Origin of the sequence: Dactylosporangium sp. NPDC048998 (assembly GCF_043197855.1) — a bacterium.
Lineage (GTDB): Bacteria > Actinomycetota > Actinomycetes > Mycobacteriales > Micromonosporaceae > Dactylosporangium.
In genome coordinates this window covers 1-56233 of sequence record NZ_JBICTV010000035.1, presented here as the reverse complement: position 1 = coordinate 56233, position 56233 = coordinate 1, and the positions used below count along the sequence as shown (strand labels likewise).

Below are 56233 nucleotides of genomic sequence, written 5' to 3'. Positions count from 1 at the left end.
AGCACGCCGAGCTCGGCAAGCTGGCCCGCGAGCTGTCCACGATGGAGGATCAGCGGGTCCGCGCCCAGGTGGCCGTCGACGACCTCGACCGCGACATCGACCGGCTCGAGCGCGACGCCGAGCAGGTCCGCGCCCGCAAGGAGAAGGACCAGGCGCGCCTCGACGCCGGCACCGGCCCGTCGCGCGAGCTCGAGGCGCTGCAGCACGAGATCGGCACGCTCAACCGGCGCCAGTCCGAGCTCGAGGACGCCGAGCTGGAGCTCATGGAGCAGCGCGAGACCGCGCAGGCGGCCCTGGACGAGGTCGTCACCGCGCTGGAGGCCCGCCGCGCCACCCGCGCCGAGGCCGAGCGGCGCCGCGACGAGGCCCTCGCCGCGATCGCCAAGGACGAGGAGTTCCGCCAGGCCGGCCGCCGCCCGCTCGCCGCGGACCTGCCCGCCGACCTCGTCACCCTCTACGAGAAGATCCGCGAGAGCAGCGGCGGCATCGGCGCGGCCATGCTGCGCCAGGGCCGCTGTGAGGGCTGCCGCATCGAGCTCGCCGGCGGCGACCGGGCCCGGGTGAAGGCCGCCGCCACGGACGAGGTCGTGCGCTGCGAGGAGTGCCGCCGCATCCTGGTGCGCACCGCCGAGTCGGGGCTGTAGCCGCATGCGGGTGGCCGTCGAGGCGGATGGCGGGTCGCGCGGAAACCCCGGCCCGGCCGGCTACGGCGCCGTCGTGCGCGACGAGTCCGGCGAGGTGCTCGCCGAGCGCCTCGGCGCGCTGGGCGTGACGACCAACAACGTCGCCGAGTACTCCGGGCTCATCGCCGGCCTGCGCGCGGCACGCGAGCTCGGCGCCGACGAGGCCGAGGTGCGCATGGACTCCAAGCTCGTCGTCGAGCAGATGTCCGGGCGCTGGCAGATCAAGCACCCCGGCCTGCGCCCGCTCGCCGAGGAGGCCCGGGAGCTGGCCAAGGGCTTTTCCCGGATTCGGTACACCTGGATCCCCCGCGAGCAGAACCGGCACGCCGACCGGCTGGCCAACGCCGCGATGGACGGCAAGACCGCCGCCGACCTGGAGCCTCCCGCCGCCGCCGCGCCGCCGCGGTCGTGGTCGCCGCCCTCGACCGGCTCGCCGCTGCGGATGGTGGTCCTGCGGCACGGGGAGACCCCGTACACGGCGCAGAAGCGCTACTCAGGCCGCGGCGACATCCCCCTCTCCGACACCGGCCACGAGCAGGCGGCCCGCGCCGCCGCCCGCGCGCGGCAGCTCGCCCCGTCCATCGCCGCGGTGGTCAGCTCGCCGCTGAAGCGCTGCCTCGAGACCGCCGCCGCCTTCGGCGACGTGCCGATCCACGTCGAGGACGACCTCATCGAGTGCGACTTCGGCGATTGGGAGGGGCTCACCTACGCCGAGGTCCGCGAGCGCTACGGCCCCGAGCAGGACCGCTGGCTCGCCTCCACCGCGGTCGCGCCGCCCGGCGGCGAGTCGTTCCAGCAGGTCGCCATGCGGGTGCGGCGGGCCGTGCGGCGGCTGCAGGAGCGGTACGAGGGCCGCGAGATCGCCGTCGTCAGCCACGTCACCCCGATCAAGCTGCTGCTGCGCGACGCGCTCGCCGCGAGCGACTCGTTCCTCTTCCGGCTGTACCTCGACCCCGCCGGCCTGTCGCTCGTGGACTCCTGGCCCGACGGCGGCGTCGCGGTGCGCTCGGTCAACGAGACCGCGCACCTGACTTAGAAGAAGGCGCGGTACAGGAGCACCAGCCCGACCACCGAGCCGAACACGACGATCACCGTCTTGAGCATCGCGCTCGGCAGCCGGCGGGCCAGCCGGGCGCCGACGTACCCGCCGACGAGCGCGGCGGGTGCGACGATCGCCACGTCGACCCAGTCGACCGGCCCGAACAGCGCGAACGCGAGCACCCCGACCAGCCCGCCGAGCGCCGAGATGACGTTCTTCAGCGCGCTGACCCGGGCCATGGACTGGTCCAGCACGAGCCCGAGCGCGGCGACGAGCATCACGCCGAGGGCGGCGCCGAAATATCCGCCGTACAGCGAGCCGAGGAACACCATCCCGTGCAGCCCGAGCCGCTGCCGGCGGGGCGACAGGTCGCGGGGATGCCCGACGAGCCGCCGCAGCCGATCCTGGAACGCGAGCACCGCCGCGGCCCCCAGCACCAGGAACGGCACCACGAGGTTGAACGCCTCGGCCGGCGTCAGCAGCAGCAGCGCGCACCCGAGCCCGGCCGCCACGACCGACGTCGGCCCGAGGCTCAGCAGCAGCCGCCGCGATCCGTCCCGCGCCAGGTCCGCCAGGTCGGTCCGGCTACCGTGGACGGCGGCGACGTACCCGGGGAAGACCGCCGTGGTGTTGGTCACGTTCGCCGCCACGGGCGGCAGCCCCGTGGCGATCAGCGCCGGGAACGTGATCAGCGAGCCGCCCCCCGCGATCGCATTGATGGTCCCGGCCGCCAGCCCGGCCACAGACAGCACTGCGATGTTTGAGGGGTTCATGGTCTGATTACCATAGTCAGCGCGACGGACGAGTCGACCGGGCGGTCGCGTCGGCACCACACTGGTGCCGCCGAGGAACGTCCGGGCTCCACAGGGCAGGGTGGTTGCTAACGGCAACCCGGGGCGACCCGCGGGACAGTGCCACAGAAAGCAGACCGCCCAGCGGCCGGGCAACCGGCCAGCTGGGTAAGGGTGAAACGGTGGGGTAAGAGCCCACCAGCGCCCCGGGCGACCGGGGCGGCTAGGTAAACCCCACCCGGAGCAAGGTCAAAAGGGCCGGCGCCCACGGGCCCGGCCTGCGCAGGCGTTCGAGGGCTGCCCGCCCGAGCCTGCGGGTAGACCGCTGGAGCCTGCCGGCAACGGCAGGCCGAGATGGATGGCCGCCCCCTGCCGCAAGGCGGGGACAGAACCCGGCGTACAGGTCGACTCGTCCGTCGTCCCCTGAGCACGGCCCTGTCAATTGCCTCTGAGCTGCTATTTAGTACGTCAGTTCTGGTAGATGCTGGTCAATCAAGTCGAGAGGTATGGTCCACACCGCGGAATCCGGGCACTCACGCGAAGCAGCTTAAACGCTTCGTACTACGACACCTGCACGACGCCGACACCTGATACATGGGAGGAGGTAGGCCAATGACCACTCATGTCTTCACGATTGTGATCAATCAGCGGCCTACCGAGGCTGACCTGCGTAAGCTTGACGACAAGGGGCTTGATGATGCCACATTCGGTGTGGATCGAGGGCTTCCGGTAGTTGAGTTTGATAGGGAAGCGCCGACTCTTGCAGAAGCGGTAGCTTCCGCAATCCGAGACCTCGAAGCCGCAGACCTGGTTGCAAGTCGGGTTCTGGATGAGGATCTGCTCACGCTCGCTGACATAGCGGACCGTATCGGTCAGAGCAGAGAGTCGGTTCGTCGGTATGTCACCGGGGATCGCGGACCGGGGGGTTTTCCGCCTCCTGCTAATCCGGCACGTGATGGCACCGTATTCTATCGATGGAGCGAAGTTGCGCCGTGGGTCCGCCGAAATCTACAAATTGATGTCCCAGAGGCAGACCCGGCGCTCGCACTTGCAAATCTTCTAATCCAGGCTCGCCGGCTGGCGGGGCAGGTTGCTCATTCTGCAGCTCTTACCGACCTGTTGAGCATTTAGCTATCTCGGGTCAACTGCGTTGACGAAGCCGGACCGCGGCTTCGGGTGGGTTGTCACGTACGTGACAACCCACCAGCCCTGTGTCATCCCGTCTGCCGTCGACCCGCCACGATGTGGAAGCGCGCCTTCGCCCAGGGCGTCGGAGTTGACAGTCGCGTACGGACGCTTGGCGCCCCGGGCGAAGGTGTGCTTGGCTGCGCCCGGGTTGGTGGCAGGCGGGATGGCACAGGGCACCCTCAGCCACCGATCACCGCAAGCCGCCCGGGATCATCCTGGAGCCGGTGATCCCCGCCGGAGGCATAAAGACCGCACGCGAGACGAAGCGTAAGCCGCCGCGTAGCTTTTCCGCCCACTCGGCCGTCACGCCCTGGCCTCGTCGTGTGTTCCGCGTGCTCAAGTCGGCCCACCTCGCAGCCCGGAGTTCCGCCTTCGTTCTGGCGGCCCGGGCTGCTTGGTGCTGTTTGCTCGCGCCGGGGGCTGGAACGCCGCCGCCCGTGCCGAAGGCCAAGGGCGAGCAGCGCGGCGCGCGCGCCAGCCCCGCTGCGGCGCGGGCGAGCGGCGCGTTTCGGGCCGCCTTGAACCCGTACAGAAAGTTCTCAAAGTTCTCACCGGATAGATCCGGGCTGCTTGTCGTACTCTGCTTGATCCGTTACAGGTCGACTTCACTTGGTGTGCGACACTCCGCCGAGTGCTGGTGGAGTTGACCATGACGGAACAGCGGTATCGCGCCGTGTTGGAAGTGGAGGCCGGGGCTCCGGTGACCGAGGTCGCCGAGCGGTTCGGGGTGTCGCGGCAGGCGGTGCACCGCTGGCTGGGCTGGTACCGGTCTCTGGGCCTGGAAGGGCTGGCGGACGGGTCGCATCGGCCGCACGCGCATCCGGCCCAGACGTCGCCGGAGGTGGAGGCGGCATCGGTCTGGCTGGCCGCCAGCACCCGGTCGGCAGCCAGTTCGCCGGGCGGCGCGTCACCGTCCGCCTGGAGGCCCTGATGCAGATCACCGACCACGGTGTGCTGTTGCGCAGCCTGCCCAACCCGCTGTCGCCGACCGACATGGCCCGCATCCGCGATGCTCGCCCGGCCGGACCAGCCCCGGCGCCGCCGGCCGACCCACAGCGCGTCGACCGCCGCGTCAGCAGCCGCGGCGCGCTCGTCATCGCCGGGCAGAAGATCCACATTGGTATCCACCACGCCGGTGCCACCCTGGCCGTCGAGGCCGCCGCCACCACGTTCCGCATCTTCGACGGCGACCAACTCGTCACCGAGGTCGCCCGCACCACCACGAAGCCCATCGCTCGACACAAGGTCCGCAAACCCGAACCACCACGCCGCGCCTGCTCGACCGGCGTGGGGGCCGCTCAACATTGACGGCTGACCTACTCTTTGGGCATGCCGGACCGCCTCGATGGCCCATTGGCCGAATTCGCTGCGCTGCGACGGGAGATCGACCGTCGCGCGGTCGCTCAGCAGCAGATCTTTGTCTTGCAGGTGCTGACGGCCGGCGCCTTGTTCGTCATCGCGTTCTGGCACGTGTCGTGGGCGCCGTGGCTGCTGATCATTCCGTTCAGCAGCTGCCTGCTGTGCACTGCATCCGTCGCGCAGATCGCGGCGATCGCCACTATCGTCGGGTACATCCGTGACGAACTGGAGCCCACGATCGAGGGGCTCGGGTGGGAGAGGTACCGGCAGCAGGTTCCGTACCCGTTCACGTTTCCCCGGTTGTCGCACCCCAACCTGTTGCTGTTCGGTGGGGTGCCCGGCCTGGCACTGGTCCTGGCCCTGAAGCCGGTTCTCATCGACGAGCGCTTGCCGGCGCCTGGGTACGTCGCGGCGTGGCTCGTCGGGGTGCTGGTCGCGATCTACGGCGCCTACCTGGCGTGGATCTCGGCGACCGGGAGGTTCTTCCCACGTAGTCGCGCACCGCAGGCGGAGCCGGCCGCGGAATCGCAGGCGGAGCCGGAAACATGAACGCGCAGCCGACAAAGATCCCCGTGTGCCACAGCTGAGATGGAGAAAGCGCCACTGGCGTCCAACCAGGCCGCGCGCGGCGTGCGGTTGAGCGTGGCGGCTGGCGGGTGGACATTGCTCACCGGGAGTTGTGCAAGCCCATCTACGCCACCCTGCCGTGGGAGGACCCGTTCGGCTCCAAGCAGGAGACCGTGAGCCTGCTGCTCAGCACGCCTCGCCGCAATCCGATCCGGCGCAACACCTTCGACGAGCTGACCTGGAACCCTTCCCTCGACGCCGCTGGCATCCCCCGGGCGCGGGAGAACGGCACCCACGCGCTGCGGCACCGCTGCGCCTCGATGCTGCTCGACGCGGGGAGAGCATCAAGGCCGTCTCGGAGTACCTGGGGCCACTGGGACCCCGGGTTCATGCTTCGCCAGTACACCCATTCCATGCCGAGCACTCCAGGAACGGATGCGAGCCGCGATCGACGCCAGCCTCGAAAATGAGGAAACCGCCCAGTGACGGCCCGATAAGATCTAGAACTCATGTTTCGGCTGGTCACGGCGTTGTATCGGCACGATGCCCGGCGTACAGGTCGACTCGTCCGACGCCGCGTGCTGGGTGGACGGTTGGGTCAGCCGAAGGCGCGGTGCAGGGCGCCGAGGAACTGCCACAGCTCGTAGGCGACGAAGCCGGAGAACACCGCGCCGGCCAGGGCCATGACGAGGGTCAGGCCGGCGAGGACCAGGTTGGTGCTCTGCAGCTTGCGCAGCGCGGCGAGTTCGTGGGCCAGGTCGACGGTCGCGCCGACGACCGGGCCGGGGGCCGGCTGCGGCTTGGAGCCGTTCGGTGGGGCGTACGGAGCCGGCGAGGCGGGGCCGGGCACGTAAGGGACGTGGTTGGTCACGATCGGCAGTGTGACGCGGCCGGACCCGGATCGCTCTCCGCCGATCGTCCGGCGGGCATCGGACGGGCCGGGGAAATACCTCGCCCCGAACCACGGGGCGGGGTGGCGTGTGCCGGAATGCGGGCGCTCAAGGGAACTTTAAGATCGGCTTTGGGTGCTTGACCGGCTTCGATGGGCCGTCGAGCATTTTGCGCTGTGTCACGCAGGAGTCTCGTCGTACTGTTCGCCGCTGTCGTTGCGGCCGTTGTCGTCGCCCCCATCGCCATCGCGCGGGCCTCGGAGCTCGGGGTCATGCGGGCGCCCGCCGCGAGCGCAGGGGAGCCCCAGCCCGACCACCTCGACATGACCGGGGCCACGCCGGCGCCGCAGCGCGACGGGGTGCTGGCGCTCGACCCGACCGGCGTGCCGGGGCTGTTCAAGTGCCGGCGGTACCGCATCTGGAGCTTCGCGGCCGGGCGGTACGTCGCCGAGGAGCAGGACTACCCCGGGGCCCGGCACAACATGCTGCGCGCGCGGACGGCCGCCGACCGGGTCGGCAGCTGGGAGGAGTTCGACGTGTGCTCCGACGACGGCGGGCACACGGTGTACCTGACCGCGCCGTCGGGCTACCTGGTGACCGCCGAGTTCAACTACACGGGGTCCGACCGCGGGATGCTGCGCGGGCGCGGCGAGTGGGTCGACGTGTGGGAGACGTTCGACGTGTGGTCCGCCAACGGGCTGTACTACCTGCGCAACGTCTCCCGGGGCACGTACGTCACCTGCCGCGTCGACTACACCGGCGCCGCCTACCAGACGATGAAGGCGACCGGTGCCGGCGCCGGCAGCTGGGAGGCGCTGCGATTCGACCCCGTCTGAACATGCCGCCGAGGCGTCACAGGGTGATGACCGTCCTCGGCGGCCGGCGGACCACCGGGCGCCGAGGACGGTCGAGGCCGCTATGCCCGCTGCGACAGCCGGGCCAGGTCTTCGAAGTACTCCGGATAGGTCTTCGCCACGCACCGCGGGTCGCGGATCTCGATGCCCGGTACCCGCAGGCCCAGCAGCGCCAGGCTCATCGCCATGCGGTGGTCCTCGTAGGTGTCGAACGTGGTCGGCGTGGGCGTGGCCGGGTTGATGGTGAACCCGTCGGACTCCTCGACCGCGTCGACGCCGGCGCGGGACAGCTCCGCCACGATCGCGCCGATGCGGTCGGTCTCCTTGCCGCGGATGAAGCCGATGCCGGTGACCCGGGTGGGGGAGTCGGCGAACACGGCCACCGCGGCGAGGGTCTGCGCGGTGTCGGAGATGTCGGCCATGTCGACGTCGATGCCGTGCAGCTCGCCGGTGCCGGTGACCGTGATGCTGTCGGCGGCCCGCTCGACCCGCGCGCCCATCTGCTCCAGCAGGTCGGCGAAGCGCACGTCGCCCTGCAGGCTGCGGGTGCCCAGCCCCTCGACGGTCACCCGCCCGCCGGTGATCGCGGCCGCGGCCAGCAGGTAGGAGGCGGCGCTCGCGTCGGGCTCGATGTCGTAGTCGGTCGCCCGGTACGCGCCCGGGTGCACCGTCAGGCCTTCCACGGTGACGCCGAACGCGGCCATGACGGCGGTGGTCGCTTCGACGTAGGGCACAGAGACCAGCGGCGAGGTGAGTTCGACCGTCAGCCCCTCGTCCATGAGCGGACCGGCCATGAGCAGACCGGAGAGGTACTGGCTGGAGATGTGCCCCGGGAGCGCCACCTTGCCCCCGGTCAGCGGCCCGGTGACGGCGACCGGTAGGTATCCGGGCTGGCCCAGGTCCTCCACCGTCGCGCCCAGTTCGCGCAGCGCGACCACGAGCGCGGCGAACGGCCGGGCGCGCAGCTGCGGGGTGCCGTCGACCACGCCGCGCGCGGGGCGCAGCGCCGCCGCCGGCAGCACGAACCGCGACGTGGTGCCCGACTGGCGCGCGTCGATGCGCACGTCGCCGGTGGAGGTGCGCGGGTCGATGCCGTCGACGACCACCGTCCGCGCGGCCTCGTCGAGGGTGACGGTCGCGCCCAGCGCCCGGACGGCGTCGACCATCGCATACGTGTCGTCGGCGAAGAGCATCCCCGTCAGCGTGCTGCGCCCGGGCGCGAGCGCGGCACAGATGAGGGCGCGGTTGGTGATGCTCTTCGAGCCGGGCGGGCGCAGCGACGCGTCGGGCGGCGAGGCCAGCGGCGTGACGGCGAGGACGTCCGGCAGGTCATCGGCATGGAGGCTCACGCTTCGATTGTCCCGCAGGCGGAGTCCGCGCGGGAACGAGGGCCGCCGCCTTCAGCGCTGCCAGCGGCACGGGCCGGTCGGCCGGCAGGTCCCCAGGGTTGTCGCGCTCCCGGCTCCACTCGTCGGAGAGGCGGTACGCATACTGCTCGCGGTCCTCCGCCGGTGGCTCTTTCACGCCCCCCGCGGCGGGCTCGCCGACGCCCATGGTGTCCACCGTGGACGATTCTCGTTCGTCCCCGAACGATGGCCGGAGGGTCGACCGGACGACTCGAATGTGCTTCCTCCGTTCGGCTCACCCTCGGGTGATGGTGACCACACGGCGACGTGGCAACTCCCGGTTTGGCATGGGATTTTCCGGCCGGCCCATGATCGGCAAAGCCTTGCCGCGCAACGGATCCGGACCGGCCCTGGGTGCCTGCGGAGCCCCCGGATCCGCAGCGGTGGGTGTCTGCGACCGGTCTCGGCCGGTTGCGTCTACTGTGGAATCTGAACCAGCTATTTGCCGGTTTCGGTGGCGCGTGTTTCATTTGCGGTGCACAGTGATGTCATGAGCAGCAGCGGTGCTGAGCGGTACTACTGGTGCCTATCTCACCAACGGGTCGAGTCCGAGGCCGACATGTGCCCGGGAAGGGATCGCCTCGGCCCCTATGATTCGGCGGCAGAAGCCGAGCAGGCCCTCGCCAAAGTCCGCGAACGCAACGAGGCGTGGGACGCCGAGGACGAACGGTGGGAAGGCAAGCACTAGCAAGACGCCGGAGCACGGGGCGACCGCGAACCGCCCCGCCCGACGGCAACCGGAACCCGTCCACCCGCACAACCCAACCGCGAACATCCCGCAGGACGCGGGATAACTCCTCCAGGAGGACCACGATGGCCGCAGCAAAGAAGGCCACCACGAGATCGGCCGCAGCGCGCGCGGCCGCGACGACCGCGGCGGCCCAAGCCTCCGCGACGACCGACCCGGCCCCCGCCAGGGCCCGTGGGACGGTCGCGGCAAGCTCCCCCCGCCGCACCGCGACAGCGGCGGTGACCCCGGCGTCGTCGACGTCAGCGCGCAAGTCGGCGACGGCCAAGGCGGCGACCCCGGCGTCTTCGGCGTCGACGTCGTCGCGGAAGCCGGCGGCCGACACGGCCACCCCGGCGGCGAAGAAGACGACGGCGGCCAAGACGGCGACGCCGGCGGCCAAGAAGACGGCGGCGGCCAAGGCGGCCACCCCGGCGGCGAAGAAGACGGCGGCGGCCAAGGCGGCGACGCCGGCGGCGAAGAAGACGACGGCGGCCAAGACGGCCACCCCGGCGGCGAAGTCCACGACCGCGGCGAAGAAGACCGCGGCCAAGACGGCAACGCCGGCGGCCAAGACGACCGCTGCGGCGGCGAAGAAGACCGCGGCGAAGAGCACCGCGGTCAAGGCGGCGGCGAAGAAGACCGCGCCGGCCAAGAGCGCGGCGAAGACGACCACCGCGGCGGCCAAGAAGACCACGGCCGCGAAGAGCACCGCCGCCACGAAGACCACCGCGGCGGCGAAGAAGGCCGCGACCGCGAAGGCCACCCCGGCCAAGGCGGTCGCGAAGAAGACCGCCACCGCGAAGGCGGCCCCGGCCAAGGCGGCGACCAAGGCGACGGCGGCGAAGGCGACCGCGGCGAAGACGGCGGCGAAGGCGACCGCGGCCAAGGCCACCAAGTCGACGGCCACCAAGTCGACGGCGAAGGCCGCCCCGGCGAAGGCGGCGGCGAAGGCGGCGGCGAAGAAGACCGCCACCGCGAAGGCGGCCCCGGCCAAGACGACCACCAGGGCCACCGCGGCGAAGACGACGGCGGCCAAGGCCACCAAGGCGGCGGCGACCAAGGCGACGGCGACCAAGGCGACGGCGAAGGCCGCCCCGGCGAAGGCCGCCACCAAGGCCACGGCCGCCAAGACCGCCGCGAAGTCGGCGGCGAAGGCGGCCCCGGCGAAGACGGCGACCAGGGCCACCGCGGCGAAGTCCGCGGCGAAGGCCGCCCCGGCGAAGGCGGCGGCGAAGAAGACCGCCACGGCGAAGGCGGCCCCGGCCAAGACGACCACCAGGGCCACCGCGGCGAAGGCGACGGCGGCCAAGGCCACCAAGGCGGCGGCGACCAAGGCGACGGCGAAGGCCGCCCCGGCGAAGGCCGCCACCAAGGCCACGGTCGCCACCAAGGCCACGGCCGCCAAGACCGCCGCGAAGTCGGCGGCGAAGGCGGCCCCGGCCAAGACCGCGGCGACGAAGACGACGGGCACCAAGGCCACGGCGGCCAAGGCCACGGCGACCAAGGCCGCGGCGACCAAGGCCGCGGCCAAGTCCACCGCGGCGAAGGCGGCGACGGCGAAGGCCACCCCCGCCAAGACGGCGGCGCCCGCGAAGACCGCGGCGGCGAAGGCCACCGCGAAGGCGGCCCCGGCGAAGTCGGCGGCGAAGGCCACTCCGGCCAGGACCGCGGCGACGAAGACGACGGGCACCAAGGCCACGGCGACCAAGGCCACGGCGACCAAGGCCACGGCGACCAAGGCGGCGGCGACCAAGGCGGCGGCGACCAAGGCGGCGGCGACCAAGGCGGCGGCGAAGACGACGGCGACGCCGGCGAAGACGGCGGCCAAGACGACCACCGCACGGAAGGCGCCGGCCCGCAAGGCCACGCCGCCCGCCGCGGCGGCCGAGGCCCCGCAGACGCTCACCCCCGCGGCGGTCGAGCCGGCCGAGCCGGCCGAGCCAGCCACGCCCCCGGCGGTCGTCGCCGAGGGTGGCCTGGACGCCGGCGCCCCGGCGGCGGTGGAGGACACCACGGCGGAGTCCGCGTCGGGCGCCGCGAGCGAGGCCATCCCGGGCCGCGAGAACGGCAACAACCCGGAGGAGGCCGCGAGCATGACGCCGGAGGACTGGGCGAGCATCGCCCGCCCGTAACGGAGGTATTCGCAACGACGGCCGGTCCGCCCTCCCGGGCGGGCCGGCCGTTCGCCTTCTCCGCGGGGCGGGTGAGCGATGACGGCCGTTCGCGGGAGTCCGTGAGTGAACCGGACTGGTATGACTGACCGGTGACCGCACGCCGTGTTCTCGCCCCGCGCATCGACTTCAGCCCGCTGCGCCGCGAGCTCGACCTGCCCGACGGGTTCTCCGCCGACGCCGAGGGGGAGGCCCGGGAGGCCGCCGCGCGGGCGTTCGACGACCGGACCGACCGCACCGAGCTCGAGTTCGTCACCATCGACCCGCCCACCTCGAAGGACCTCGACCAGGCGCTGTTGCTGCTGCGGCGCGACGGTGGGTACCGGGTCCACTACGCCATCGCCGACGTCGCCGCGTTCGTCACGCCCGGCGGGACGCTGGAGCGCGCGACGTGGCAGCGCGGCCAGACCGTGTACCTGCCCGACGGCAAGGTGCCGCTGCACCCGCCGGTGCTCAGCGAGGGCGCCGCGAGCCTGCTGCCCGACCAGGTGCGGCCCGCGGTGCTGTGGACGATCGACCTCGACGAGGCCGGGGCGACCGTCGCCGTGGACGTCGCCCGGGCGCGGGTGCGCAGCCGGGCGAAGCTCGACTACGCCTCCGTGCAGCGCGACGCCGACGCGGGGACGCCGCACCCGTCGGTGGCCCTGCTGCCGGAGGTCGGCCGGCTGCTCGTCGCGCTGGGGCTGGACCGCGGCGCGGTAAACCTGCCGATGCCCGAGCAGGAGGTCGAGCCGGACGGGGACGGCTGGCGGCTCACCCTGCACGCGCCGGTCGCGGTCGAGGAGTACAACGCGCAGATCTCGCTGCTGACCGGGATGGCCGCGGCCCGCATCATGCTCGGCGGCGGGGTGGGGCTGCTGCGCACGATGCCGCCCCCGCCGGCCGCGACCGTCGAGGCGCTGCGGGTGGCGGCGCGGGCGCTCGGGATACCGTGGCCGGACCACGCCACGCCCGGGAGGGTCATCGCCACGCTCGACCCGTCCCAGCCGCGGGCCGCGGCCTTCCTCGACCAGGCGGCCGAGATGATGCGCGGGGCCGGGTACACGCCCTTCGACGGCGCGCCGCCCCAGCAGCCCCTGCACGCCGCCGTCGCCGCGCCGTACGCGCACGTGACGGCCCCGCTGCGGCGCCTTGCCGACCGATACGTCACCGAGGTGTGCCTGGCCCTGCACGCGGGCGCAGCGGTGCCCTCGTGGGCCCGGGAGGCGCTGCCGAAGCTGCCCGAGGTGATGAGCCGCACCGACCGGGTCGCCGGCGCCGCCGAGCGGGGCGCGGTCGACCTCGTCGAGGCGGTACTGCTGCAGGACCGCGTCGGCGAGACCTTCGAGGCCGCCGTGCTCGACGTCGACCCGGCCCGCCACCGCGCGGCCATCGCGATCGACGACCCGCCCGTGCGGGCCCGCTGCGAGGGCGACGGGCTGCCGCTGGGGGAGCGCACAGCGGTACGGCTCACGGAAGCCGACCCGGCCAAGCGGAGGGTGGTCTTCCAGGAGGTACAACTGGAGGCATGACCTACGACCAGAGCGCCTTACCCGACGTCTCGGGCCTGTCCGTCGGCATCATCGGCGGCACGGGTCCCCAGGGGCGCGGCCTCGCCTACCGTTTCGCCCGCGCCGGACAGCGGGTCCTCGTCGGATCCCGCTCGACCGAGCGCGGCGCGCACGCGGCGCAGGAGCTGCGCGACATGCCCGGCGTCGGGCCGGACCTCGTCGACGGCGGTGACAACGCCTTCGCCGCCGGCGCCGACGTCGTCATCGTCGCGGTGCCGTGGGAGGGCCACGCGGGCATCGTCTCCGAGCTGGCGCCGCTGCTGACCGGCGGGAAGATCGTCGTGGACTGCGTCAACCCGCTCGGCTTCGACAAGCAGGGGCCGTATCCGCTGCGGGTCGAGGAGGGCAGCGCCGCCGAACAGGCCGCCACGCTGCTGCCCGAGGCCCGGGTCTGCGCCGCGTTCCACCACGTCAGCGCGGTGCTGCTGGCCGACCCCGAGGTCGACGCCGTCGACCTGGACGTGCTCGTGCTCGGCGACGACCGCGACGCAACCGACCAGGTGCAGGCGCTGGCCGCGCGGATCGAGGGCATGCGGGGCGTGTTCGCCGGGCGGCTGCGCAACGCCGGGCAGGTCGAGGCGCTGACGGCGAACCTCATCTCCATCAACAAGCGGTACAAGGCCCACGCCGGCATCCGGGTGACCGACCTGTGAGCGACCCGGTGTTCGACCCAGAGTTCGACCCATGGTCCGCGGAGTTCGTCGCGGCGCCGTACGCGGCCTACGCGCGCCTGCGCGAGGAGTCGCCGGTGCGCTGGTTCGAGCCGAGCCGGCAATATCTCGTGTCCCGTCACGAGGACGTCAACGCGCTGCTGCGCGACCGCCGGCTGGGCCGCAGCTACCTGCACGTGAGCACCCACGAGGAGATGGGCCGCACGGCGCCGCAGGACTACCAGGAGCCGTTCTGGACCCTCAACAACAACGGCATGCTCGACCGCGAGCCGCCCGACCACACGCGGCTGCGCCGGCTGGTGTCGCAGGCGTTCACCCCGCGGCGGGTGGAGGCGCTGCGTCCGGTCGTGCAGCGGCTCGCCGAGGAGCTCGTCGACGCGTTCGTGGCCGAGGGCGGCGGCGACCTGATCGCCCAGGTCGCGGAGCCGCTGCCGGTGACCGTCATCGCCGAGCTGCTCGGCGTCCCCGAGGCCGACCGGCACCACCTGCGGCCCTGGTCGGCCGCGATCTGCGGGATGTACGAGCTCAACCCCTCCCGCGAGACGGCCGAGGCGGCGGTGCGCGCGTCGGAGGAGTTCTCGGAGTACCTGCGCGCGCTGGCCCGCCGTCGCAAGGACGACCCGCGCGACGACCTCGTCAGCGCCCTTGCCGCGGTCGAGGGGCTCAGCGAGGACGAGCTCATCGGCACCTGCGTGCTGCTGCTCAACGCCGGCCACGAGGCGACGGTCAACGTCACCGGCAACGGCTGGCGCGCGCTGCTGCAGCACCCGGACCAGCTGCAGAAGATCAAAGACGACCCCGGCCTTCTCGGTACCGCCGTGGAGGAGCTGATGCGCTTCGACACCCCGCTGCAGATGTTCGAGCGGTGGGTGCTCGAGGACATCGAGGTGCGCGGCGTGCCGATCCCGCGGGGCAGCGAGGTCGCCCTGCTGTTCGGCTCGGCCAACCACGACCCGGCCGCGTTCGCCGACCCGGAGAGCCTCGACGTCACCCGCCGGGACAACCCGCACATCTCCTTCGGCGCGGGCATCCACTACTGCCTCGGCGCCCCGCTGGCCCGCATCGAGCTTCTCGCGTCGTTCGGGGCGTTGCTGTCCAAAGCGCCCGGCCTGCGCCTGGAGCGCGAGCCGGTCTACAAGCCCGGGTACGTCATCCGTGGCCTGAACAGCCTGGATGTGTCCGTTTAGTGCTAACACGGATAAATCCGGACGCCAGCGCGTCCGGATTTATCCGTTATTTCGTGGAATACGCGCGGTCGAGCGGGTCAGTCGAAGGTGTGTTGCTGCGCCGGGAAGACGCCCGAGCGGACCTCCTCGGCGAACGCCCGCGTCGCGTCGGTGAGGGCGCCGGCCAGGTCGGCGTAGCGCTTGACGAACCGCGGCGTCTTCCCCGTCCGCAGGCCCGCCATGTCCTGCCAGACCAGCACCTGCGCGTCGGTGTCCGCACCCGCGCCGATGCCGATCGTGGGGATGTGCAGCTCGTGCGTGATGCGCTTCGCGACCTCGCCCGGCACCATCTCCAGCACCACCGCGAACGCGCCCGCCTCGGCGACCGCGTGCGCGTCGTCCACGACGTCCTCGGCGGCGTCGCCGCGGCCCTGGACGCGGTACCCGCCCAGCGCGTGCTCGCTCTGCGGTGTGAAGCCGATGTGCGCCATGACCGGGATGCCGGCGCTGGTCAGTGCGGCGATCTGGGGCGCGACCCGCCGGCCGCCCTCCAGCTTCACCGCGTGGCAGCCGCCCTCCTTCATGAAGCGGACCGCGGTGCGCAGCGCCTGCGCGGGGCCCTCCTCGTATGAGCCGAACGGCAGGTCACCGACCACGAGCGCGCGCTGCGTCGAGCGGACCACCGCGCGCACGAGCGGGAGGAGCTCGTCCTCGGAGACGGACACCGTGGACTCGTACCCGTAGACGTTGTTGGCGGCGGAGTCGCCCACCAGCAGGACGGGAATGCCGGCCTGGTCGAAGATGCCGGCGGTGTACTGGTCGTACGAGGTGAGCATCGGCCACCGCTCGCCGCGCTCCTTGGCGGCGATGAGGTCCCTGGTGCGCACCCGGCGATTGACGGCGCCACCGTACAGGGACGGAATCTCGGACATCAGCGTCCTCCTTCACTCCTCGAGGCCCCGTTCGGGGTCCCCGGGCTTACCCCCCCGATGGTCGCACCGGCGGCGCCGGATGCGACCGGTTGGATGCGGTTTTTCACAGCACCGATCCAACGGCGGGGTCCGCGGCGTCGTGACCGACCCGCCGTCTCAGCGTGGCGCGGTCTTGGGCCGGATGACCCTGCCGTGCCGGAACCGGTTGGTGATCGGCAGGCCGTGGTCGCGCGCGGACGCCCGCGCCGAGATCCGGGTGCCCGGCGGGATCTGGCGGCGGCGGTACTCCGCCGAGTCCACCATCCGCAGCGCGCGATCGACGAGCCCCGGGTCGTACCCCTCGGCCACGAGGTCGTCGCGGCCCAGGCCGGCGTCGACGTAGCCGGCCAGGATCGCGTCGAGCGCCTCGTGGCCGGCCGGCGGCCCGGCGATCGCGCGCCGCGGGATCGGCGGGGGCTCGTCGCGCCGCTCCGCCTCCTCGTTGCGCCACCGGGCGAGCCGGCGCACGAGCGTGCGCGGCACGTCCTTGAGCGGGTCGAAGCCGGCCTCGGGGCCGCCCTGCAGGATCGGGTCGCCGACCGCGAGCGCGCTGCGGTCGGCGACGGTCAGCACCAGGCGCTGCTCCTGGTCGGCCAGCGTGGCGATGATCACCCCGCGGACGCGGGCCGGCAGCAGCTCCAGGGCGGTGCCGCCGAGCGCGAGGTTGGCCAGGAAGGCGTCGACCATCGGCTGGATCGGCTCCACCCGGAAGTCCAGGCCGGTGCGCAGGGCCAGCTCGCGCGCGTCGTCGCGGGACGCCACGGAGGAGTACTCGCCGGGCATCGACACGCCGACCACGCCGGCCGGGCCGAGCGCGTCGCAGGCGATCGCGGCGGCGACGGCCGAGTCGATGCCGCCGGACAGGCCCAGGGCGACGCTGTGGTAGCCGTTCTTGTGCGCGTAGTCGCGCAGGCCCAGCACCAGCGCCTGCCAGACCTCGGCCTCGTCGACGCCCCGCGCGGCGATCTCCGGCGGCGGGGCGGGCCGCGCCGGCTCGGGCACCGCGTCCGAGAGCGTCGCGTGCCCGGGCGCCGGACCGCCGGCGGGCTCCACCGGTGCGGCGGGCAGGTCGAGGTCGAGCACCATCAGCCGCTCGTCGAACAGGGGCGCGCGGGCGATCAGGGCGCCGTCCGGGCGTACCACCATGGAATCCCCGGCGAAGACCAGCTCGTCCTGGCCGCCCACGAGGTTCACGCTCGCGACCGTGGCGCCGGCCTCCGTGGCGCGCCGGGCGAGCAGGGCGAGGCGGGTGTCGTCCGGGCCGAGCTCGTACGGCGCGGCGTCGCCGTGCACCACCAGCCCGGCGCCCGCGTGCCTCGCTTCCGCGAACGGGCCGCTGCCGCGCTCCAGGTCCTCGCCGACGGCCAGCGCGATGTCGACGCCGCCGACGCGCACCACGGCCGGCGGCTCGCCGGGCCGGTCGCCGTTGGCGGGGCCGAGCACCCGGGCGCCGCGGTACAGCACCGCCGTCGCCGCGTGCGGCCCCGGCCCGTCGGCGTTTCCGGCGTCCCCGGCATCTCCGGCATCAAGGCATCCGGCCAGCACGACGATCTCGCCCAGGCCGCGCTCGGCCAGGCGCACGGCCAGATCGTCGACCGCCTGCCGGCACGCGACCAGGAAGGGCTCCTGCAGCGCCAGGTCCCCGACGGGGTGCCCGGTGAGCATCAGCTGCGGGAACGCCACCACGTGGGCGCCCTCGCCGGCAGCGCGGGCCGTCCAGGCGAGCACCAGGGCCGAGTTGCCGGTCAGGTCGCCCACCGTCGGGTCGGCCTGGGCCAGCGCCACTCGCAACCGGGCCATTTCAGCAGTGTCCACGGCCGCCTCCGCGACGTTCACTCCCGTGCCGGGCCGGATATCGCGGTCCGGTAACTTGTGTGTAATAGCGTCGGGTGAGACTTGCCCGAATTAGCCGCAGACATTCAGCCGTAGACAGACCGCAGCTCGTGGGGGCATCGCCGTGGACCGTCAGCAGGAGTTCGTGCTCCGCACGCTCGAAGAGCGGGACATCCGATTCGTCCGGCTGTGGTTCACCGATGTGCTGGGCACGCTCAAGAGCGTGTCGGTCGCGCCGGCCGAGCTCGAAGCGGCCTTCGAGGAGGGCATCGGGTTCGACGGCTCCGCCATCGAGGGCTTCGCCCGGGTCTACGAGTCGGACATGGTGGCCATGCCCGACCCGACGACGTTCCAGGTGTTCCCGTTCGAGGGCGGCATGTCCGGCGAGAGCGCCCGCATGTTCTGCGACATCACCCTGCCCGACGGCTCGCCGTCCTGGGCCGACCCGCGCCACGTGCTGCGCCGGGCGCTGTCGAAGGCGGCTGAGAAGGGCTTCACCTTCTACACCCACCCCGAGATCGAGTTCTTCCTGCTCGAGTCGCTCGGCGAGGACGGCTCGATCCCGGTGCCGGTCGACACCGGGGGCTATTTCGACCACACCACCCACGCCGTCGCCCGCGACTTCCGCCGCCAGGCGGTGCTCGCCCTGGAGCGGATCGGCATCTCGGTCGAGTACAGCCACCACGAGGTCGCGCCCGGCCAGCAGGAGATCGACCTGCGCTACGCCGACGCGCTCACCACGGCCGACAACATCATGACGTTCCGGCACGTCATCAAGGAGGTCGCGCTGTCGCACGGCGTGCACGCGACCTTCATGCCCAAGCCGTTCACCGAGCAGCCGGGCAGCGGCATGCACACGCACCTGTCGCTGTTCGAGGGCGAGCGCAACGCGTTCCACGACGCCAGCGACCCGATGAAACTCTCGAAGGTCGGCCAGGCGTTCATCGCCGGCCTGCTCGTGCACGCCCGGGAGTACACCGCGATCACGAACCAGTGGGTGAACTCCTACAAGCGGCTCTTCCCGCAGACGCTGCCCAACCGGATCACCGAGTCGCCGGCGTACGTCTGCTGGGGGCACAAGAACCGCTCGGCGCTGGTGCGCGTCCCGGCCTACGGCAAGCCAAACTCGGCGCGCGTCGAGGTGCGCTCGCTCGACTCGGCCTGCAACCCCTACCTCGCCTACGCGGTCATGCTCGGCGCCGGCCTGCGCGGCATCGAGCAGGGCTACGAGCTGCCGCCCGGCGCCGAGGACGACGTGTGGGCGCTGACCGACGGCGAGCGTCGCGCGGCCGGCTACGAGTCGCTGCCGGAGAACCTCTCCGAGGCCCTCGACGTCATGGCCAGCTCGGAGCTGGTCGCCGAGGTCCTCGGCGAACACGTCTTCGACTTCTTCCTGAAGAACAAGCGGACGGAGTGGGAGGAGTACCGCCGGGTGGTGACCCCGTTCGAGCGGGAGCGCTACCTCGGGATGATGTGATCCCGGCGGCCGTCCGTCCGTTCGCCGATCGTCAGCCGTAGCGCTCGGTCCTGATGCCCCTGGCGTCATGGCCGAGCGCCACCATGATGTCCGCCACGGTCTCCACAAAACCGGTGGGCCCGCAGACGTACACGCTGGGGGAGAAGTCCTTCGGCCACGCGTGCGTGTTCACGTCCGCGACGCCGATCCGGCTTCCGCGCACGCGGGTGTAGATGTACTGCACGTCGAGCCCGCCGTCGTCGCGCGCCCGCCGCCGCAGTTCGTCCGCGTAGATCACGTCCTCGGGCGTCCGGACCGAATAGATCAGCTTGAACGGCGTCCTGACCCCGTGCGCCGCGCGCGAGCGGATCATCGCCATCAGGGGGACCACCCCGGATCCGCCGGCGATCAGCTGTACCGGCGCCGGATCGGTGTGCCGCCAGACGAACCACCCGCCGATGGGCCCGCGCAGCTCGATCGGCTGGGAAATGTCGTAGATGTCGGTCAGATAGGGCGAAACCTCGCCGCCATCGAGGCGCTGGACCGTGATCTCCAGGCCGTCCGCGGAGGCGATCGAGTAGCTGCGCTGCGCCGTGTACCCGTCCTCGGCCGTCAGCCGCACGTCCACGTGCTGACCAGGCAGGTGACCTGGCCAGTCGGGAACGTCGAAGACGAGCGTCCGCGCGCTGGATGTCTCCTGCCGGGCTTCGACCAGGGTGGCCTTTCGCCAGCTCAGTCGCCCTGGTACCGCTGCTCGCGCCATGGGTCTCCGTAGTTGTGGTAGCCGGCCTCCTCCCAGAAGCCCGGCTCGTCCTCCAGCATCATCCGCAGCCCGTGGATCCACTTCGCGGACTTCCAGAAGTACAGGTGCGGGATCAGCAGGCGCGCCGGTCCGCCGTGCTCGGCCTCCAGGGCCTCGCCCTCGTACCGGTACGCCACCCACGCCTTGCCGTCGAGCAGGTCCTCCAGCGGCAGGTTGGTGGTGTACCCGTCGTAGGAGTGTGCCATGACGTAGTCCGCGGCCGTCTCGACGTCCTCGACGAGGGTGTCGATCGGCACGCCGCGCCAGCCGGTGTGCAGCTTCGACCACTTGGTCACGCAGTGGATGTCGACGGTGACGTCCTCGTACGGCAGGGCGGTGAACTCACCCCACGTCCACTGCTTCTCCTCGCCCGTCTCGGTGGTGATGACGAACTCCCACCGGTCGGTACGCACCCGCGGCGTCGGCCCGGCCGACAGCACGGGAAAGTCGTGCGCGAGATATTGCCCGGGCGGGAGTTCCGGCTGCTGTTTGCGGCGAAGCCCGCCAAATCCCGGCGTGATGATGCTCATCGCCCCATCCTGCCCCGCGATTGTTTCCCCGGACATCCGTCACATGACTCGTGAGCCGCGGCCCGCGAGCCCGCGCGCCGCACGGTCGTTATTGTCGGGGCGTGACGATCGAAGGCAGTACCGCGGGGGCCGCCCCAAGAGGAGACACGGCACTCGTGGTGGAGAACGACCCCTCCGACGGGCCCGCCCGGCTCGGCGAGTGGCTCACCAGCGGTGGATTGCGGCTGGAGGTGGTCCGGCCGCACGCGGGCGAGGCGCTGCCGCCCGACCTCGACGGGTACGCCGCGCTGGTCGTGCTCGGCGGCGAGCAGGACGCCTTCCCCGGCGAGCGCGGCGAGCGCGCCTCACCGTGGTTCGACGAGCTCGACGGGCTGCTGCGCAAGGCGGTCCGGCACAAGGTGCCGACGCTGGCGATCTGCCTCGGCGCGCAACTGCTCGCCCGCGCGCTCGGCGGCACCGTCGAGCGCAGCGCCGCCGGGCCCGAGATCGGGGCGCGGCTGGTCGCCCGGCGCGACGTCGCCGACAACGATCCGATCTTCGCCGCGGTGCCGTTCGCGCCCGACGTGCTCCAGTGGCACCGCGACGAGATCGTCGAGCTGCCGATGAACGCGACCCTGCTGGCCGCCTCGACGCACTACCCGATCCAGGCGTACCGCATCGGCGGCGCCGCGTGGGGCCTGCAGTTCCACATCGAGTGCGACCTCGAGATGTTCGCGCAGTGGGCGATGGACGGCGTCGGCACCCTCGGCGAGCTCGGCATCGACGCCGTCGAGCTGCTGGAGGGGGTCGACGCCGCGCTCGACGACGTGGCCGAGGTCTGGAAGCCCTTCGCCGAGCGGTTCGCCGCCGTCGCGCTGGGCCGGGTGCCGCGCGCCGGCGAGGGCGGGCTGCGCTCCCTGCCGCTGATCGGGCCGCGCTGATGGACCCGATCGCGAAGGCGGGGCCCGGGCATCTGGCGCGGTTCGGGTTCACCGACAACGAGCGCACGGAGGCCATGGCCGGGCCCGGCGGGCTGCGGCTGTGGGACCCGGTCGCGCGCCGCTCCGCCGGCGACGAGGCCGCGGCGGTGCTCGAGACGCTGTACTTCGCCGCCGACCCCGACCTGGCCCTCTTCCAGCTGCACCGGCTGGTGGAGGCGGCGGGGGAGGAGGTGCTCGCGACCGTCCTGGCGGACAAGGCGCTGCGCCGCCGCCTCATCGGCGTCCTCGGCGTCTCCGCGACCCTCGGTGACATGCTCGTGGCCAACCCCGACGAGTGGCGCGAGTTGACCGGGGAGCAGAACAAGCGGGCGGCCGGCTACTCCACGCGGGACGTCTCCACCGTGCCGTTGCTGCGCAGCGGGTATCGCCGGGAGCTGCTGCGCATCGTGGCCGCCGACCTGACCGGCGCCGCCGACGTCGAGGTCACCATGCGCCGCCTGACCGAGCTGGCCGACGCGACCCTGCAGGCGGCGCTGGCCATCGCCGTCGCCGAGCAGGGCAGCGGCGCCTGCCGCCTCGCCGTCGTCGCGATGGGCAAGTGCGGCGGGCGGGAGCTCAACTACGTCAGCGACGTGGACGTGGTCTTCGTCGCCGAGCCCGACGGCGGCGCCGACACCGAGACCGCGATGCGGGCCGGCAGCGCGCTGGCCGCCCGGATGATGGAGATCTGCGGGTTCGTCGCCTGGCCCGTCGACGCGGCGCTGCGCCCGGAGGGCAGCCGCGGCGCGCTGGTGCGGACCGTCGCGTCACACCTGGCGTACTACAAGAAATGGGCGAAGACCTGGGAGTTCCAGGCGCTGCTGAAGGCCCGTCCGGCCGCGGGCGACCAGGCCCTCGGCGAGCAGTGGCTCGCCGAGCTGCAGCCGCTGATCTGGTCCGCGGCCGAGCGCCCGGAGGCCGTCGACGAGGTGCGCGGCATGCGCCGGCGCATCATCGAGGCCATCCCGCGCCCCGAGGTCGACCGCGAGATCAAGCGGGGCCCGGGCGGCCTGCGCGACATCGAGTTCGCGGTACAGCTGCTGCAGCTCGTGCACGGCCGCGCAGACGAGTCGCTGCGCACCCCGACCACGCTCGCCGGGCTGCGCGCGCTGATCGAGGGCGGTTACGTCGGCCTGGCCGACGGCGAGTCCCTGCTGCGCGCCTACCGCTTCCTGCGCGTCGTCGAGCACCGCCTGCAGCTGCAGCGCCTGCGCCGCACGCACACCGTCCCCGACGACCCGGCCGGGCTGCGCTGGCTCGCCCACGCCCTCGGCTATCGACCCAACGCCGCCCGGGACGCCGTCGAGTCGTTCCGGGCCGAATGGGTACGCCACGCCGGCGAGGTGCGCCGCCTGCACGCCAAGCTCTTTTACCGCCCGCTGCTGGAGGCCGTCGCCCGGGTGCCCACCGAGCAGCTGCGGCTCACCCCCGATGCCGCCCGTGCCCGCCTCGACCTGCTCGGCTTCGCCGACCCGGCGGGCGCGCTGCGGCACATCGAGGCGCTCACGGGCGGCGTGTCGCGCACCGCGGCGATCCAGCGGCAACTGCTGCCGGTGCTGCTGAGCGAGTTCGCCGACGCGCCCGAGCCCGATCGGGGCCTGCTGGCCTACCGCCAGGTCTCGGAGAAGGTCGGCAACACCCCGTGGTACCTGCGGCTGCTGCGCGACGAGGGGCCGGTCGCCCTGCGCCTGGCGCGGCTGCTCGCCCTGTCGCGGTACGTCACCGAGCTGCTCGTCCACGACCCGGAGGCCCTGCGCCTGCTGGCCGACGACGCGGAGCTGGTGCCGCGCAGCGCCGAGGTCCTCACCGAGGGCTTCGCCGCCGCCGCCGCCCGCCACGACGACCCGGAGACCGCCATCAACGCGGTCCGCGCCCTGCGCCGCCGGGAGCTGTTCCGCATCGCCTGCGCCGACCTGCTGGGCCTGCTCGACGTCACCGACGTCGGCGACGCCCTCTCCGCCGTCATCGACGCCACCCTGCGCGCCACCCTCGGCGTGACGGCCGCGCTGCCGACCGGCACGGCCGCGCCGCTGGAGTTCGCCATCATCGGCATGGGCCGCCTCGGCGGCGCCGAGACCAGCTACCCGTCCGACGCCGACGTGCTGTTCGTCTACGAGGCCCCGCCCGGCATGGCCGACGACGCCGCCAGCGGCGTGGCCCTGACCATCGCCGAGGAGCTGCGCCGCCTGCTGGCCCGCCCCGCGCACGACCCGCCGCTCGGCGTCGACGCCGACCTGCGCCCGGAGGGCCGTCAGGGCCCGCTGGTGCGCAGCCTGGGGGCCTACCAGCAGTACTACGCCCGCTGGTCGAAGGTCTGGGAGGCCCAGGCGCTGCTGCGCGCCCGCGCCGTGGCCGGCTCCGAGTCCCTCGGCGCCCGCTTCGTGGAGCTCGCCGACGCCAAGCGCTACCCGCCGGGCGGCCTCACCCGCGAGCAGATCCACGAGATCCGCCGCCTCAAGGCCCGCGTCGACAGCGAGCGCCTCCCGCGCGGCGCCGACCCGGCCACGCACACCAAGCTGGGCCGCGGCGGCCTGGCCGACGTCGAGTGGACGGTACAGCTCCTCCAGCTGCAACATGGCGCAGCCGTTCCCGCGCTGCGCACCCCGCGCACCCTGGAGGCGCTGTCGGCGGCCACGTCGGCGGGCCTGATGGACGCCGTGGACGCCGCAGCCCTGGAGGCGGCCTGGCGCCAGGCGTCGACGATGCGCAACCTGTTGACGCTGGTCCGCGGCCGGGCCACCGACCAGCTCCCGCGCCAGGGCCCTGACTTGGCCGCCGCGGCGCGGGTCCTGGGCCGGGGGACGGAGCCGCAGGAGTTCCTGGACGAGTACCTTCGGGTGGCCCGCCGGGCAAGGCAGGCGGTGGAGCGCATCTTTGCCGGTTGAGGCGTAAGCGCAACGGCCCGCCCCGCAGAGCGGGGGCGGGCCGATACGCCGTCTGGCGCCCGTGGGTCTATCGCAGGACCGCGATCACGTACCCGTTGAGGGTGGTGATGGAGAAGTGGTCGGGGTGCACCAGGTGGGCCGGGATGGTGATGACTCGTGCCTTGTTGCCGAACGGGAACGCGTCGTCGGACGACCGGAAGGTCAGCGACTTGCCGTTGGTCCGCAGGACGAGCACGTCGACGGTGTCGAACTGGTTGTGCCGCATCTGCGTGGCGAAGTCCTGCGCGGTCGATGCCTGGGCCGCGTTGTCCAGGAAGTCCAGGCGGTCGTGGTAGCGCGCCGTCGGGTGCGAATAGTTCGCGTTGAACTGGACGAACCCGTAATACGGGTAGAACGCGAACAGGTCCGATCGATCGCTGAGGACGACCGGGTGGCCGGCGCCCTTGTAGTTCGCGGCGATGAACTCGTCGACCTCCTGCGCCGACGGCAGCTGGGCCTTCGCCTTCGATGAGTGATAGGCGGGCAGTTGGCCGCTGGGCAGCGTCCCGTCGTGCGCGGCCTGCACCCAGGTGTCGGCGACGGTCGCGGTCACGTAGCGGTCGGCGGCGAAGACGGCCAGGACGATGCCGCCGGCGGCAGCCACCCGCCGCACCTCGATGGCCGGCAGCTTGGTCGCGGCGAGCTTCGTGATTCGGATGAGGGCGAGCGTGGCCGCGGCCAGCAGGACGAGCGTGACGATGCTGCGCATCCGGAAGGACATGATCGGCGAGTCGACGGCGGCGAGGACGAAGCCGAGTCCGTGCCAGAGATACGCCGAGACCAAGATGATCAGCAACGCTCGCGAGAGAGCCTCCTTGACCGTCCAGATCAGGTAGAGGAGGCCCACCATGCACAGCACGCCGACGACCGACAATTGCAGCATCGGCAGTCCCAGGTCGCCGGAGTGCGACGTCATCCACCGATTGTTCAGCGACTCGAACTGCGGCGCGGTGAGGAAGTTCCAGCCGAGCGGTGCCCAGTACGGGCTCGAGCCGACGGCGGAGATGGCGAGGATGGCGACGCTGCGGCGCACCTGCCGCCAGTCGAGCTGACCCAGGCGCCACTGGACGGCCAGGAACAGCCCGTACATGATGACCAGCAGGAAGAAGTAGTAGTAGTACGTCAGGAACAGCACGGCGCCGACCAGGCCGAGCACGATGAGGTTCGGGCTGCGACGGGCCGGCCGGCTCACGCCGAAGATGGCGAGCAGCCACCACGGAACGATGACGGCCTCGGCGAGCCAGGCGTACGGCTCGTTCAGCACCGGCACGACGATCGAGGCAGCGGAGATCAGGGCTGCCGTCCGGGTCGGCACCACGCGCCGCCACATCAGGTAGGACACGATCGGGGCCACGAACGCCACGACGATGGTGCCGTATTTCAGCATGTGCCACGGTTCGACACTCGCGATGTCCGCGGCGCGCCCCAGCACCCAGAAGTACGCCGGTGCGTAGTAGGTCGGCAGGCCGCGGTAGGTGTAGTCGGCGCCGTGCCAGCTGTCGGCGAATCGGGTGATCTGTGCGGCGCGGAAGGCCTGGTCGCCACTGATGCCCTGGACGCCGAAGGGCGTGCCGTGCAGCACGGTGAGCAGGGTCAGGGCGCCGAGCCCGCCGATCAGTGCGGGAAGGAGGTCGGCGTCCCACGTACTGGCGCGCCGCCGCGACCACCACACGACGGCAGCCGCCAACGCGGCCAGGGTGAGCGAGGCGAAGTGCAGACCGTACTCGACCCGGGGTGAATGTGGGTTCAGCCCTGCCCGCACGCCCCACTCGTGCAGGACGACCACGACGGCGCCGGCCAGACCGGCGAACAGCAGCGGCCGGACGGCCAGCAGCGCCGCGCCTGCTCGGCCGGTACTTGTCCGGCCGGTAGCGAGATCCGTTGCCGGTGTCGGAGGTTCCTCCGGGTGAGATGGTGGCTGCGAAGAGTTACTGAAATCAAAAGAGACCTGCTCCACCGATGCCCCCGTTCGTCGTTTTCAAGGTTGTTCCGCGATGCGGGACTGTAGCCCAACTCGTCAGAAGCTCGCGTACCCGACACCGGCCGGCTGCGAGGTGGCACCCGGTCAACACAGAACGGCGGCCACGCCGGCCAGGAGCCGGGCGTGACCGCCGTCTGTCAAACAGCGTTGATCGATGTCACACGTCGTAGTACATGGCGAACTCGTGCGGGGTCGGGCGCAGGCGGACCGGGTCGACCTCGTTCACGCGCTTGTACGAGAGCCAGGTGTCCACCAGGTCCTGGGTGAAGACGCCGCCCTCGAGCAGGAAGCCGTGGTCGGCCTCCAGCGAGTCCAGCACCTCCGGCAGCGAGCCCGGGACCTGCTTGACGTTCGCGACCTCCTCCGGCGGCAGGTCGTACAGGTCCTTGTCGATCGGGGCCGGCGGCTCGATCTTGTTCTTGACGCCGTCCAGGCCGGCCATCAGCATGGCCGAGAAGGCCAGGTAGACGTTGGCCGACGGGTCCGGCACGCGGAACTCGACGCGCTTGGCCTTCGCGTTGGTGCCCGTCACCGGGATGCGGGTGCAGGCGGAGCGGTTGCGCTGCGAGTACACCAGGTTGACCGGCGCCTCGTAGCCCGGCACCAGGCGGCGATACGAGTTGACCGTCGGGTTGGTGAAGGCCAGCAGCGACGGGGCGTGGTGCAGCAGGCCGCCGATGTACCAGCGGGCCGTGTCCGACAGGCCGCCGTAGCCGGCCTCGTCGTAGAAGAGCGGCTCGCCGCCCAGCCACAGCGACTGGTGCGTGTGCATGCCCGAGCCGTTGTCGCCGAAGAGGGGCTTCGGCATGAACGTGGCCGTCTTGCCGTTGGCCCACGCCGTGTTCTTCACGAGGTACTTGAACAGCTGCATCTGGTCGCCCGAGTGCAGCAGGGTCGAGAACTTGTAGTTGATCTCGGCCTGGCCGGCGGTGCCGACCTCGTGGTGCGAGCGCTCGACGACGAAGCCCGCGCCGAGCAGCTTCTGCACGATCTGGTCACGCAGGTCGGCGTAGTGGTCGACCGGGGGGACCGGGAAGTAGCCGCCCTTGTAGGCGGTCTTGTAGCCGCGGTTGCCGCCCGGCTCGTCCTTGCCGGAGTTCCACCAGCCCTCGACCGAGTCGATGTAGTAGTACGCCTGGTTCGCCGACGTCTCGTGCCGGATCGAGTCGAAGATGTAGAACTCTGCCTCCGCGCCGAAGTACGCGGTGTCGGCGATGCCGCTCGACTTGAGGTACGCCTCCGCCTTCCTCGCCACGTTGCGCGGGTCACGCGAGTAGGCCTCGCGCGTGAACGGGTCGTGGATGAAGAAGTTCAGCGCCAGGGTCTTCTCGACCCGGAACGGGTCGATGAACGCGGACGTCGCGTCGGGGAGCAGCAGCATGTCCGACTCGTGGATCGCCTGGAACCCACGGATGGACGAACCGTCGAAGGCCAGACCCTCGCTGAAGACCTTCTCGTCGAACGACTCGACGGGCACGTTGAAGTGCTGCATGACACCCGGCAGGTCGCAGAAGCGAACGTCGACGAAGCGGACGCCCTCATCCTTCACGTATCGCAACAGCTCTTCAGAATTGGCGAACACTCGTCCTCCAGGTCGCAGGCATGACCAGTCTGGTGATCACTTCAGTGTGAAGGTGGCTGGCTGTCGCGACCGTAGAACCGTGCGATTGCCCCGGCATGTCTCGACTGTTTCCGCTGTGTTTCACAGTCCTTTGCTCGCCCGATCGGCGCCGGGCGTCGTTCGATAGTCTGACCCGTCGTGGAACCAACCCCGGCACCCCTGGCCCGCCGCTTCGGCGCCCTGCTCATCGACTGGATCTCGTGCCTGCTCATCGCGGGCGCGTTCGCGAGCCCGACCGACGAGCCGTGGCTGGCACCGGGGTTGTTCGTCGTCGTGTACGGCCTGTTCCTCGGCTTCTTCGGGCAGACCGTGGGCATGCGGCTGTTTCGGATCCGTTGTGTGTCCATCACCACAGGCGGCCCCATCGGCGTGCCGCGGGCGCTGCTGCGCGCCGTCGTCATGCTCCCGCTGGTCACCGCGCTGATCATGGACCAGAAGCAGCGCGGCCTGCACGACCGGGCCGTCGGCTCGGTCGTGCAGGCCGTCTGAGCGGGTCTCAGCGCCCGCGCATCGCCTTGAACTGCCCCTTCGGGGGCTTCATGTTCTTGGGCAGCGCGCCCCGCGGCATCTGCGGCCGCGCCGAGAGCGCGGTGAGCCGCTTGTCGAGGGAGTTGACGTCCTTGGCCGTGATCGCGCGCGGCAGCCGGATCAGCGTGTTGCGCAGCTTGGCGAGGGGGATCTGGCCCTCCTCGTTGCCGATCATGAAGTCGCGCAGCTCGGCGTTGCCGATCACCTTCACCAGGCGGCGGCGCTCCTGGTTGATGAGCCCCTTGACCCGGCTCACGTTGCCCTCGCCGATCAGGATCACGCCGGGCCGGCCGATGACCAGGTGCACCATGTCAAACTGCGTCGTCGAAGCGATCGCCGGGCTGACCCGCCAGTCGCCGCGCATATTCTCGATGATCGACGCGGCGGCGCCGGGCTGCCCCTCGGCCTCCTTCATCATGGCCTTCTGCGAGCGCAGGTTGAGCACGATGACGGTGCCGAGCAGCGCCAGCAGCACGCCCAGTGGGGCCCAGATCCACGACAGGCCCAGCGCGATAGCGACGCCCACCGCGATCAGTGGCACGAGGACGACCGTCACCACGAGAGGCACGAAAGCCTTGTCCCGTTTCGCGGTGAACGAGAAGACCATGCCGATCTGCTTGAGCCGAGTGAAGAAGGAGACCTTCTCCGGCTCCTGGGCCTTTGCCATGCCTCCGAGTCTAGAGGGACGGCATCAAGCCTTGAGAGCCCGGCTGTCCAGCGCCTGGCGGTACAGCCGGCCGGCCCGGTAGGACGAGCGCACCAGCGGCCCGCTCAGCACGCCGGCGAAGCCGATCTGCTCGGCCTCCTCGCGCAGCTCGACGAACTCTTCGGGCTTGACCCACCGCTCCACGGGGTGGTGGCGGGGAGACGGGCGCAGGTACTGCGTGATCGTCACCAGCTCGCACCCGGCCTCGTGGAGGTCCCGCAGCGCCTGCGACACCTCGGCCCGCTCCTCGCCCATGCCGAGGATCAGGTTGGACTTGGTCACCAGGCCCGCCTCGCGCGCCAGGGTCAGCACGCCCAGGGACCGCTCGTAGCGGAACGCCGGACGAATGCGCTTGAAGATCCGCGGCACGGTCTCCACGTTGTGCGCGAGCACCTCCGGCCGCGCCGCGAACACCTCGGCGAGCAGCTCCGGCTCGCCGTTGAAGTCGGGGATGAGCAGCTCGACGCCGCACCCCTCGACGAGGGCGTGGATCTGCCGGACGGTCTCGGCGTAGAGCCACGCGCCGCCGTCGGGCAGGTCGTCGCGGGCCACGCCGGTCACGGTCGCGTACTTCAGCCCCATCGTCGCCACCGACTCGGCGACCCGGCGCGGCTCGTCCGCGTCGAACTCGGCCGGCTTGCCGGTGTCGATCTGGCAGAAGTCGCAGCGGCGGGTGCACTGGTCGCCGCCGATGAGGAAGGTCGCCTCGCGATCCTCCCAGCACTCATAGATGTTGGGACAGCCGGCTTCCTGGCAGACCGTGTGCAGGCCCTCGCGCTGGACGAGCCCCCGCAGATGCGTGTACTCGGGACCCATCTTGGCCGAAACCTTGATCCACGACGGTTTGCGTTCAATCGGCGTCTCCGCGTTTCGCGCTTCGATGCGCAGCAGACGACGGCCTTCGGGAACAACGGCGGTCACAGTGCGAAGACTACGCCGGGCGCCTGCCCAACCGTCGGGAACGCGATTGACGTCACGTTCACGAGGCTTCCCAATCATCTGGGACGGCAATGAGGCATGCGACGACGTCGGCCCGGAGCTGATCCCGGTCCGTACGCGCGGCAGCCTGCCGCGTCAGTACAGCTTCGTGAGGTGCCGCTCCACGATCGGCAGCACCTCCTCGACGGTCACGTCCCGGCCGAGCTCTGCCGACAGTGACGTGACGCCCGCGTCCCGGATGCCGCAGGGCACGAAGATGTCGTACCGCGAGAGGTCGCAGTCCGCGTTCAGGGCGAACCCGTGCAGCGTGACGCCGCGGGCCACCCGGATCCCGATCGCCGCCACCTTCCGGTCGGGCCCGCGCTCGTCCGCGGGGACCCACACCCCGCTGCGGCCCTCGACCCGCGTCGTGGCGAGGCCGAACTCCGCGCAGACGTCGATGAGCACCTGCTCCATGCGCCGCACGTACGCCACCACGTCCACCGGGTCCGGCAGCCGCATGATCGGGTAGCCGACCAGCTGCCCCGGCCCGTGCCAGGTGATCTTGCCGCCCCGGTCCACGTCGATCACCGGAGTCCCGTCGAACGGCCGGTCCGCGGGCTCGGTCCGCTTGCCGGCCGTGTAGACGCTCGGGTGTTCGAGCAGCAGCACCGTGTCCGGCGCCGCGCCGTCGGAAACCTCGGCATGGACGCGCCGCTGCTCGGCGAGCGCCGCCTCGTACTCCACGATCCCGGCCCGGACGACTCGCATACCCACCACGCTGGTCACGCATGCAGCCTAACCCCGCCGGAGGACACCGGGCCGGGCGTCGAATGTGTGGCATCGGGACATAGTGGTGCGTCCAAGGTCACACCTAGCGTGGTGGTCCCCACACCGTCTCCACACCAGAAGGGCACCGCCATGCCCCGCATACTCCGATTCGTCCTGCCCGCGTTCGTCGCGCTCGCCGCGGCGGTCGCGCTCACCACGGTGGCCCGGCCCGCGTACGCGGCCACGCTGACCAGCGTCGCGAGCTTCGGGTCCAACCCCGGGAACCTGACCATGTACGCGTACCGGCCCGACGGCATGCCTTCCGGCGCGCCGCTCGTGGTGGCGATGCATGGGTGCACCCAGAACGCGAACGACTACTTCACCAACTCCGGCTGGCGCAAGTACGCCGACCTGTGGCACTTCGCGCTCGTGCTGCCCGAGCAGAAGTCGGCGAACAACAGCACCAGCTGCTTCAACTGGTTTGAGACCGGCGACACCGCCCGCGGCGGCGGGGAGGCGCTGTCGATCAAGCAGATGGTCGACTACGCCGTCGCCAACTACGGCGTGAACCCGGCCCGGGTCTACGTCACCGGCCTGTCGGCCGGCGGCGCGATGACCGCCGTGATGCTCGCCACCTACCCGGACGTGTTCGCCGGCGGTGCGATCATGGCCGGCCTGCCGTACCGCTGCGCCACCTCGAGTACGAGCGCCTACACCTGCATGAACCCGGGCGTCGACAAGACCCCCGCGGCCTGGGGCGACCTGGTGCGGGCCGCGTACTCCGGCTACACCGGCGCCCGCCCGCGGGTCGCGATCTGGCACGGCACCTCCGACACCACGGTCGCCCCGGCCAACGCCACCGAGCTGCGCGACCAGTGGACGAACGTGCTCGGCGTGTCGCAGACGCCGACCTCGACCGCGTCGCTGCCGGGCGGCACCTCGCTGTCCGACTACGCGGACAAGGTGAAGGTGTACCTCGTCTCCGGCATGCCGCACGCCACGCCCGTCCACCCGGGCAGCGCGACCGACCAGTGCGGCACCGCGGGCACGTACTACAAGGACACCATCTGCTCGTCGTACTACCAGGCCGTCGACTGGGGCCTGGACAGCGGCGCCGGGCCCAGTCCGACCGCCAGCGCGAGCCCGACGGCGAGCCCCACGGTGAGCCCGACGCCGACGCAGAGCGCCGGGCCGTGCGTGCGGGCCACGAACTACGCCCACGTCACCGCGGGCCGCGCGTACCAGTCGCTCGGGTACACGTACGCCAACGGCTCCAACCAGAACATGGGCCTCTACAACGTGTTCACCACCCACGGGCTGCGCCAGACCGGCGCGAACTACTGGGTGATCGACGACACGGCCTGCTGAAGGGCCTCGTCGACGGTGCGGTGCGCGAAGGAGAACCCCTCGCGCACCAGCACCGCCGGCAGCACCCGCTGGCTGGCCAGGGCCTCGCCGCCGAACTCGCCGACCGCGGCGCGCAGCGCGAACCCGGGCACCGGCAGCAGGTTGGGCCGGTGCAGCACGCGGGCCAGCGCGGCGGAGAACTCGGCGTTGGTGACCGGCTGGGGGCCGGTGAGGTTGACGGGGCCGCTGAGGTCGCGCTCGAGCAGGAAGGTGACCGCGGCGAGCCAGTCCGGCACCGAGATCCACGGCAGGTACTGCCGGCCGCTGCCCATCCGGCCGCCGGCGAAGAGCTTGAACTGCAGGTACAGCGGCTTGAGCAGGCCGGCGTCGCGGTCGAGCGGGAAGCCGGTGCGCATGAGCGCGACCCGGGTGCCGGCGTCCTCGGCGGGGTGGGTCGCGGCCTCCCACACCTTGCACAGGTCGGCGAGGAAGCCCTCGCCCGCGGGGGAGGACTCGTCCACGGCCCGCTCGCCGGTGTCCCCGTAGTACCCCACGGCCGAGGCGTTGAGCAGCACCTTCGGCCTTGTCGGCGCGGCGGCGATCGCCCGGGCGAGGGTCTGGGTGCTGTCCACGCGGCTGTCGACGAGGACCTTCTTGTACTCCCCGGTCCAGCGCTTGTCGCCCACGCCCGCCCCGGCCAGGTTGATCACCGCGTCGGCGGCCGCCACCACGGTCCCGTCCAGCACGCCGGCGGTCGGGTCCCAGCGCACCTCGCCGGGCCGCGGCGGACGCCGCACCAGCGGGGTGACCCGGTGTCCGGCCTCCCGCAGGTGCGGGACCAGGTGCTGGCCCAGAAACCCGGAGGCGCCCGCGATCAGGATCTGCATACCGCCATCTTGCCCTCGGCGGGTACCGTCCGGACAACTATCGACGCCAGGAACTCTATGTAGATAGAGTTAACCCGTGCTGCGCAACCGCCGCCCGTCCCCGCAAACCGCCGCCGTGCTGCGCGCGCTCGCCGCCGCGCCCGAGGCCTGGCGGCACGGCTACGACCTCGGCCGGGAGGTGGGGCTGAAGGCAGGCTCGCTGTATCCGATCCTGATCCGCCTCGCCGACGGCGGCCTGCTGGAGGCCGAGTGGGAGCCGGACCCGCCGCGAGGTCGCCCGCCCCGCCACCTCTACCGCCTCACCCCCGCCGGCCTGGCGCTGGCCCAATCCTTGCCCGAGCCCGCGCCCGCGCCGCGCCGGGCTCCGGACCCCGCGAAGCGGCCGAGGGAGGCCTGGTGACCCCCGAACGCCTGCTGGAGATCCTGCTGCGGCCCGTACCTGGGCACCGCGCCGCATGGAAGGACGCCATACGCGCCGAGCTGGCCGGCCTCGACGACCCGCGGGAGCGCTGGGCGTTCGCCCTGAGCTGCTGGCGGCTGCCGCTGCGGGCACTCGCGGCCCCGCGCGCCGCGGGCCTGCTCGTGCTGACCGGGCTCGCCGCCGCGAAGGTTTTCGACGCGTGGGTCAAGCGCGACGGGTCGGGCACGGGGCGGGTGGCGCTCATGGTGACGGCGGGGCTCCTGGTCTGGTACCTCGCGCTGCTGCTCGCCGGCACCGCCCGGCGCTCGCCCCTGGCGCGCCGCACGCTCGCGGCCGGCGGCGTGGCCGCGCTCGCCGCGACCGGCATCTGGCTGGCGCTCACCCTGCTGTCGCCGGTCGGCACCGGTTGGCATCTGCCGCTGGCGACCGCCGCGATCGCCGCGCTCGCGGCGGCCTTGTGCGCCGGGCCGCCCGCCCGGCAGCGCGCCGCAGCGGCGCTGTGGGCGGCCGGCGGGGTCGCGCTGCTGCTGCCACCGGTCGCTTTCGTGACGCTGGACCTGAGCGGGCTGTGGGGCCGGGCCGGGGTGCCTGATTACGGGCTCGGCGCCAGCTGGATCGAGGCCCGCGACGCCTACGAGGGCCTGCTGCTGGTCGCCGTCGTGGCGGCCGCCGCGCTGACCTTGCTCACGGGGCTCACGGGACGCTCTCGCAAGACCCTGTCACAAGACAGCCGAAAGGGCGCCCCGTGATCGGGACGCCCTTGACGTAGCGGCTGGTCAGAGGCCGAGGTCGGCCTCGAAGTGGCCGGCCTCCAGGCGCTCCTTCACGGTGGTGAGGAAGCGCGCGGCGTCGGCGCCGTCGACGATGCGGTGGTCGTAGGACAGGGCCAGGTAGACCATCGAGCGCGGCGCGATGATCTCGCCGAGCTCCGGGTCGTTGACCACGACGGCCCGCTTGACGACCGCGCCGGTGCCCAGGATCGCCACCTGCGGCTGGTTGATGATCGGCGTGTCGAACAGCGCGCCGCGGCTGCCGGTGTTGGTCAGCGTGAACGTGCCGCCGGCGATGTCGTCCGGGCTCAGCTTGTTGTTGCGGGTCCGGTCGGCCACGTCCGCGATGCGCTTGGCCAGGCCGGCGAGGTTGAGGTCGCCCGCGTTGCGGATGACCGGGACGATGAGCCCCTTGTCGCTGTCCACGGCCATGCCCAGGTGCTCGGCGTCGTGGTAGGTGACGGTGCCCGCCTCCAGGTCGATCGAGGAGTTCACCGCCGGGTGCACCCGCAGCGCCTCGACCGCCGCGAGGGCGAAGAACGGCAGGAACGACAGCTTCACGCCGTGCGTGGCGAGGAACTGCGCCTTGGCCTTGTCCCGCAGCTTCGCCACCTTCGTGACGTCCACCTCGACGACCGTGGTCAGCTGCGCCGAGATCTGCAGCGACTCGACCATGCGCCGCGCGATGAGCGCCCGCATGCGGGTCAGCTTCTGCGTCTGGCCGCGCAGCGGGCTCGGCGCCGCCTTGGGGGCCGGGGCGCCCGTGGTCGCGGCCGGGGCGGCTGCCGCGGGCGCCGGGGCGGCGGCCTGCTGCTCGGCGGCGGCCTTCGCCTTCGCCGCCGCGTCGAGCACGTCCTGCTTGCGGATCCGGCCGCCGACGCCCGTGCCGGACAGGCCGGACAGGCTCACGCCGTGCTCGGCGGCGAGCTTGCGCACCAGCGGCGTGACGTATCCGGCGTCCTCGGCCTCGACCTTGCCGTTGCCGGCGTGCACCGGCGCGGCGGCAACGGGCTGCGGCTCCGGCTGGGGCGCGGGCCTCGGGGCTGGGGCCGGGGCTGGGGCGGCCTTCGGCTGCGGCGCGGGCTCGGCCTTCGGCTGCGGGGCCGGGGCGGCCTTCGCGGGCACGGCGCCGGCGACGCCGATGATGGCCAGCTCCGCGCCGACCTCCACCGTCTCGTCCTCGGCGACCTTGATCTCCAGCAGCGTGCCGGCGGCCGGCGACGGGATCTCCGTGTCGACCTTGTCGGTGGAGACCTCCAGCAGCGGCTCGTCGGCCTCGACGGCGTCGCCGACCTGCTTCAACCAGCGGGTGACGGTGCCCTCGGTGACGCTCTCGCCGAGCGCCGGCATCTTCACCGCGGTGCCCTCGGCGCCGCCGGCGGCGGGCGCCGCCGCGGCCACGGGCTCCGGCGCGGGCTCCTCGGCGGGCTCGACCGCCTCGGGCTCGGCGGCCGCGGGCGCGCTCTCGGCGGCGGGCGCGGCCCCGCCCGCCGAGCCGTCGCCGATGACGGCCAGCTCGGCGCCGACCTCAGCGGTCTCGTCCTCCTGCACGACGATGCGCGTCAGCACGCCGGCCGCCGGGGACGGGATCTCCGTGTCGACCTTGTCGGTGGAGACCTCGAGCAGCGGCTCGTCGGCCTCCACGTGATCGCCCTCCTGCTTCAACCAGCGGGTGACGGTGCCCTCGGTGACGCTCTCGCCCAGCCGGGGCATGGTGACCGATACCGGCATTTGAAACGACTCCTCGTACTTTGCGGTGGTGGCGGTCGGGTGCCAGTTGATTCAGTGGACGTGCAGCGGCTTGCCGGCCAGCGCCAGGTGCGCCTCGCCGAGAGCCTCGTTCTGCGTCGGGTGCATGTGCACGAGCGGAGCGACGTCGCCGGGGAACGCCTCCCAGTTGTAGATCAGCTGGGCCTCGCCGATGAGCTCGCTCACCCGGGCGCCCACCATGTGGACCCCGACGACCGGCCCGTCCTTGACCCGGATCAGCTTCACGAAGCCAGCGGTCTTGAGGATCTGGCTCTTGCCGTTGCCGGTGAGGTCGTACTGCAGCGTCTCAATCTTGTCATCGCCGTGCACCTCGCGGGCCTTGGATTCGTTGAGCCCGACCGAGGCGACCTCCGGCTCGGAGTAGGTCACGCGCGGGATGCCGGCCTCGTCGAAGACCTGCGGCTGCAGGCCGGCGATCTCCTCGGCGACGAAGATGCCCTGCTGGAAGCCGCGGTGCGCCAGCTGTACGCCGGGCACGATGTCGCCGACCGCGTAGACGCCGGGCACGGAGGTGCGCAGCCGCTCGTCGGTGAGGACGAACCCGCGCTCCATCTTCACGCCCTGCTCCTCGTAGCCGAGGCCGGCGGTGGTCGGCCCCCGGCCGACGGCCACGAGCAGCAGCTCGGCCTCGATCGTCTCGCCGCCCTGGATCGTCACCTTCACGCCGGTGTCGGTGCGCTCGACGCCCTCGAAGGGCTTGCCCACCTTGAACTTGACGCCCCGCTTGCGGAACGCCCGCTCCAGCGCCTTCGAGCTGGCCTCGTCCTCGACCGCGAGCAGCCGCGGCAGGGCCTCGACGATCGTCACGTCGACGCCGAAGGACTTCCAGGCGCTGGCGAACTCGCAGCCGATCACGCCGCCGCCGAGGATGACCGCGGACGCGGGCACGTGGTCCAGCTCCAGCGCGTGCTCGCTGGCGATGACCCGCTCGCCGTCCACGACCAGGCCGGGCAGCGTCTTGGAGTAGGAGCCGGTGGCCAGCACGACGTTCTTCGCCGTGTACCGCGTGCCGGCGACCTCGACGGCGCCCGGCGCGACCAGGCGCCCCTCGCCCTCGATCAGCCGCACCTTGCGCGCCTTGGCCAGGCCCTGCAGGCCCTTGTAGAGCTTGGTGATCACGCCGTCCTTGTAGGCGTTGACGGCCTTCATGTCGACGCCGTTGAACGACGCCTGGATGCCGAACTGGTCGGCCTCGCGGGCCGCGTCGGCCACCTCGCCCGCGTGCAGCAGCGCCTTGGTCGGGATGCAGCCGCGGTGCAGGCACGTGCCGCCGATCTTGTCCTTCTCCACGAGCGCGACGGACAGGCCGAGCTGCGCGGCGCGGAACGCGGCCGCGTAGCCGCCGCTGCCGCCGCCCAGGATCAGGACGTCGAAGGAGTTGGCGTGTGGGTCGCTCACGAATTCTCCCAGGTGATGCACGGGCCTGTCGGCTCGTGACGGTGCGAATGCGGGGTTCGCCCTTCGCATGACGATCCTTGGCCATCTTGTCACTTGTGCTGCTCGCCTGCGACGGTAGGTGCCCTGTAGTGGGTCCTTCCGCACGCGTGGGCGTCGTACCCTGTGCTCGGACTCGATGGGTTCGTGGTCTGGCTCGACGGGAGGGAGCGGATCGTGGCGTGGTTCCGCCGAAGCAGGCCGGCAGCTGGTGGACGCACCGCGAGCCGTGAGGACCTGGCGTATCTGGAGGAGTTCGTGCGCTCCCGGCGCGGCGTGGAGGGGTTCATCGAGCCCCGCACGACCGTGACGGAGACGACACTGCTGCTCATCGCGCACGACGGGGAGTGGACCCGGCGGCGGATGGAGAGCCCTCAGGCGGCGCGCCAGTTCGCGCACCGCCTGAGCATGCCCGTCTACGACATCGCGCTGGTCGGCTATCCGCAGCGCTGGCGCGACTACAACGCGCGGAACAAGAAGAGCTGAGCTACTCCGCGCTATTCCGCCCTATTCCGAGGCGATCTCCTCGATCAGTTCCACGAGCGTGCGGACCGGCACGCCCGTGCCGCCCTTGGACCAGTAGCCGAACGGCTCGCCGGTGTGGTAGCTGGGGCCCGCGATGTCGATGTGGGCCCACTGCACGCCCTCGGTGACGAACTCCGACAGGAACACGCCGCCCTGCAGCATGTGGCCGGCCCGGTCCATGCTCGAGTTCACCTGTGAGATGTCCGCCACGTCGGAATCCATGCCCTTGCGCACGTCCTCGGGCAGCGGCATCGGCCACGCGGGCTCGCCGGCCCGCTCGCCGGCGTCGCGGACCCGGTCGCACAGCTCCGGCGTGCCCATGACGCCGGCGATGCGCTTGCCGAGGGCGATGACCTGCCCGCCGGTGAGCGTGGACACCTCGAACAGGTAGTCCGGCTCGTCCTCGCAGGCCCGGGCGATGGCGTCGCCGAGGATCATCCGGCCCTCGGCGTCGGTGTTGAGCACCTCGACCTGCGCGCCGTTGTACATCCGCACCACGTCGCCCGGCCGGTACGCGCTGCCGGACACCATGTTCTCGGCCATCGGCGCGTAGGCGACCACGGCGACCTTCGGCTTGAGCTGCGCGACCGCGAGCATGGTGGCGACCACGGCGGCGGCGCCGGACATGTCGGACTTCATCTCCCACATGCCCGCGGTCGGCTTGATCGACACGCCTCCGGTGTCGAACGTGATGCCCTTGCCCACGAGCGCGATCCGCCGGGTGGCACCCGCCGGCTCGTACGCGATGCGCACCAGGCGCGGGGCGGCCGCCGAGCCCAGGCCGACGGCCAGGATGCCGCCGTATCCCTGCTTGGCCAGGGCCTTCTCGTCGAGTACCGACACTTCCAGCGACGCCTCGGCCGCGGCGGCCGCGGCCTGCTCGGCGAACTGCGGCGGCCGCAGCTCGTTGGGGGCGGCGTTGATCCAGTCGCGGGTCCGGGCGACCACGCCGCCCAGCACGCCGGAGCGCTTCAAGGCCGCCTTCGCGGCCTTCGCGCCCGCGTCGGGCACGTGCACCAGCACCTTGCGCACCGGGTCGCGGCGCGTGGCGGAGGGCTTCGTCTTGTACCCCAGGAAGCGGTAGGAGCCCAGCAGCGCCCCCTCGGCGATCGCGCGCACCCCGACGGTCAGCTCCCCATCGCCCGGCTTGCCCGGGTCGGCCGGCGAGCCGGACAGCGGCAGCACGATCGCGACCGACGCCGACCCGGCCAGCGAGCGGGCCGCCGCCCCGGCCGCGCGGCGCAGCGACTCCGCCGCGGGCACCCGGCCCGCGTCGCCGTCCACCGGCGCGCCGAGGCCGACGGCGACCACGAGCGGGGCCGCGACCGCTCCGAACGCAGCGAGCTTGGTCACCTCGCCGAGCGCGCCGGTCGCCCCGAGCACCCGCAGGGTCTCGGCGAGCCCGCCGCCCGGCCGGTCGCTGAACGCCGCCGCGACGCTCTCGGCGCCCGGGGCGAGCGGCAGCTTGGCATCGCCGCCCTCGTTCGCGTAGACGCCGATGACGACGGCGTCGACGGCGAGCTCGGCTGGGTCGGTGTCGACCAGGGTCAGGGAGGTCACTGGTGCTCCACATCACTGATGCTTCGGGTGCAGATCCACTGCGGCTTTTCCGCAGCTTCAGCATGCCGCCCAATCGGGTGCAGGACACGATAACCAACGCGATAGGTTGCGGACATGACGCAACCCTTGCGGCACCCCGCGTTGTATCACCGTCATGCGGCGCTCGGTGCCAAGTTCGCGGCGTTCGGCGGCTGGGAGATGCCCCTCGAATACGCCGGTGGTGGCGTGCTCAAGGAGCACGCGGCCGTCCGCGAGGACGTGGGCGTGTTCGACGTGTCGCACCTCGGCAAGGCCCGGGTGCGCGGTCGCGGCGCGGCCGCATTCGTCAACGCCTGCCTCAGCAACGACCTCGACCGCATCACCGCCGGTCAGGCCCAGTACACCCTGTGCCTGGCCGAGAACGGGGGCGTGGTGGACGATCTCATCGCGTACCGGTTCGGCGACGACGACGTCTTCCTCATCCCCAACGCCGCCAACACCGCCGAGGTCGTCCGGCGGCTCAGCGCCGAGGCGCCCAACGGCATCAGCGTGGTCGACCAGCACGAGCTGTTCGCCGTCCTGGCGGTGCAGGGCCCCCGATCCGCGGAACTGCTGTCCGCCCTCGGCCTGCCCACCGATCACGACTACATGAGCTTCACCGTGTCGGCCTACAACGGCACCGACGTCGTGGTGTGCCGCACGGGGTACACCGGCGAGCACGGGTACGAGCTCGTCGTGCCGTCCCACGACGCGCACACCCTGTGGGACGCCATCGTGGCGGCGGGCGCCCGCCCGTGCGGCCTGGCGGCCCGGGACACCCTGCGCACCGAGATGGGCTACCCGCTGCACGGCCAGGACCTCTCGCTCGACATCACGCCGGTCCAGGCGCGCGCGGGCTGGGCCGTGGGCTGGAACAAGCCGGCCTTCTGGGGCCGCGAGGCGCTGCTGGCGGAGAAGGCCGCGGGCCCGCGCCGGGTCCTGTGGGGCATCGAGGCGCTGGATCGGGGCATTCCGCGCGCCCACATGACGGTGCTGTCGGGCGACGCCACGATCGGCGAGGTGACCAGCGGCACGTTCTCGCCGACCCGCAAGGTGGGCATCGGCCTGGCCCTGATCGACACGGCGTCGGGCATCGGCGAGGGCGACGAGGTGGCCCTGGACGTGCGCGGCCGCCGCTCGGCGGTCCGCGTGGTGAAGCCGCCGTTCGTGAAGTCGTCGGTCCGCTGAGCCACCCCCGGCCCGCCGGATCTCCTCGTCCGCCGGTTCCGGGTCCGCTGGGCCGGCGTCCGCCACGCCGACTCAGCGGCAACGCAGGGCGCGCGACGCCCCGATCGGACCCCAGCGACTTGGTGGCATAACCGAAATGTCGGATATGTCCGTCACGAAGTGGTGGACATATCCGCGCCAGTTCCGCCTCGGTTCCCCGCGCCGAAGCTCCGCGTCGGCGAGCCGCTCAGCGCGTCGCCAGGACCACCAGGGCCGCCGCCGTCGACAGTTCGATCGCGGCACCGATCACGTCGCCCGTCATGCCGCCGAGGCGGCGCCGCGCGTGTGCCGTCAGCGCCCACGACACCGCCACCGCCGCCGCGACCGCCAAGGGGCCGCGCCACGCGTCCGTCAGGGCCGCCGCGGCCCCCGTGACCGCCACGACCGCGGCCAGCAGGGGGACGGGCACCGTCTGCGCGACCAGGGCGCCCAGGCCCTCGGGGCGGGCCGCCGGCAGGCCCCTGCGGCAGGCCACCGTCGCGCCCAGGCGCCCCGCGGCGAAGGCCGCGGCCACCGTCGCCAGCGCGGTCGAGGCCGGCGCCGACAGCAGGCTGGTCGCGGCGGCGGCGTCGACCAGCAGCACCGCGGCGATCGTGGCCACGCCGAACGGCCCGATATCCGACTTTTTCATGATTTCCAGGGCCTTGTCCGCTGTGGCGTACGAGCCCAGGCCGTCGGCCGTGTCGGCCAGGCCGTCCACGTGCAGGCCGCGGGTCAGCAGCAGGGCCAGCGCGACCAGAATCGCGCCGGCCAGCGGCGGAGCACCGCCGGCGGCCACCAGGGCCCGGGCCGCGGCCGCCACCGCCAGGCCCAGCAGGGCGCCGGCCAGCGGCGCGAGGAGCATCGCCAGGCGTACCGTCGGCCGGTCCACCCGGTCCGCACGGACGGGCGCGACGGTGAACAGGCTCAGCGCGAGCCTCAGTCCTCCCACGACGGTTTCACGTACGGCATCTCGGCGGTCGGCGAGTCCGCCACGACGCGCTGGATCTCCGACTCGATGCGCTCCTGCTCGCTCAGCCCGTCCTCGGCCGCGGCCGAGGACGCCTCGCGCGGCGGGGTCGCGGCGGCGATGGTGAGCGCCGTGTTGACCAGCGGCAGCGCGGTGAGGGCCGTGGCGCCCTCCCCGAGGGCGAGGCGCAGCTGCAGCAACGGCGCGGCGCCGAGCACGTCGGCGGCGAGCTTGACCGTCGGGTTGTCGCCGTGGTCGGGCATGAGCAGCCAGTGCCGGGTCTGGGCGCCGTAGTCCCGCGCCACGAGCGCGGCCGCGATCGCGACCGGGCCGTCGACCATGATCGGCAGGCGGCGGGACGCGGCGCCGAGCACCACGCCGGTCGCCACGGCGATGTCGCCGCCGCCGAGCATCGAGAGCATGACGTGGGGCTCGCGGCTGCGGTTGCGGATGCGGTGCCGCGCGTCGCGGATCGCGCCGACTTTGCGGATCCAGGCTGCGTCGTCGACGAAGCCGGAGGCGTCCACGACCCGGCCGAGCAGGGCGGCCGGCTCGCCGCCGGTGAGCACCGACACGACCGCGGCCGCGGCGGCGTCGGAGCCGGCCCCGCAGGAGGCGAGGACCAGCATGTCGACGCCCTCGTTGGCGGCCGCGTCGGCGAGCCGCCAGCCCAGGGTCAGCGCGGCGTCCACGGCGGAGTCGTCGAGCGCGTCGTGCAGCTCGGCGGGGCCGGCGTCGGGGCAGTCGATGGCCTGGACGCTCGCCCCGGCGGTCGCGGCGAGCATGGCGATGGTGGCCGTGCCCTCGACGACCTCGTCGAGGCGGCGGTCGGCGGCCTCCGCCGAGTCGCCCGCGGCGAACCCGCCGGAGCGATCGCCGCGCAGGACCAGCACGCGCGGCTGCTGGAACGGGCGGGGGTCGGGGCGGCCCTGCACCCCGCCGGCGAAGCGTACGACCGGGGTCAGGCCGCCCAGGCCGGCGCCGTTGAGCCGCAGGGTCAGCAGCCGCTCGCCGGCCTCGTGGGCCGTCGACTCGTCCGGCAGCGGCAGCTCCATGCCCGGCGAGAAGGACAGCGTGTCGCCGCCGTCCGCGGTGGACAGCACCGAGCCGGCGCCGGCCGCCTCGAAGACGAAGGGCTCGACGGGGGCGGGGGCGGCGGCGCGGACGGCGGCCGCGCCTGAGGCCGCTGTGGAGGCCGTGTCGCGCACGCCCGCGTGGCCGACCAACTCGCCGCCGCGCAGCCAGGTCACCTCGCCGGCGACGACCAGGGCCACGCCGTCGCAGGCGGCCGCGACCCGCTGGTTGAGCAGCCCGGAGGCGTCGGCGAACGTGCGGCCCGCCTCGGTCGCCGGAAGCACGCCCAGGCCCACCTCGGGCCCTACGAGCACCAGGAGGCCGGCCGCGCACGAGCGCACCGCGTCGGCGAGCGCCCCGATCTGCCCGTCGGCCGCCGCGGGGTCGGACCAGTCGCCGGCGGTGTCGTACACCGCGCTGAGCCAGCCGCCGAGGTCGTCGACGAGGATCGTCTCCTCGGGCTTGGCGCCGGTCAGCAGCTCCGCGAGGCGGTCGGGCGAGTCGCCCAGTTCCTCGGTCAGCCAGCTGTCCGGCCGGCGCGCGCGATGCGCGGCGACCCGCGCCGCCCAGCCGTCGTCCGAGGTGCCCGACCGCGCGGTCGCGACGTATCGCACCGCGCCGGCTCCGGCGACGAGCGCCTCCGCCACTTCCGACTTTCCGGACCGGATTCCTCCGAGCACCAGCAACCGCATGCCCCGTACTTTAGAGGGACACCCGTGGCCGGAGTCGGCTCAGGGCCACGGGGCCGATACGCTCGAAGTCTTCTACCTGGGACAGGAGTGTGACCATGGCGTGGACATGGCAGTTCGAAGACGCTGAGAGCAGGCTCGTCGATGGCCCGAACGAGGCGTTTTCCAGCCAGTCCGACGCGGAGTCGTGGCTCGGCCAGACCTGGCGGGAGCTGGTGGCCAAGGGCGCGGCGACGGCGATCCTCACCGAGGACGACCGCACGGAGTACAAGATGAGCCTTCTGCCGGCCGGGGGCTGAGGTGTCCTACGGCCGGTACGGCAGCCGGGTCGGCCGGCTGCCCAAGGAGGCGTTCCGCCCCAGCGCGCTGTTCCTCGGGCTGGTCGCGCTGCTCGTCGTCAGCGGCTGGATGGCGTGGGCGGGGCTCGGCATCGACAAGATCAACGTGTTTCTGTTCGTGGCCGCGGGCTGGACCGTCTCGCTGTGCCTGCACGAGTACTCGCACGCGCTGGTCGCCTTCAAGGGCGGCGACGACGACGTCGCGCACCGCGGCTACCTGACGCTCAACCCGGTCAAGTACACCCACCCGCTGCTTTCGATCGTGCTCCCGCTGGTCTTCGTCCTCATCGGCGGCATCGGCCTGCCGGGCGGCGCGGTCTGGGTCAACCACGGCGCGATCCGCAGCCGGCTGGTCGACAGCCTGATCAGCTTCGCCGGCCCGGCGACCAACCTGGTGCTGGCGATCGTCCTGGTGCTGCCGTTCTCGGCCGGCCTGGACAGCACCGGCCACCCCGCGTTCTGGGCCGGCCTGGCGTTCCTGGCCTTCCTGCAGCTCACCGCCAGCGTGCTCAACTTCGTGCCGATGCCGGGCGTCGACGGCGGCAACCTGCTTTACCCCTGGCTCTCCCCGCAATGGCAGCGCGGCTTCGGCCACATGGCGCCCTACGGCATGCTGATCCTCATCGCGCTGCTGTGGTCGCCGAAGATCAACGCCTGGTTCTTCAGCGTCGTGTTCTGGATCGGCGACCTGATAGGACTGCCGTCCTACCAGGTCGCCGTCGGCTACGACCTGTTCAAGTTCTGGTCGTTCTAGTCCGTCCGGTCGGGGCGGCTCCTACGGGCGGTCGGCGGGGCTCCGCGTGAGCGCGGGGTCCCGCTGGATGACCGGCTCGAGCGCCTCGTCGATGCGCTTCATCAGCTCCGCGTCGAGCTTCACCCCGGACGCCTTGACGTTGTCCTCGAGCTGCTCGGGTCGGGTCGCGCCGACGATCGCCGACGAGACGTTCGGGTTCTGCAGCACCCAGGCCACGCCGAGCTGCGCCATCGTGAGGCCGGCCTGCTCGGCCAGCGGCCGCAGCTGCTGTACCGCCTCCAGCACGTCGTCGTGCAGCAGCCGGGCGATGAAGCCGGCCCCCGACTTCTCGTCCGTCGCGCGGGAGCCCGCCGGCGGCGGCTGGCCCGGCCTGTACTTGCCGGTGAGCACGCCCTGGGCCAGCGGCGACCACACGATCTGGCCGATGCCGAGCTCCTCGCAGGCCGGGACGACCTCGGCCTCGATGACCCGGTAGAGGGCCGAGTACTGCGGCTGGTTGGACACCAGCTGGATCTTGAGCTCCTTCGCCAGCGCCGCCGCGGCCCGGATCTCTTCGGCCCGCCACTCCGACACGCCGATGTAGTGCGCCTTGCCGGCCCGCACCACGTCGGCGAACGCCTCCATGGTCTCCTCGAGCGGCGTGTTGTAATCGTACCGATGCGCCTGGTACAGGTCGACGTAGTCGGTCTGCAGGCGGCGCAGCGAGCCGTCGATCGACTTCATGATGTGCTTGCGCGACAGCCCGCTGTCGTTGCGGCCCGGGCCGGTGCGCCAGAAGACCTTCGTGAAGATCTCCAGCCCGTCGCGGTTCTGGCCCTTCAGGGCGTCGCCGAGCACCACCTCGGCCCGGGTGCCGGCGTAAACATCGGCGGTGTCGAACGTGGTGATACCGAGGTCGAGGGCAGCGTGCACACAAGCGGTGGCCTGCTCCGTCTCGACCTGCGAGCCATGGGTGATCCAGTTGCCGTACGAGATCTCGCTGACGAGCATGCCGGAACGGCCGAGGTGACGAAACTCCATGCTCTGACCCTATGCTCGGCGCTGGTCACATCACCGGGCGGGTGTCGGCGAGCAGCCGGTCGATCTCGTCGGTGACGCCGGTGCGGCTGGGGAACGTCGCCTGGATGATCGTCCGCCCGCGCCGGTCGAGCGCGCCCCACCGCTGCGCGTCGTCGACGATCAGGAATGCCACCGGGTGGATCATGATCGTGTGATGCACCGGCGGCACCAGCACCCGCCCGGAGCGGTCCACGACGCCCTTGCGCCCGTCCAGCGACACGACGGCGAGGCCCTCGTCGCTGAACCCGTCGATGTAGCGCCCGTCCAGCAGCGCGGTGGCGAAGCCGTCGTACTGGAACTGCACCACGACCCGGCCGACCCCGTCGACCGCGCCCCAGTGCCGCCCGCGGCGCACCGCGGCGACGCCCCGGCGGAACGGCCGGACGTCGTCGTAGCCGGTCGAGATCAGCACGGTGTTGTTCTTGTCGATCGCGATCCAGCGGGTGGTGCCGTCGCGCGACACCCAGGCGACGCCGTCGGAGAAGCTGCCCACGCCGACGTATCCGGTGGCCGGCTCGATGAGCACCCGCCCGGTGTCGTCGATGAGCTCCCAGTTCTGCGCGCCCTGCCGGTGCACCCAGGCGACGCCGTCGCGGAACGGCTGGACGTCGAGGTACCCGGGCCCGATGACGAAGTTGCCGTCGGACTCGATGTAGCCCCAGCGCTGGGTCTGCTCGTCGAACGCGGGGGAGGGCGCCTTCCGGATCTGCAGGATCTCCTCGCGGGTGCGGGGGTAGGGCCCCCATCCCTTCTCGGCGACCCGCCGGAACACCGCGTCGAGCGCCAGCTCGGTCTGCGCGATGAGCTCCGGGTCCTCCTCCTTGCGCAGGTCCAGCGCCCGCTCGAAGTGGTTGCACGCCTCCATGTAACGGCCCTGGTCGTACGCGCACTTGCCCGCGTGCTGATGCATCGTGGCCCGCAGCCGGTCCGGCAGCTCGGAGGAGTTGGCCAGCGTGAACAGCCGGTCGGCCTCCTCGAACTCCTCCCGCCACTGCAGCACGTGCGCGAGCCGGGCCTGGGCGATCGCGATGCGCCGCAGCTCTCCGGTCGCCTCGGCGTGGGCCAGGGCGAGCTTGCCGTCGGCGAACGCCTTCGGCAGGTCGCCGAGGATGCGCGACACGACCGCCCGCAGGCTCAGCAGCCGGGCCCGGGTCGGGTTGTCCGCGACACCGTTGAGCTTGGCGGTCAGCTGGTCGCGGATATCGGTGAGCTCGGTGACCTCGTCGCCCTCGATCTGCTCGCGCAGCGTGTCGGGGTCGAAGCGCCACACGTACGACGCCAGCACCTGCTCGGGGTCGGGCCCGGCCGCCTGGGCGGGCTCGGCCCGGGGCCCCGGCGGCGAGGTGGGGGCGATGGCGGCGAGCTCCGGCGGGAACCCCTCGGCCCCCGGCCGCACGATCGGCAGGTAGCCGGTCGCCTGCAGCCCGTCGACGCCGGCCCCGGTCAGCGGCGCCGACCGGTAGGACCCCATCGCGGTGCCCGACGCCACGGCGGGCGGCTGCGGCGGCGGGGGCGGGGGCGCCTCGGCGACCTCGACGAACTCGACGCGGATCCCGGAGGGTGGCGACCCGGCGGGCGCGGCACTCACGGGCGCCGCGCTGACCGGCGCGGAGCTCACGGGCGCGGAGCTGACGGGTACCGAGCTCACGGGTGCGACGCCGTCGGGCACGGAACTGACGGGAGCGCCGCTCACCGGGGCGTTCCCATGATCACCCAGGGGACCGCTGCTGACGGGAGCGCTGCTGACGGGCACGCTGCTCACCGGAGCGCTGCTCACCGGCGCCGAGCTGACGGGAGCCGAGCTGACGGGGGCGTTGCGGGGCGCGCCGTAGACGCCGCTGCCGCTGCTGCCGCCGCTGACGCTGGCCCGGCCGGACGAGCGGGCCGGGGCGCCGCCCTGGGCGCCGGCCTGCGGGTTGCGGGGATGACCGGGCGAGCCGCGGCGCACCCGCGGGACCTCGTCGGTCGGCTCGTCGAGCGCGCGGCTGCGCGGGCGCCCGTAGGCGTTGCCCTGCGGCGGCCGCCCGTGTCCGCCCTGCTCGGGCTCGCGGGGGTCGCCGTAGCCGCGAGGGTCGCGTGGATCGCCCTGGTCGCGCGGATCTCCGTAGCCCCGCTGGTCGCCATGGCCCCGCTGGTCGCTGTAGCCCCGTTGGTCGCTGTAGCCCCGTTGGTCACCGTATCCGCGCTGATCACCGCGGCCCCGGTGGTCACCCTGGCCCCGATGATCGCCGCGGCCACGGTCGCCGTGGTCGCGCTGGTCCGGATGGGGATATCCGTGCCGGTCGGCGTCGTCGCGTCGCTGTTCCGGTACCCGTCCCCACGACACGGTAGGCACGGCCGCCCAGGAGGGCGCGGCGGTTCCCGGCTCTTCTCCCGGGTACTCGTCGCTCACAGCTTCGCTCTCCTCGCCACACTCGGGCACGCTGATGCACCGGCGCCCGCCACGCGCCTACCCGGTGAAATCGTGGTCCGGTCGCGAAGGGAGATTACGGCTTGGAGCCCCCTCACCGCCACCGCTGCCGCCGAAACGTGTCCGGAAGGTCCGGCGGGCCCGTCGCGCGGCCCAGTGGCAGATCAGATCGCCTGACCGACCTTGACCTGCGGCTTCGGGTTTCGGATGAAGCGGAACGAGATCGAGCGCATGACGGCGTAGAGGTACAGCGAGCCCATCCGGTCCTTGGCGTCCGGGAACCGCTGCCTGACCAGCTTCTTCACGGTCCGCGAGATCATGAACCCGTCGACGAGCGTCGCCAGGAGCATGACGAAGAACAGCGCGTTGGCGGCCATGTAGATGCTCGGGTTGAGGGTGCGGTTGAACCCGACGATCATGACCAGGAACGTGGTGCCGAAGAACCAGGTGCCGATCGTCCGGCGCGAGTCGACAATGTCGCGGACCAGCTTGCGGACCGGGCCCTTGTCGCGGGCCAGCAGGAAGCGCTCGTCGCCGTTGGCCATGCCCTCGCGGGCCTCGATGCGCTCCTGGCGCTGTTTGTCGCGCAGGCGCTTGGCGGCCTCCCGGCGGTTGGCCGCAGGCGGCTCGGGGACCCGGCGCCCCGCCACGACCTGCTTCGGGGTCTTCTGGCCGAGCTCGCGCTTGCTCGGGGTGTGGCCCTTCGACGCCTGGTCCGGCTCGGGCTCGGAGACGGCGACCGCGGCGGCGGGCTCTTCTGATTTACGGCGAAACAGCGACGGCACGCCACGAAGGTTAGCCGACGCTGCGCGAGATCAGCAGCGTCGGCCACCTCTCAGCCGAATTCTCTGAACTTCTCCCAGCCCCCGCCCGGGCTAACCCAGCTCGACGTGGGCGCCCAGGGCGTTGAGCTTGGCCTCGAAGTCCTCGTAGCCGCGCTGGATGAGCTTCACGCCATACACCCGGGACGTGCCCTCGGCCGCGAGCGCCGCGATCAGGTGGCTGAACCCGGCCCGCAGGTCGGGGATGACCAGGTCTGCCGCGTGCAGCTTCGACGGGCCGGCGATCACCGCGGAGTGCATGAAGTTGCGCCGGCCGAAGCGGCACGGGGTGCCACCCAGGCACTCGCGGTAGGTCTGGATGGTCGCGCCCATCTGGTTGAGCGCCGCGGTGTAGCCCAGCCGCCGCTCGTACACCGTCTCGTGCACGATCGACAGCCCGCGGGCCTGGGTGAGCGCGACGACCATCGGCTGCTGCCAGTCGGTCATGAAGCCCGGGTGGACGTCGGTCTCCATGGCCACGGCCTTGAGCTCGCCGCCCGGGTGCCAGAAGCGGATGCCGCCCTCGCCCGGCGCGTCGTCGATCTCGAAGGCGCCGCCGACCGATGTGAACAGGTTGAGGAAGGTCATCATGTCGACCTGCTGGGCGCCGCGGACGAACACGTCGCCGCGGGTGGCCAGCGCGGCCGCGGCCCAGCTCGCCGCCTCGATGCGGTCCGGGATCGGCCGGTGGCTGTAGCCGGTCAGGCGGGGAACGCCCTGGATCTCGATGACGCGGTCGGTGTGGACCTTGATGATCGCGCCCATCTTCTGCAGCACGCAGATGAGGTCGATGATCTCCGGCTCGACGGCGGCGTTGCGCAGCTCGGTGACGCCCTCGGCGCGCACCGCGGTGAGCAGGATCTGCTCGGTCGCGCCCACCGACGGGTACGGCAGCTGCAGCTTGGCGCCCCTGAGCCCGTCGGGGGCGGTGATGTCCATGCCCTTCTCGGACTTGTGGACCACCGCGCCGAACTCGCGCAGCGCCTGGATGTGGAAGTCGATCGGCCGGCCGCCGATGTTGCAGCCGCCCAGGTCCGGGATGAACGCGTGACCGAGCCGGTGCAGCAGCGGGCCGCAGAACAGGATCGGGATGCGGCTCGAGCCGGCGTGGACGTTGATCTCGTCGACGTTGGCCGACTCGACGTTGGACGGGTCGAAGACGAGCTCGCCGTCGAGCTCGCCCCGCGTGACCTTCACGCCGTGCAGCTCGAGCAGGCCGGTGACCACCTCGACGTCGCGGATCGCGGGGACGTCGTACAGCCGGCTCGGAGTCTCACCGAGCACCGCGGCGACCATCGCCTTGGAGACGAGGTTCTTGGCACCGCGCACACGGAGCTCGCCGTTGAGCGGCGTGCCGCCGTGCACGGTGAGGACGTCACCGGCGTCGTAGTTGGTCACGGAACCCCTCCTGCAGGCAGGAACGAAGAAGGCAAGACGCTGACACAGCGTGACCGAAGCGCGAAAGTCGCGCCGCGTCGCTCGCGCAGCATATCCACATCTACTGCATGCAAAAGTCGCCCGCACGTCAGCCTTGGCACGAAGACAGGACTCTGACACGGTTCACCACAGAGGGTGACCGCGCCCTATGCGCTACGGGACCGTTTTCGATCTTGTCTACGGCAGGGCGAGCATCCGGTCGAGGGCGACGCGCGCATAGTGCGCCGTCTCCGGGTCGACCGTGATCTGGTTCGGCACCCGCCCGGCGACGAGCTCCTCGAGCGCCCACACGAGGTGCGGCAGGTCGATGCGGTTCATCGTCGAGCAGTAACAGACGTTGCGCTCCAGGAACATGATCTGCTTGTCCGGGTGGGCGAGAGCCAGGCGCCGGACCAGGTTGAGCTCCGTGCCGACCGCCCAGGCGGATCCGGCCGGGGCGTTGTCGATCATGCGGATGATGTACTCCGTGGAGCCCACGTGGTCGGCGGAGGTGACCACCTCGTGCCGGCACTCCGGGTGGACCAGCACGTTGACCCCCGGCACCCGGGCGCGGACGTCCTCGACGGCGTCGATCGTGAAGCGCCCGTGCACGGAGCAGTGGCCGCGCCAAAGGATCATCTTCGCGCCGCGCAGCTGCTCGTCGGTGAGGCCGCCGCCGGGCTTGTGCGGGTCGTAGAGGACGCAGTCGGACAGCTCCATGCCCAGCTTCAGCACCGCGGTGTTGCGCCCGAGGTGCTGGTCGGGCAGGAAGAAGACCTTGGTGCCCTGCTCGAAGGACCAGCGCAGCGCGGTCTCGGCGTTGGACGAGGTGCACACGACGCCGTCGTTGCGCCCGACGAAGCCCTTGATGTCGGCGGAGGAGTTCATGTACGTCACCGGCACCACTTCGCCGGCGATACCCAGCTCGACGAAGCGGTCCCACGCCTTCTCGACCTGCGAGAGCACCGCCATGTCGGCCATCGAGCAGCCGGCGGCGAGGTCGGGCAGCACGACCCGCTGCGCGTCGGAGGTGAGGATGTCGGCGCTCTCGGCCATGAAGTGCACGCCGCAGAAGACGATGTACTCGGCGCCGGGCCGGGCGGCGGCCTCGCGGGCGAGCTTGAAGGAGTCGCCGGTCACGTCGGCAAACTGGATCACCTCGTCGCGCTGGTAGTGGTGGCCCAGCACGAAGACGCGGTCGCCGAGGGCGGCCTTGGCGGCGCGGGCGCGCTCGACCAGGCCGGGGTCGCTCGGGGCGGGCAGGTCGCCCGGGCACTCGACGCCCTTTTCGGTGTCGGGGTCGGTGCCGCGGCCGAGCAGCAGCAGCGCGGTGGCGGTTGACGATGGTTCAGCCCAGGTCACCGTTCGATCGTCCCACGCTGCGTCACCCCCGGAAACGTGACGTGCACAATGACCGGATGCGCGTGCTCGTGTGCCCGGACAAGTTCGCCGGCACGATTCCGGCGGTCGCCGCGGCCGAGGCGTTCGCCGAGGGCTGGCGCGCCGAGCGGCCCGGCGACGAACTGGTCCTGCGGCCCCTGTCCGACGGCGGCACCGGCTTCGGCGAGGTGCTGGCCGCGGCCCGGCCCGACGCCAAGCGCTTCGCGGTGCCGACCACCGACCCGCTGGGCCGGCCGGTCGAGGGGCACGTGCTGCTCGACGGCGAGACCGCCTACGTCGAGAGCGCCGAGGCCTGCGGCCTGCACCTGCTCGCCGCGGACGAACGTGATCCGAAGCACACCACGACCTTCGGCCTCGGCCCGCTGGTCCTCGCCGCGCTCGAGGCCGGGGCCCGGCAGGTGGTCGTCGGCCTCGGCGGCAGCGCCACGAACGACGGCGGTGCCGGGCTGCTCGCCTCGCTCGGCGCCGCGCCGCTGGACGACGCGGGCTACGCCCTGCCATACGGGGGAGCGGCCCTGTCCGCCTGTGCCTCCATCGGCGGCGTACCGCGACTGCGCGGTGCCACCCTGGTCGCGGCCACCGACGTGGACAGCCCGCTGCTCGGCCTGCACGGCGCCAGCGCCGTCTTCGGCCCGCAGAAGGGCGCGACCAGGGAAGACGTCTTTCTGCTCGACGCCGCGCTGACCCGCTTCGCACAGGTCCTGGAAACGCTCCCGGGGGCGCCGGCCGGCCTGGCCGCCCTGCCCGGCGCGGGCGCGGCCGGCGGGCTCGGCGCCGCCGTCCTGGCCCTCGGCGGGCGGATCGAGTCGGGCATCGGCCTCGTACTGCGGCTCACCCGGTTCGACGAGGAGCTCGACCGGGCCGGCCTGGTCGTCACCGGCGAGGGTTCCTTCGACGAGCAGTCGCTGCGCGGGAAGGTCGTGGCGGGTGTGGCGAACGCCGCACGCGACCTCGGCGTGCCCTGCGTGGTGGTCGCCGGGCGGGTCGACGCCGGCCGCCGGGAGGCCGCCGCGATCGGCGTCACCGAGGCCCACTCGCTGGTCGAGCACTTCGGCAGCGTCGCCACGGCGCTGGCCAGACCCGCCGACGGCCTGCGTGAACTCGGACAACGCCTCGCCCGGCAGTGGAGTCGCTAGCGGAAACCGTGTCACTATGAGAGGGAATGCCACCGGACGCCGCGGTGTTGGCACCCGGAGGAACCGTAGACATCACCGCAGGGAGCTTTGATCGTGACCGCTTCGCAGCTTGCCGAGCCCGTTCAGACGGACAACCCGGCCGGCATCGGCCTCACCGCGGATGCCGCTCTCAAGGTGAAGGGACTGCTCGAGCAGGAGGGCCGGGACGACCTGCGGCTGCGTGTCGCGGTGCAGCCCGGTGGCTGCTCGGGCCTTCGTTACCAGCTCTTCTTCGACGAGCGCTCACTCGACGGGGACAAGGTCAGCACCTATGACGGCTTCGAGGTCGTCGTCGACCGCATGAGCGTGCCCTATCTGACCGGCGCGACGATCGACTTCGCCGACCGCATCGACGCCCAGGGCTTCACCATCGACAACCCGAACGCCCAGGGCTCCTGCGCCTGCGGCGACTCGTTCCACTGATCGCCTGATCGCTCACCCGGACCCCTTCGCGCCGCCGGAGCGCGCGCGAAGGGGTCCGGTGCGTTTTCGCAACCGGCCGCCCCGCGTGTCGGGGGGTAGTCTGTCGGGGCTCTTTCCCCGTTCCCGCCCGCCCGACCCATCGAGGTTCTCCCATGAAGATCGCCGTCACCGGCTCGATCGCGACCGACCATCTGATGCACTTCCCGGGCCGCTTCGCGGAGCAGCTCCTGGCCGACCAGTTGCACAAGGTGTCGCTGTCGTTCCTCGTCGACGACCTCACGGTCCGGCGCGGTGGGATCGCCGCCAACATCGCCTTCGGCATGGGCCTGCTCGGCCTGCGCCCGACCCTGGTCGGGGCCGTCGGCGCCGACTTCGAGGACTACCGCAGCTGGCTGATCCGCCACGGCGTCGACTGCGACTCGATCTACGTCAGTGAGATCGCGCACACCGCCCGTTTCGTGTGCACCACCGACGACGACATGAACCAGATCGCGTCGTTCTACGCGGGCGCCATGGCCGAGGCGCGCAACATCGAGCTCTCGCCGGTCCGGCACCGCCTCGACGGCCTCGACCTGGTGCTGATCGGCGCGAACGACCCGGTCGCCATGGTCCGCCACACCGAGGAGTGCCGCGAGCTGGGCATCCCGTTCGCCGCGGACAGCTCCCAGCAGCTGGCCCGCATGTCCGGCGACGAGATCCGCAAGCTCGTCGACGACGCGGCCTACCTGCTCACCAACGACTACGAGAAGGAGCTGCTCGAGTCGAAGACCGGCCTGACCACCGAGCTGCTGCTGGACAAGGTCGGCATCCTGGTCACCACGCTGGGCAAGGACGGCGCGGTCATCCGCAGCCGCACCCTCGACGCGGAGATCCACGTGCCGGCGATCCGCGGCGTGCAGACGGTCGACCCGACCGGCGTCGGCGACGGCTTCCGCTCCGGCTTCTTCGCCGCGCTGTCGTGGGGCCTGAGCCTGGAGCGCGCCGCCCAGGTCGGCTCGACGGTCGCGGCGCTGGTCCTGGAGACCGTCGGCCCGCAGGAGTACACCATCCAGCGCGACGAGTTCGCCAAGCGCGTCGCGGACAGCTACGGCGACAGCGCCGCCGACGAGATCCGCGCCCACCTGCCCGAGTGATCCGCGCCGCTTCACTATCCCTATCGAGTAAATAGGGTTCGAGAGTATCGTTACCGCCGTGACGTACGTGGTCCTGGCGGTGCTCGCCGCGGCGACCGTGGCCGGCCTGGCCTACCGGGCCCGCTACGGTCGCCTTCGCGCATCCGGGGTCGATCTGCCGCCCGGCCTCCTGCCACCCGCCGGCGACGGCCGGGGCGCCGGCGGCTCGGTCGTCCTGCTGCACTTCTCCTCGGCCACCTGCGCGCCCTGCCGGCAGGTCCGCGCCGTCTGCGCCGACGTCGCCGGCGACCTCGACGGGGTCCGGCACGTCGAGGTCGACGCCGACGAGCACCTGGACGCCGTCCGGCGGCTCGACATCTGGCGCCTGCCCACCCTGCTCGTCGTCGACCGCCGCGGCCGGGTGGCCCGCCGGACCGTCGGCGTGCCCGACCGCGCCGCCCTGCGGCGGACCGTCACGGAGGTCCTCGCCTCATGAGCAACGAGATCGGCGCCCCCGCCGCCCGGGCGGGCCTCGACCCGCGCGGCCCCCGCTTCGCGGCGGTGCTGACCACGGTCGTCTTCGTCGTCGTGCTGCTCACCGGCAGCGGCTGGCTCGCCCTGGCCCAGGCTGTGATCTTCGCCATCGGCGCCTTCGACCCGCGCCGCACCCCGTACGGGCTGCTCTACCGCTACCTCGTCGCCCCGCGCCTGGCCCCGCCGCGGGAGCGCGAGGACCCGGCCCCGGTCCGTTTCGCGCAGTCGGTCGGCCTGGTCTTCACGCTGGTCGCGGTCGCCGGCTACCTGTCCGGCGCAACCGTCCTGGGCGTCGTCTTCGCCGCGTTCGCGCTGGTCGCCGCTTTCCTCAACGGGTTCTTCGGCCTGTGCCTGGGCTGCGAGGCGTACCTGCTGATCCGCCGCCTGCGCGGCGCCGGAGCCCCCGCCGCGTAGTGCCCTAGATGATTGATGCCTTGAAGATTCAGTGGTCGTAGGCGATGAGGGACCGCTTGACTGGGGCGCCGATGGTCCAGTTGTGCCAGATCACGGCGGTCAGGGCGAGGAGTCGTTGCGCGACGCGGACGAAGACACCGGCGAGGGTGCGGCCTCCGTGGGCTTCCAGGTCGAGTTGGCCCTTGAGGGTGTCGAAGACGGCCTCGACCCACTGACGGACGCGGGCGAGCTTGCCGAACCGGACCGGTTCGCCTTGGCGGTCGGGGCGCACGAAGTGCGCCCCGAGTTGTTCGGTGATGAACCGCTCGAAGTCGGCCCCGGCGAAGCCTTTGTCGCCGAGCAGGACCTGGCCGGTGCGGATGAGGTGGTGCTCGGCTTGCAGCAGGGCGGTCATGACCTCGCGTTCGCCGAGTTTGGGGTTGGCCAGGCCCCAGACGACCGGCATGCCTTCGGGGGTGCAGACCAGGTAGAGCCTGAAGCCCCAGAAGTAGCGGGAGTGGCTGGCGCAGTAGCCGTAGCCGGCGTCGCCGGCCAGATCGGAACGTTTGACGGTCTCCCGTGAGGCCCCGCACGGCAGCGGGGTGGAGTCGATCAGACGAAGCTGGTCGAACCAGGACGGGGTACGGGTGGCCAGGTGCCG

Annotated in this window: 55 protein-coding genes and 1 other RNA gene (1 of these 56 cut by a window edge); 32 read left to right on the top strand and 24 right to left on the bottom strand. The window is 72.1% G+C overall.

What is annotated here, in order from left to right; translation table 11 throughout:
• Together ACGFI8_RS40940 and ACGFI8_RS40935 are read left to right on the top strand one after the other, a co-directional pair.
• On the top strand, positions 1-644 hold the 3' portion of the coding sequence (locus ACGFI8_RS40940) for a zinc ribbon domain-containing protein (protein ID WP_392812975.1). Its footprint begins 97 nt before the window's first position; 644 of the gene's 741 nt are visible here — the last part of the coding sequence; the start codon falls outside the window, past its left edge; its stop codon occupies positions 642-644.
• 4 nt (positions 645-648) lie between these two features.
• Positions 649-1719, top strand: coding sequence for a bifunctional RNase H/acid phosphatase (locus ACGFI8_RS40935; protein WP_392812973.1), 1071 nt, complete (start codon positions 649-651; stop codon positions 1717-1719).
• Here the strand turns inward: ACGFI8_RS40935 and ACGFI8_RS40930 are convergent.
• Positions 1716-2495: a sulfite exporter TauE/SafE family protein gene (locus ACGFI8_RS40930; protein ID WP_392812972.1), complete on the bottom strand. Its 780-nt coding sequence runs from the start codon at positions 2493-2495 to the stop codon at positions 1716-1718. The genes ACGFI8_RS40935 and ACGFI8_RS40930 overlap by 4 nt on opposite strands.
• 29 nt (positions 2496-2524) lie before the next feature.
• On the opposite strand from ACGFI8_RS40930, the gene rnpB reads away from it, so the two are divergent.
• The 6 genes from rnpB (at position 2525) to ACGFI8_RS40900 (ending at position 6097) form a co-directional block, all read left to right on the top strand.
• Positions 2525-2929, top strand: an RNA gene (gene rnpB / locus ACGFI8_RS40925) — RNase P RNA component class A.
• A 196-nt stretch (positions 2930-3125) separates the two neighbouring features.
• Positions 3126-3644 carry a hypothetical protein gene (locus tag ACGFI8_RS40920; RefSeq protein WP_392812971.1) on the top strand — a complete coding sequence of 173 codons (519 nt, stop codon included), beginning with the start codon at positions 3126-3128 and terminating at the stop codon, positions 3642-3644.
• A gap of 688 nt (positions 3645-4332) precedes the next feature.
• Positions 4333-4632, top strand: a complete 300-nt coding sequence (locus ACGFI8_RS40915) for a helix-turn-helix domain-containing protein (protein WP_392812969.1) — start codon at positions 4333-4335, stop codon at positions 4630-4632.
• Entirely contained in the window at positions 4632-5009 is a 378-nt protein-coding gene (locus tag ACGFI8_RS40910; RefSeq protein ID WP_392812967.1) for a hypothetical protein, read from the top strand. The genes ACGFI8_RS40915 and ACGFI8_RS40910 overlap by 1 nt, the downstream gene beginning before the upstream one ends.
• A 21-nt stretch (positions 5010-5030) precedes the next feature.
• A complete protein-coding gene (locus ACGFI8_RS40905) occupies positions 5031-5609 on the top strand; it encodes a hypothetical protein (RefSeq protein ID WP_392812966.1) in 579 nt (192 codons plus the stop codon).
• 107 nt (positions 5610-5716) lie between these two features.
• A complete protein-coding gene (locus tag ACGFI8_RS40900) occupies positions 5717-6097 on the top strand; it encodes a hypothetical protein (protein WP_392812964.1) in 381 nt (126 codons plus the stop codon).
• Between the two features lie 128 nt (positions 6098-6225).
• Here ACGFI8_RS40900 and ACGFI8_RS40895 read toward each other — a convergent pair whose 3' ends face one another.
• Positions 6226-6498 carry a hypothetical protein gene (locus tag ACGFI8_RS40895; protein WP_392812962.1) on the bottom strand — a complete coding sequence of 91 codons (273 nt, stop codon included), beginning with the start codon at positions 6496-6498 and terminating at the stop codon, positions 6226-6228.
• A gap of 195 nt (positions 6499-6693) precedes the next feature.
• Here ACGFI8_RS40895 and ACGFI8_RS40890 point away from each other — a divergent pair, with 195 nt between their 5' ends.
• Positions 6694-7353, top strand: coding sequence for a hypothetical protein (locus ACGFI8_RS40890; RefSeq protein ID WP_392812961.1), 660 nt, complete (start codon positions 6694-6696; stop codon positions 7351-7353).
• A gap of 80 nt (positions 7354-7433) precedes the next feature.
• Here ACGFI8_RS40890 and aroA read toward each other — a convergent pair whose 3' ends face one another.
• Positions 7434-8720, bottom strand: coding sequence for a 3-phosphoshikimate 1-carboxyvinyltransferase (gene aroA / locus ACGFI8_RS40885; protein ID WP_392812960.1), 1287 nt, complete (start codon positions 8718-8720; stop codon positions 7434-7436).
• A 547-nt stretch (positions 8721-9267) separates the two neighbouring features.
• On the opposite strand from aroA, the gene ACGFI8_RS40880 reads away from it, so the two are divergent.
• From ACGFI8_RS40880 to ACGFI8_RS40860, 5 genes are all read left to right on the top strand, one after another.
• Positions 9268-9465 carry a hypothetical protein gene (locus tag ACGFI8_RS40880; protein ID WP_392812959.1) on the top strand — a complete coding sequence of 66 codons (198 nt, stop codon included), beginning with the start codon at positions 9268-9270 and terminating at the stop codon, positions 9463-9465.
• 125 nt (positions 9466-9590) lie between these two features.
• Positions 9591-11639, top strand: coding sequence for a hypothetical protein (locus tag ACGFI8_RS40875; RefSeq protein WP_392812957.1), 2049 nt, complete (start codon positions 9591-9593; stop codon positions 11637-11639).
• Positions 11640-11770: 131 nt separating this feature from the next.
• On the top strand, positions 11771-13189 hold the full coding sequence (locus ACGFI8_RS40870) for an RNB domain-containing ribonuclease (RefSeq protein ID WP_392812956.1): 1419 nt from the start codon (positions 11771-11773) through the stop codon (positions 13187-13189).
• On the top strand, positions 13186-13881 hold the full coding sequence (gene npdG, locus ACGFI8_RS40865) for an NADPH-dependent F420 reductase (protein ID WP_392812955.1): 696 nt from the start codon (positions 13186-13188) through the stop codon (positions 13879-13881). The genes ACGFI8_RS40870 and npdG overlap by 4 nt, the downstream gene beginning before the upstream one ends.
• A complete protein-coding gene (locus ACGFI8_RS40860) occupies positions 13878-15086 on the top strand; it encodes a cytochrome P450 (RefSeq protein WP_392812954.1) in 1209 nt (402 codons plus the stop codon). Before npdG ends, ACGFI8_RS40860 begins: the two co-directional genes overlap by 4 nt.
• Before the next feature lie 77 nt (positions 15087-15163).
• Here the strand turns inward: ACGFI8_RS40860 and panB are convergent, their stop codons facing one another.
• Together panB and ACGFI8_RS40850 are read right to left on the bottom strand one after the other, a co-directional pair.
• Positions 15164-15997, bottom strand: coding sequence for a 3-methyl-2-oxobutanoate hydroxymethyltransferase (gene panB / locus ACGFI8_RS40855; protein WP_392812952.1), 834 nt, complete (start codon positions 15995-15997; stop codon positions 15164-15166).
• Positions 15998-16153: 156 nt separating this feature from the next.
• Complete coding sequence (locus ACGFI8_RS40850) at positions 16154-17836, bottom strand: nitrilase-related carbon-nitrogen hydrolase (protein WP_392813015.1); 1683 nt, start codon at positions 17834-17836, stop codon at positions 16154-16156.
• A 157-nt stretch (positions 17837-17993) separates the two neighbouring features.
• On the opposite strand from ACGFI8_RS40850, the gene glnA (ACGFI8_RS40845) reads away from it, so the two are divergent.
• Positions 17994-19346, top strand: a complete 1353-nt coding sequence (gene glnA, locus ACGFI8_RS40845) for a type I glutamate--ammonia ligase (protein WP_392812950.1) — start codon at positions 17994-17996, stop codon at positions 19344-19346.
• Positions 19347-19377: 31 nt separating this feature from the next.
• On the opposite strand, the gene ACGFI8_RS40840 is transcribed toward glnA (ACGFI8_RS40845), so the two are convergent.
• Positions 19378-20088 carry a ferredoxin reductase gene (locus tag ACGFI8_RS40840; RefSeq protein WP_392812949.1) on the bottom strand — a complete coding sequence of 237 codons (711 nt, stop codon included), beginning with the start codon at positions 20086-20088 and terminating at the stop codon, positions 19378-19380.
• A complete protein-coding gene (locus ACGFI8_RS40835; RefSeq protein ID WP_392812948.1) occupies positions 20058-20657 on the bottom strand; it encodes a sulfite oxidase-like oxidoreductase in 600 nt (199 codons plus the stop codon). The genes ACGFI8_RS40840 and ACGFI8_RS40835 overlap by 31 nt, the downstream gene beginning before the upstream one ends.
• Positions 20658-20758: 101 nt before the next feature.
• Here ACGFI8_RS40835 and ACGFI8_RS40830 point away from each other — a divergent pair, with 101 nt between their 5' ends.
• Positions 20759-21577, top strand: a complete 819-nt coding sequence (locus ACGFI8_RS40830; protein ID WP_392812946.1) for a type 1 glutamine amidotransferase — start codon at positions 20759-20761, stop codon at positions 21575-21577.
• Entirely contained in the window at positions 21577-24501 is a 2925-nt protein-coding gene (locus ACGFI8_RS40825; protein ID WP_392812944.1) for a bifunctional [glutamine synthetase] adenylyltransferase/[glutamine synthetase]-adenylyl-L-tyrosine phosphorylase, read from the top strand. The genes ACGFI8_RS40830 and ACGFI8_RS40825 overlap by 1 nt, the downstream gene beginning before the upstream one ends.
• Before the next feature lie 67 nt (positions 24502-24568).
• Here the strand turns inward: ACGFI8_RS40825 and ACGFI8_RS40820 are convergent, their stop codons facing one another.
• A complete protein-coding gene (locus tag ACGFI8_RS40820; RefSeq protein WP_392812942.1) occupies positions 24569-26326 on the bottom strand; it encodes an arabinofuranosyltransferase in 1758 nt (585 codons plus the stop codon).
• Positions 26327-26678: 352 nt separating this feature from the next.
• On the bottom strand, positions 26679-28103 hold the full coding sequence (gene glnA / locus ACGFI8_RS40815; RefSeq protein WP_392812941.1) for a type I glutamate--ammonia ligase: 1425 nt from the start codon (positions 28101-28103) through the stop codon (positions 26679-26681).
• A gap of 177 nt (positions 28104-28280) precedes the next feature.
• On the opposite strand from glnA (ACGFI8_RS40815), the gene ACGFI8_RS40810 reads away from it, so the two are divergent.
• Positions 28281-28631, top strand: a complete 351-nt coding sequence (locus tag ACGFI8_RS40810; protein ID WP_392812939.1) for an RDD family protein — start codon at positions 28281-28283, stop codon at positions 28629-28631.
• A 7-nt stretch (positions 28632-28638) separates the two neighbouring features.
• Here ACGFI8_RS40810 and ACGFI8_RS40805 read toward each other — a convergent pair whose 3' ends face one another.
• The 3 genes from ACGFI8_RS40805 to lipB form a co-directional block, all read right to left on the bottom strand.
• A complete protein-coding gene (locus tag ACGFI8_RS40805; protein ID WP_392812937.1) occupies positions 28639-29337 on the bottom strand; it encodes a DUF4191 domain-containing protein in 699 nt (232 codons plus the stop codon).
• A 24-nt stretch (positions 29338-29361) separates the two neighbouring features.
• Positions 29362-30297, bottom strand: coding sequence for a lipoyl synthase (gene lipA, locus ACGFI8_RS40800; protein ID WP_392812935.1), 936 nt, complete (start codon positions 30295-30297; stop codon positions 29362-29364).
• Positions 30298-30450: 153 nt separating this feature from the next.
• Positions 30451-31065 (bottom strand): lipoyl(octanoyl) transferase LipB, encoded by a 615-nt coding sequence (lipB, locus tag ACGFI8_RS40795; RefSeq protein ID WP_392813013.1) that lies wholly within the window; start codon positions 31063-31065, stop codon positions 30451-30453.
• Positions 31066-31215: 150 nt separating this feature from the next.
• Here lipB and ACGFI8_RS40790 point away from each other — a divergent pair, with 150 nt between their 5' ends.
• Positions 31216-32433, top strand: coding sequence for a PHB depolymerase family esterase (locus ACGFI8_RS40790; RefSeq protein ID WP_392812933.1), 1218 nt, complete (start codon positions 31216-31218; stop codon positions 32431-32433).
• Here the strand turns inward: ACGFI8_RS40790 and ACGFI8_RS40785 are convergent.
• A complete protein-coding gene (locus ACGFI8_RS40785; protein WP_392812931.1) occupies positions 32403-33299 on the bottom strand; it encodes a TIGR01777 family oxidoreductase in 897 nt (298 codons plus the stop codon). The two genes, ACGFI8_RS40790 and ACGFI8_RS40785, sit on opposite strands and share 31 nt — an antisense overlap.
• A gap of 76 nt (positions 33300-33375) precedes the next feature.
• Between ACGFI8_RS40785 and ACGFI8_RS40780 the strand changes: the two genes are divergently transcribed.
• Positions 33376-33699, top strand: a complete 324-nt coding sequence (locus ACGFI8_RS40780; RefSeq protein WP_392812930.1) for a PadR family transcriptional regulator — start codon at positions 33376-33378, stop codon at positions 33697-33699.
• Positions 33696-34469, top strand: coding sequence for a hypothetical protein (locus ACGFI8_RS40775; RefSeq protein WP_392812929.1), 774 nt, complete (start codon positions 33696-33698; stop codon positions 34467-34469). The genes ACGFI8_RS40780 and ACGFI8_RS40775 overlap by 4 nt, the downstream gene beginning before the upstream one ends.
• Positions 34470-34496: 27 nt before the next feature.
• Here ACGFI8_RS40775 and sucB read toward each other — a convergent pair whose 3' ends face one another.
• Together sucB and lpdA are read right to left on the bottom strand one after the other, a co-directional pair.
• A complete protein-coding gene (gene sucB, locus ACGFI8_RS40770; RefSeq protein WP_392812928.1) occupies positions 34497-36221 on the bottom strand; it encodes a 2-oxoglutarate dehydrogenase, E2 component, dihydrolipoamide succinyltransferase in 1725 nt (574 codons plus the stop codon).
• A gap of 51 nt (positions 36222-36272) precedes the next feature.
• On the bottom strand, positions 36273-37658 hold the full coding sequence (gene lpdA / locus ACGFI8_RS40765) for a dihydrolipoyl dehydrogenase (RefSeq protein WP_392812927.1): 1386 nt from the start codon (positions 37656-37658) through the stop codon (positions 36273-36275).
• A gap of 213 nt (positions 37659-37871) precedes the next feature.
• Here lpdA and ACGFI8_RS40760 point away from each other — a divergent pair, with 213 nt between their 5' ends.
• Positions 37872-38180: a hypothetical protein gene (locus ACGFI8_RS40760; RefSeq protein WP_392813011.1), complete on the top strand. Its 309-nt coding sequence runs from the start codon at positions 37872-37874 to the stop codon at positions 38178-38180.
• A gap of 21 nt (positions 38181-38201) precedes the next feature.
• Here the strand turns inward: ACGFI8_RS40760 and ACGFI8_RS40755 are convergent, their stop codons facing one another.
• Complete coding sequence (locus ACGFI8_RS40755; RefSeq protein ID WP_392812926.1) at positions 38202-39779, bottom strand: leucyl aminopeptidase; 1578 nt, start codon at positions 39777-39779, stop codon at positions 38202-38204.
• Positions 39780-39893: 114 nt separating this feature from the next.
• Between ACGFI8_RS40755 and gcvT the strand changes: the two genes are divergently transcribed.
• On the top strand, positions 39894-40985 hold the full coding sequence (gene gcvT / locus ACGFI8_RS40750) for a glycine cleavage system aminomethyltransferase GcvT (RefSeq protein WP_392812925.1): 1092 nt from the start codon (positions 39894-39896) through the stop codon (positions 40983-40985).
• A gap of 226 nt (positions 40986-41211) precedes the next feature.
• Here gcvT and cobS read toward each other — a convergent pair whose 3' ends face one another.
• Both cobS and ACGFI8_RS40740 read right to left on the bottom strand, forming a co-directional pair.
• Positions 41212-41955: an adenosylcobinamide-GDP ribazoletransferase gene (cobS, locus tag ACGFI8_RS40745; protein ID WP_392812923.1), complete on the bottom strand. Its 744-nt coding sequence runs from the start codon at positions 41953-41955 to the stop codon at positions 41212-41214.
• Complete coding sequence (locus ACGFI8_RS40740; RefSeq protein ID WP_392812922.1) at positions 41943-43739, bottom strand: bifunctional adenosylcobinamide kinase/adenosylcobinamide-phosphate guanylyltransferase; 1797 nt, start codon at positions 43737-43739, stop codon at positions 41943-41945. Before ACGFI8_RS40740 ends, cobS begins: the two co-directional genes overlap by 13 nt.
• Before the next feature lie 95 nt (positions 43740-43834).
• Here ACGFI8_RS40740 and ACGFI8_RS40735 point away from each other — a divergent pair, with 95 nt between their 5' ends.
• On the top strand, positions 43835-44035 hold the full coding sequence (locus ACGFI8_RS40735) for a hypothetical protein (protein WP_392812920.1): 201 nt from the start codon (positions 43835-43837) through the stop codon (positions 44033-44035).
• 1 nt (position 44036) lies between these two features.
• Positions 44037-44828, top strand: coding sequence for a site-2 protease family protein (locus ACGFI8_RS40730; RefSeq protein WP_392812918.1), 792 nt, complete (start codon positions 44037-44039; stop codon positions 44826-44828).
• A 21-nt stretch (positions 44829-44849) separates the two neighbouring features.
• Here the strand turns inward: ACGFI8_RS40730 and ACGFI8_RS40725 are convergent, their stop codons facing one another.
• Together ACGFI8_RS40725 and ACGFI8_RS40720 are read right to left on the bottom strand one after the other, a co-directional pair.
• Positions 44850-45848 carry an aldo/keto reductase family protein gene (locus ACGFI8_RS40725; protein WP_392812917.1) on the bottom strand — a complete coding sequence of 333 codons (999 nt, stop codon included), beginning with the start codon at positions 45846-45848 and terminating at the stop codon, positions 44850-44852.
• A gap of 25 nt (positions 45849-45873) precedes the next feature.
• A complete protein-coding gene (locus ACGFI8_RS40720) occupies positions 45874-46752 on the bottom strand; it encodes a WG repeat-containing protein (RefSeq protein WP_392813009.1) in 879 nt (292 codons plus the stop codon).
• A gap of 610 nt (positions 46753-47362) precedes the next feature.
• Between ACGFI8_RS40720 and ACGFI8_RS40715 the strand changes: the two genes are divergently transcribed.
• The gene (locus tag ACGFI8_RS40715) at positions 47363-47596 is read left to right on the top strand and encodes a pentapeptide repeat-containing protein (RefSeq protein ID WP_392812915.1); all 234 of its coding nucleotides are present in this window, start codon (positions 47363-47365) and stop codon (positions 47594-47596) included.
• A gap of 15 nt (positions 47597-47611) precedes the next feature.
• Complete coding sequence (locus ACGFI8_RS40710) at positions 47612-47719, top strand: pentapeptide repeat-containing protein (protein WP_392813007.1); 108 nt, start codon at positions 47612-47614, stop codon at positions 47717-47719.
• Positions 47720-48461: 742 nt separating this feature from the next.
• Here the strand turns inward: ACGFI8_RS40710 and ACGFI8_RS40705 are convergent.
• The 3 genes from ACGFI8_RS40705 to nadA form a co-directional block, all read right to left on the bottom strand.
• On the bottom strand, positions 48462-49082 hold the full coding sequence (locus tag ACGFI8_RS40705) for a DUF3043 domain-containing protein (protein ID WP_392812914.1): 621 nt from the start codon (positions 49080-49082) through the stop codon (positions 48462-48464).
• Positions 49083-49172: 90 nt separating this feature from the next.
• Positions 49173-50516 (bottom strand): UDP-N-acetylglucosamine 1-carboxyvinyltransferase, encoded by a 1344-nt coding sequence (gene murA, locus ACGFI8_RS40700; RefSeq protein WP_392812913.1) that lies wholly within the window; start codon positions 50514-50516, stop codon positions 49173-49175.
• Between the two features lie 216 nt (positions 50517-50732).
• The gene (nadA, locus tag ACGFI8_RS40695) at positions 50733-51896 is read right to left on the bottom strand and encodes a quinolinate synthase NadA (RefSeq protein ID WP_392812911.1); all 1164 of its coding nucleotides are present in this window, start codon (positions 51894-51896) and stop codon (positions 50733-50735) included.
• Between the two features lie 56 nt (positions 51897-51952).
• Between nadA and ACGFI8_RS40690 the strand changes: the two genes are divergently transcribed.
• From ACGFI8_RS40690 to ACGFI8_RS40670, 5 genes are all read left to right on the top strand, one after another.
• Positions 51953-53071: a glycerate kinase gene (locus tag ACGFI8_RS40690; RefSeq protein ID WP_392812909.1), complete on the top strand. Its 1119-nt coding sequence runs from the start codon at positions 51953-51955 to the stop codon at positions 53069-53071.
• 93 nt (positions 53072-53164) lie between these two features.
• Positions 53165-53533: a HesB/IscA family protein gene (locus ACGFI8_RS40685; protein ID WP_392812907.1), complete on the top strand. Its 369-nt coding sequence runs from the start codon at positions 53165-53167 to the stop codon at positions 53531-53533.
• A gap of 152 nt (positions 53534-53685) precedes the next feature.
• Positions 53686-54666: a carbohydrate kinase family protein gene (locus ACGFI8_RS40680; protein WP_392812905.1), complete on the top strand. Its 981-nt coding sequence runs from the start codon at positions 53686-53688 to the stop codon at positions 54664-54666.
• 58 nt (positions 54667-54724) lie between these two features.
• The gene (locus ACGFI8_RS40675) at positions 54725-55141 is read left to right on the top strand and encodes a thioredoxin family protein (protein WP_392812903.1); all 417 of its coding nucleotides are present in this window, start codon (positions 54725-54727) and stop codon (positions 55139-55141) included.
• Positions 55138-55593, top strand: a complete 456-nt coding sequence (locus ACGFI8_RS40670; protein WP_392812901.1) for a DUF4395 domain-containing protein — start codon at positions 55138-55140, stop codon at positions 55591-55593. Before ACGFI8_RS40675 ends, ACGFI8_RS40670 begins: the two co-directional genes overlap by 4 nt.
• Before the next feature lie 28 nt (positions 55594-55621).
• On the opposite strand, the gene ACGFI8_RS40665 is transcribed toward ACGFI8_RS40670, so the two are convergent.
• A partial coding sequence (locus ACGFI8_RS40665) for an IS982 family transposase (RefSeq protein ID WP_392812899.1) occupies positions 55622-56233 on the bottom strand: 612 nt, incomplete at its 5' end.

What these genes read in the sequence shown, in the direction of transcription:
- ACGFI8_RS40935 (WP_392812973.1), top strand. Translation starts at nt 649, where the DNA reads ATGCGGGTGGCCGTCGAGGCGGATGGCGGGTCGCGCGGAAACCCCGGC.
- ACGFI8_RS40930 (WP_392812972.1), bottom strand. Translation starts at nt 2,495, where the DNA reads ATGAACCCCTCAAACATCGCAGTGCTGTCTGTGGCCGGGCTGGCGGCC.
- ACGFI8_RS40920 (WP_392812971.1), top strand. Translation starts at nt 3,126, where the DNA reads ATGACCACTCATGTCTTCACGATTGTGATCAATCAGCGGCCTACCGAG.
- ACGFI8_RS40910 (WP_392812967.1), top strand. Translation starts at nt 4,632, where the DNA reads ATGCAGATCACCGACCACGGTGTGCTGTTGCGCAGCCTGCCCAACCCG.
- ACGFI8_RS40905 (WP_392812966.1), top strand. Translation starts at nt 5,031, where the DNA reads ATGCCGGACCGCCTCGATGGCCCATTGGCCGAATTCGCTGCGCTGCGA.
- ACGFI8_RS40880 (WP_392812959.1), top strand. Translation starts at nt 9,268, where the DNA reads ATGAGCAGCAGCGGTGCTGAGCGGTACTACTGGTGCCTATCTCACCAA.
- ACGFI8_RS40875 (WP_392812957.1), top strand. Translation starts at nt 9,591, where the DNA reads ATGGCCGCAGCAAAGAAGGCCACCACGAGATCGGCCGCAGCGCGCGCG.
- npdG (WP_392812955.1), top strand. Translation starts at nt 13,186, where the DNA reads ATGACCTACGACCAGAGCGCCTTACCCGACGTCTCGGGCCTGTCCGTC.
- panB (WP_392812952.1), bottom strand. Translation starts at nt 15,997, where the DNA reads ATGTCCGAGATTCCGTCCCTGTACGGTGGCGCCGTCAATCGCCGGGTG.
- ACGFI8_RS40850 (WP_392813015.1), bottom strand. Translation starts at nt 17,836, where the DNA reads ATGGCCCGGTTGCGAGTGGCGCTGGCCCAGGCCGACCCGACGGTGGGC.
- ACGFI8_RS40840 (WP_392812949.1), bottom strand. Translation starts at nt 20,088, where the DNA reads ATGGCGCGAGCAGCGGTACCAGGGCGACTGAGCTGGCGAAAGGCCACC.
- ACGFI8_RS40835 (WP_392812948.1), bottom strand. Translation starts at nt 20,657, where the DNA reads ATGAGCATCATCACGCCGGGATTTGGCGGGCTTCGCCGCAAACAGCAG.
- ACGFI8_RS40825 (WP_392812944.1), top strand. Translation starts at nt 21,577, where the DNA reads ATGGACCCGATCGCGAAGGCGGGGCCCGGGCATCTGGCGCGGTTCGGG.
- ACGFI8_RS40805 (WP_392812937.1), bottom strand. Translation starts at nt 29,337, where the DNA reads ATGGCAAAGGCCCAGGAGCCGGAGAAGGTCTCCTTCTTCACTCGGCTC.
- lipB (WP_392813013.1), bottom strand. Translation starts at nt 31,065, where the DNA reads ATGCGAGTCGTCCGGGCCGGGATCGTGGAGTACGAGGCGGCGCTCGCC.
- ACGFI8_RS40790 (WP_392812933.1), top strand. Translation starts at nt 31,216, where the DNA reads ATGCCCCGCATACTCCGATTCGTCCTGCCCGCGTTCGTCGCGCTCGCC.
- ACGFI8_RS40785 (WP_392812931.1), bottom strand. Translation starts at nt 33,299, where the DNA reads ATGCAGATCCTGATCGCGGGCGCCTCCGGGTTTCTGGGCCAGCACCTG.
- sucB (WP_392812928.1), bottom strand. Translation starts at nt 36,221, where the DNA reads ATGCCGGTATCGGTCACCATGCCCCGGCTGGGCGAGAGCGTCACCGAG.
- gcvT (WP_392812925.1), top strand. Translation starts at nt 39,894, where the DNA reads ATGACGCAACCCTTGCGGCACCCCGCGTTGTATCACCGTCATGCGGCG.
- ACGFI8_RS40740 (WP_392812922.1), bottom strand. Translation starts at nt 43,739, where the DNA reads ATGCGGTTGCTGGTGCTCGGAGGAATCCGGTCCGGAAAGTCGGAAGTG.
- ACGFI8_RS40735 (WP_392812920.1), top strand. Translation starts at nt 43,835, where the DNA reads ATGGCGTGGACATGGCAGTTCGAAGACGCTGAGAGCAGGCTCGTCGAT.
- ACGFI8_RS40725 (WP_392812917.1), bottom strand. Translation starts at nt 45,848, where the DNA reads ATGGAGTTTCGTCACCTCGGCCGTTCCGGCATGCTCGTCAGCGAGATC.
- ACGFI8_RS40720 (WP_392813009.1), bottom strand. Translation starts at nt 46,752, where the DNA reads ATGGAGGCGTGCAACCACTTCGAGCGGGCGCTGGACCTGCGCAAGGAG.
- ACGFI8_RS40690 (WP_392812909.1), top strand. Translation starts at nt 51,953, where the DNA reads ATGCGCGTGCTCGTGTGCCCGGACAAGTTCGCCGGCACGATTCCGGCG.
- ACGFI8_RS40680 (WP_392812905.1), top strand. Translation starts at nt 53,686, where the DNA reads ATGAAGATCGCCGTCACCGGCTCGATCGCGACCGACCATCTGATGCAC.
- ACGFI8_RS40670 (WP_392812901.1), top strand. Translation starts at nt 55,138, where the DNA reads ATGAGCAACGAGATCGGCGCCCCCGCCGCCCGGGCGGGCCTCGACCCG.